We start from the raw sequence: 57,671 nt of genomic DNA, 5'->3' as shown, positions 1-57,671 counted from the left end.
GATGACGATCCCAGCGGTCGTAACGTCAGCCGCGGTATTGTGTTGTTCGACCACGCCGAACGCGACGGGCTTGATGGCTTCATTACCATTACCGGCGGGAAGCTAATGACGTACCGCCTGATGGCGGAATGGGCGACCGACGCCGTGTGCCGCAAGTTGGGCAATACTCGCCCCTGCATCACGGCGGATACGCCGTTGCCTGGCTCAAAAGAGTCTACGGAACATACGCTGAAACGCATTATCTCGCTTCCCGCGCCGCTACGCGGATCGGCGGTTTATCGGCATGGCGATCGCACGCCGGGGTGGCTGAGCGAAGGCCGCCAACACCGTAGCCTGGTCTGTGAATGCGAGGCCGTCACGGCGGGAGAAGTGCAGTATGCCGTCGAAAACTTAACCGTGAATAGCCTGCTGGATCTGCGTCGTCGCACCCGCGTAGGGATGGGCACTTGCCAGGGCGAGCTGTGCGCCTGCCGCGCGGCCGGGCTATTGCAGCGTTTTAATGTGACGACCGCGGCGCAATCTATTACGCAACTCTCTGAATTTCTGAATGAGCGCTGGAAAGGCGTACAACCTGTCGCCTGGGGAGACGCGCTGCGCGAAAGCGAATTCACGCGCTGGGTTTATCAGGGATTATGCGGTCTGGAGAAGGAGCACCAGGATGAAATTTGATACGGTTATTATGGGCGGCGGTCTCGCCGGTTTGCTGTGCGGACTGCAACTCCAGCAGCATGGATTACGCTGCGCCATCGTCACCCGCGGACAAAGCGCGCTGCATTTTTCCTCCGGCTCGCTGGATCTACTCAGCACTCTGCCCGACGGCCAACCGGTGACCGACATTACCGCCGGGCTTGATGCACTGCGCCGCCAGGCGCCTGAACATCCTTATTCACGTTTGGGCGCGCAAAAAGTCCTTACGCTGGCGCAACAGGCGCAAACGCTACTTAACGCCAGCGGCGCGCAGTTATACGGCGACGTACAGCAGGCGCACCAGCGTGTCACGCCGCTTGGCACATTGCGTTCAACCTGGCTTAGCTCGCCGGAAGTACCGGTCTGGCCGTTATCCGCACAGCGAATTTGCGTCGTCGGCGTTAGCGGATTACTGGATTTCCAGGCGCACCTTGCGGCAGCGTCGCTGCGCCAACGCGACCTCAACGTGGAAACCGCAGAAATCGACCTTCCGGAACTGGACGTACTGCGTGATAACCCGACGGAATTTCGCGCGGTCAATATTGCGCGTCTGCTTGATAACGAAGAAAAATGGCCGCTGCTGTACGACGCGCTGTCGCCAATAGCGACAAACTGCGACATGATCATCATGCCCGCCTGTTTCGGGCTGGCGAACGATACGCTGTGGCGCTGGCTTAACGAACGTCTGCCCTGCGCGCTCACGCTGCTGCCGACGCTGCCGCCATCGGTGCTCGGTATTCGTCTGCACAATCAGCTCCAGCGCCAGTTTGTCCGTCAGGGCGGCATCTGGATGCCGGGCGATGAAGTGAAGAAAGTCACCTGCCGTCGCGGTACCGTGAGCGAAATATGGACCCGCAACCATGCCGATATCCCACTGCGCCCGCGTTTTGCCGTACTTGCCAGCGGTAGCTTCTTTAGTAGCGGTCTGGTTGCCGAGCGCGAAGGGATCCGCGAACCTATTTTAGGGCTCGACGTACAGCAAACGGCCACCCGCGCCGAATGGTATCAACAACATTTCTTCGACCCACAGCCCTGGCAGCAGTTTGGCGTCGTGACGGATGACGCCTTCCGCCCCTCCCTTGCGGGCAACACGGTAGAAAATCTGTATGCAATAGGTTCTGTGCTGGCGGGATTCGATCCTATAGCTGAGGGATGCGGCGGCGGTGTCTGCGCAGTCAGCGCCCTCCAGGCCGCGCACCATATCGCTGAGCGTGCAGGAGAACAGCAATGAGCGACACACGTTTTGAAAGTTGTATTAAATGTACGGTGTGCACCACCGCGTGCCCGGTCAGCCGCGTTAATCCTGGCTACCCTGGCCCTAAACAGGCCGGACCGGATGGCGAACGCCTGCGTCTGAAAGACGGCGCGCTGTATGATGAGGCGCTGAAATATTGCATTAACTGCAAACGGTGTGAGGTCGCCTGTCCGTCGGACGTGAAGATTGGCGATATCATCCAGCGCGCCCGCGCGAAATACGATACGACGCGCCCGTCATTGCGTAACTTTATTCTCAGCCATACCGATCTGATGGGCAGCGTTTCAACGCCGTTCGCGCCGGTGGTCAATACCGCCACCGCATTAAAGCCAGTGCGCCAGTTGCTTGATTACGCGCTCAAAATCGATCATCGCCGCACCTTACCAAAATACTCTTTCGGCACCTTCCGCCGCTGGTATCGTAGCGTGGCGGCGCAGCAGACTAAATACAAAGATCAGGTCGCCTTTTTCCATGGCTGTTTTGTGAATTACAACCATCCGCAGCTCGGAAAAGATCTGATTAAGGTGCTGAACGCAATGGGTACCGGCGTACAGTTACTGAGTAAAGAGAAGTGTTGCGGCGTACCGCTGATCGCTAACGGTTTTACGGATAAAGCTCGCAAGCAGGCTATCAGCAATGTGGAGTCGCTACGCGAGGCGATTGCCGTCAAAGGTATTCCGGTCATCGCCACGTCATCCACCTGTACGTTTGCGTTGCGCGATGAATATCCTGAAGTGCTGGACGTGGACAACGCCGGGCTGCGCGAACATATCGAGCTGGCCACCCGCTGGCTATGGCGCAAACTGGATGCCGGGAAAACGCTGCCGCTTAATCCTTTGCCGCTGAAAGTGGTCTACCATACGCCGTGTCATATGGAAAAAATGGGCTGGACGCTTTACACGCTTGAACTATTGCGGCAAATTCCGGGGCTTGAATTGACGGTACTTGATTCACAGTGCTGCGGCATTGCCGGTACGTATGGATTTAAAAAGGAAAACTATCCGACATCACAGTCCATCGGCGCGCCGCTGTTCCGCCAGATTGAAGAGAGCGGCGCCGACATTGTCGTCACCGATTGTGAAACCTGTAAGTGGCAAATTGAGATGTCTACAAGCAAACGCTGCGAACACCCCATTACGCTACTCGCCCAGGCGCTCGGCTAAGTAAAAAGCGCCGGAGCCCCTCCGGCGCCATTACCCTACTCACCAGGGCCGATTTTCCATCAGACATATACCCTTCATACTTCAAGTTGCTTACGTGTTGGCTAAGGATTATTTTGGGTATAAACGCGGATGTCTCTTTGCAATAACCTGCCCTATTTGGTTAACCATGACCGCTAACCCACGGTGGCATGACAGATAACGACGTTACTGTTTATAGAGCAATATCTCTTGTATCGACGCGTTACCAGCCTCCTTTAAAGAGGGAGATAACTGAATATCTCCGATAATAATTGAGTGCTATGTGAATAATAATAAAATCAGGTCTATGCCTGATTTAATATATCCCCCACTAACAATAATATTTTTACAAATAATTATAAATTACATCATATTCGCTACTTTCACCTACCAGGAAACAGAGCAAAATGAATATATGTGTAAATTCACTTTACCGATTGAGCATACCGCAATTTCACAGCTTATATGCAGAAGAGGTGAGCGATGAGACGCTTGCGTTGTTGTTTAGCGCCGTAGAGAACGGTGATCAGAATTGTATTGATCTGGTATGCAATCTTGCGTTACGCAACGATGATCTGGGACATAGAGTTGAGAAATTTCTTTTTGATCTTTTTAGCGGAAAAAGATTGGGCTCACCAGATATAGATAAAAAAATCAATCAGGCTTGCCTTGTATTACATCAAATTGCCAATAACGATATAACAAAAAATAATACTGAGTGGAAAAAGCTACATGCCCCTTCCAGATTACTTTATATGGCCGGTTCCGCGACAACCGACCTTTCTAAAAAAATAGAAATAGCACATAAAATTATGGGCGACCAGTTCGCTCAGACAGATCAAGAACAGGTAGGAGTTGAAAATCTTTGGTGTGGTGCGCGAATGTTGTCGTCAGATGAGCTGGCAGCCGCAACGCAAAGTCTGGTTCAAGAATCACCTCTTCTCTCGGTAAACTATCCTATTGGGCTTATTCATCCTACCACCAAAGAAAATATATTACGCACTCAGCTACTTGAAAAGATGGCTCAATCAGGATTATCTGAAAATGAAGTCTTTCTGATAAATACAGGAGATCACTGGCTTATCTGTTTATTCTATAAACTTGCAGAAAAAGTAAAATGCCTTATATTTAATACTTATCATGATTTAAATGAAAATACTAAGCAAGAGATTATAGAAGCAGCAACAATTGCAGGCATATCAGAAAAAGAAGATATTGATTTTATTGAGACTAATTTACAAAATAATGTACCCAACGGCTGCGGTCTATTTTGTTACCATACAATTCAACTCTTATCGAATGCCGGGCAAAACGATCCTGCTACCACACTACGAGAATTTGCGGAAAATTTCTTAACGCTTTCAGTAGAGGAACAAACACTATTTAACACCCAAACCCGGCGACAAATATATGAATACAGTCTCCAGTAATGGTGAGTACTTAGAGCCTATCCCATTAGGCTATTTTATTCGCCATTTTGGGACCGGGCAGTGCTCAAAATCCTCACGTACTACGTGTACGCTCCGGTTTCTGCGCGCTGGCCGGCCCCAAACTGGCTTCAACAATTACGCCTGGTGGGATAGGCTCTTATTCTGAAATGAAGCTCTGCGAAAAATTTATAAGTATATAAGAGTGGGAAGGCCAGGCCTTCCCACTAAAAGTTCTATGCCGTCAATGATTCAACCACGTCTATCCAGCCATGCTCGCTGGTAATGTCCTCGCCATTAAGCCAGCGGCGCAGCATATTTAGCGCCATCATCGCACAGACCTCCTGACGTATTGCCAGACTATACCGATTGGCGCTAAAACGCACGCGTAAGGCATACGTGCCATCCGGCGTCGCCAGCGCGAAATTAAGATGTTCGTTTTCCAGCCCCGACACGGCCAGCGCCAGACCGGCATAATGATTGCTGCGCCGTTCTGTCGTCCAGTGCGCCGTTTGCGCCAGCGTCTCTTCCTGAGAAGGAACGACTTCGCTGGCAAGAACAGGCGCCCCGGCGCGGGAAAGCTGTAGCGCCAGTAAGCCGCTGGTATATTGCTCGCTCAACGTTAGACTCAACTGCCTTTCCTGCAGGCGGCGGGCTATTTGCGCTGGCAGGTTTTCCGTACCTTCAAAAATCAGATTCTGTCCGGCAACCCGTTTGACCTCTGGCCATAACGCCAGCATCGCCTCCCGTTGCGTCGCCGGGCCGGTCAACTTCAGTTCAATGATCGGCATTGATGAGCGATACCCCATCGTCACGCCGGGCGGCAACGGCAGTGCGTCGAGACGCTGCGCCAGGTCGCTTTCTGAACGTCCAAAAGTCGTTAACCGCAGGCAAAGCGGCGGCTCCGGCAGCGAAAAACGCGCGCGTAACCGCGGTAAGATTTCCTTCTCCACCATAACCTTAAATTCAGACGGTACGCCGGGGGTGAAAAACATCAGGCAGCGGTTGAGCTGTAGCGCAAATCCACAGGCAGTGCCGACCGGATTATTAATAAACTCCGCGCTGGCAGGCAGTTCCGCCTGTTTACGGTTGCTCGGCGCCATCACACGACCGCGCTGCTGAAAATAACGTTCCATTTCGGTCAGCCACGCCTGGTGCAGTACTAATCCTTCGCCTTTTGCCGTTGCCGCGGCGAGCGCGCTTAAATCATCGCTGGTCGGCCCTAACCCGCCATTAACAATCAAAACATCAGCATGTTGACTGCGTTCACGCAAGATAGCGACCAGACTGTCCAGGTTATCGCCTACCGTATTTCGCCGTGATAACGGAACGCCCTGATGAAAGAAAAAATCAGCCAGCCAGGCGGCATTGGTGTCAACGATTTGTCCGTGCAACACCTCATCCCCGGTGGATAGCATTTCCACATTTAGCATTGTGTTCTCCTGCTCTTATGATGAAAACACTATAACGCAAAGACGAATATGACGTGGAAAGAAGAATGACGGGAAAAGGAGGAATATGGCGCGACGATTGCCGCGCCGTTAGCATCAAAAGCTGGCGTTTACGCCAACATAAGGGCCGTCAGCAATCGCATTATCGCGGTTGCCGTCTTTACCCGCCAGGTTCAGGTAACGATAACCGGCTTCAATGCTCAGCGGGCGCATAATGGTGAAACGCGCGCCTGCATTCGCTTCTTCATAACTTTCGATACCGCTGGACAGCGAATCTGGTGAATAATAATACTCGCCGAACAGACGGAAGCTGTCGCCGATTTTCCATTGTAACCCACCGCCGACAGCCGCCGCATAGCCTTCATCACTGTCTTTCGGATTGGTATAAATACCTTTACCGCCGACCGTCGCCAGCAGCGGTCCCACCGGAATGTTCAGCCCCAGACCAACGCCCGCAGCATCGCCATCATCATCGTTGTGCATCCAGTTACCGCTTAGCGCCAGTCCCGTCGATTCCGTACCAAAACCCACGCCAATGTTGGTGTAATCTTCGCCCGCCTGGCCGCTAATACTGATAGCCTGCGCCGATGCAGAAACGAACAGCATTCCGGCAAAACCTAATAATATGCTTTTTTTCATTTTTACCCTTTCCAGCAAGCACATAAAGAAAAACTCCCCAAAACGGCAGAATTGTACTGCCAGACGCTGAGGAATCAATGCACTAAGAAACCATTCCAAAAACATATTGTAACGAAATACTACTTTCGCCATGACGCATCATTGCGCCATCACATGGCGACGCCTGCATCAACAAAATTAACCAAAAACGCAGTCTGCGTTATCGCTTCCATTTTTCACAAAGAATTTCGCAGAATGATTTGTTAAGCTGATGTCCTGGTGGTTTAAGGAAGCGACTTATGCGTCAACGAACTATAGTTTGCCCATTAATTCAAAATGATGGCTGTTATCTGCTGTGCAAAATGGCCGACAACCGCGGCGTCTTTCCCGGTCAGTGGGCGCTGTCGGGCGGTGGGGTCGAGCCAGGCGAACACATTGAAGAGGCGCTGCGTCGGGAGGTTCGGGAAGAACTCGGCGAACAACTGATTCTGAGCGATATTACGCCGTGGACCTTCCGCGACGATATCCGTGTTAAAACGTACGCTGATGGCAGACAAGAAGAAATTTATATGATTTATCTCATCTTCGACTGTGTTTCCGCTAATCGCGATATATGTATTAACGACGAATTTCAGGACTACGCCTGGGTCAAGCCAGAAGAACTGGCGCTGTATGATTTGAATGTAGCGACACGCCACACATTAGCATTGAAAGGGTTATTATAATGACGACAGCCGCTTCAGGCTGTCTTTACGCTTTTAACATGCCGGCTAGCCGGGAACAAATTCACCATCTAAAAAGAGTTTTCCGTTTTCCGCATGCATAACGAGCGCATCAAGATAGTCCGGATCAAACTTTACGCCGCGCTTATTTTTTGCAATATACGTCAAACAATGATTATGGGTAAAAATGACTATATTTTTATTCTGCGACTTTTTCAGTAACGTATTGATTGAAGCATAAATACCGCTGCCGCAATCCATCATTTTTTTATCCACCGTAAGCGACCTGCCCGCAGAAAACCAGGTTGCCGACTGGATGGTGCGCACCGTATTACTGGAATAGAGATTGTAATTTTGTATATCGGCACTGAAGGCTTTACCCAGCGCTCTGGCGTCTTGCGCACCGTTGACCGTAATCCCCGTGCTGTCTGACAGGCAGGTATTATCGGAACGATCGCACCGCTCGGCATGGCGGAATAACACGACTACCGGATGCTGCTTCGCCAGCGCCGCCAGCGCTTTACCGTTAATCTGCGGTAGACCGTTACCACTCCAGGCATGTTGTGAGATCAACCCGGCGATAATAACCAACGCCCCCGCCAGAGTCGCGCGATAGCGTTTGTTTTTAATAAAGCGTAGGGTAAATGCCAGCACATTAACCTCTCAGGCAAACAGTGCAGCTAACTTAATAGCAATACGATTAAAATGAAATCCCGCGACGGAAGACCAGACCAGAAACATAAAAACAGCTTTTGGGCATGCATAAAATGCCTTAAACTTTCGGCGAAATCAAAGCATAATTCCGTTAAAAATTATCTTTTTACTTCACCTTAATTTCTTAATGTTAATTTAATATTCATCCAGTAGGGTTCAGTTAAATGCGTTAAAAAATAAGCCCTTTTCTATTGCCGAAATATTTGAAAAGCGGCTTTCAATGGCTGAAGGAAAAATGATGTCGGACTTTTTGCCTTTCTCTCGTCCGGCGATGGGCGCGGAAGAGCTCGCTGCCGTTAAGACCGTACTGGATTCAGGTTGGATAACAACCGGCCCGAAAAATCAGGAACTGGAAGCGGAATTTTGTCGGCTAACAGGCAATCAATATGCCGTTGCCGTCAGTTCAGCCACTGCCGGTATGCACATCGCGTTGATGGCGCTGGGCATTGGTGAAGGCGACGAGGTCATTACACCGTCAATGACGTGGGTTTCTACGCTAAATATGATCGTTTTACTCGGCGCGAACCCCGTCATGGTCGATGTCGATCGCGATACGCTGATGGTCACGCCTGAACATATTGAAGCCGCGATTACGCCACAAACCAAAGCAATTATCCCCGTCCACTACGCTGGCGCGCCCGCCGATCTGGACGCTATTTACGCTCTTGGCGAGCGTTATGGCATTCCGGTGATTGAAGACGCGGCGCACGCGACAGGAACCAGCTACAAAGGTCGCCACATTGGCGCCCGGGGCACCGCGATTTTCTCCTTCCACGCCATTAAGAACATTACCTGCGCTGAAGGCGGTATCGTCGTCACGGATAACCCGCAATTCGCCGATAAACTGCGCAGTCTCAAGTTTCACGGGCTTGGCGTTGATGCCTGGGATCGACAGAGCGGAGGACGCGCGCCACAAGCGGAAGTCCTGGCGCCGGGCTACAAATATAATTTGCCCGACCTCAACGCCGCTATCGCGCTTGCCCAGTTACAGAAACTGGATGCGCTTAACGCTCGCCGCGCCGCCATCGCAGCGCAGTACCACCAGGCAATGGCAGACCTGCCTTTTCAGCCTCTGAGCCTTCCGTCGTGGGAACATATTCACGCCTGGCATTTATTCATTATCCGGGTCGATGAAGCCCGCGGCGGTATTACCCGGGATGCTCTGATGGCATTGCTGAAAGCGAAAGGCATCGGCACAGGGCTGCATTTCCGCGCCGCGCATACGCAAAAATATTATCGCGAACGTTTCCCAACGCTCACGCTGCCTGACACCGAGTGGAACAGCGAGCGGATCTGCTCACTGCCGCTCTTCCCGGACATGACCGAGAGTGACTTTGATCGGGTCATTACCGCCCTTCATCAGATAGCAGGACAATAAGCATGTTTGACGCCGCCCCCATAAAAAAAGTCTCGGTGGTTATTCCTGTCTATAACGAACAGGAAAGCCTGCCGGAATTGATAAGACGCACCACCACCGCCTGCGAGAGTCTGGGCAAAGCGTGGGAGATTTTATTGATAGATGATGGTAGCAGCGATAGCTCGGCGGAGCTGATGGTTAAGGCGTCCCAGGAGGCCGATAGCCATATCATCTCTATTTTACTCAACCGTAACTACGGTCAACATGCAGCGATTATGGCGGGGTTTAGCCATGTAAGCGGCGATCTTATCATTACGCTGGATGCCGATCTGCAAAACCCGCCGGAAGAGATCCCGCGCCTGGTGGCGAAAGCCGATGAAGGGTTCGATGTGGTAGGCACCGTGCGACAGAACCGACAGGACAGCCTGTTTCGCAAATCGGCGTCAAAAATCATTAATCTGCTGATTCAGCGCACAACGGGCAAAGCGATGGGCGATTACGGCTGCATGTTACGCGCCTATCGCCGCCCTATTATCGATACTATGTTGCGCTGCCATGAACGCAGCACCTTTATCCCTATTCTGGCCAACATTTTCGCTCGTCGGGCTACCGAGATCCCGGTGCATCACGCTGAACGTGAATTTGGCGACTCTAAATACAGTTTTATGCGTCTCATTAACCTGATGTATGACCTGGTGACCTGCCTGACGACGACGCCGCTGCGCCTGTTGAGCCTGCTGGGCAGCGTTATCGCCATCGGCGGGTTTAGCCTGTCGGTATTGCTTATTGTACTTCGCCTGGCGCTGGGACCGCAGTGGGCCGCGGAAGGCGTATTTATGCTCTTTGCCGTCCTGTTTACCTTCATCGGCGCGCAATTCATCGGTATGGGACTGCTGGGCGAATACATCGGTCGCATTTATAACGATGTCCGCGCCCGCCCCCGCTATTTTGTTCAACAAGTTATCTACCCGGAAAGCACGCCGTTTACTGAGGAAAGTCACCAATGAAAGCCGTTATTTTTGCCTATCACGATATGGGATGTCAGGGTGTGCAGGCCGTACTGGATGCCGGATATGAGATTGCCGCGATTTTCACTCATGCCGATAATCCTGCGGAAAACACCTTTTTTGGCTCCGTCTCCCGGCTGGCGGCAGAATTAGGTATTCCGGTTTATGCGCCGGATAACGTAAATCATCCTATCTGGGTCGACCGCATCGCTGAACTTGCGCCGGATATTATTTTTTCGTTCTATTACCGTAACCTGTTAAGCGAAGAAATTCTGCACCTCGCCCCGGCTGGCGCGTTCAATCTGCACGGTTCTCTATTGCCTGCCTATCGTGGCCGTGCGCCGCTAAACTGGGTTCTGGTTAACGGCGAAAGCGAAACGGGCGTAACGCTGCATCGTATGGTCAAACGTGCCGACGCCGGAGAGATTGTCGCCAGTCAACGCGTTGCTATTGCGCAGGACGATGTTGCGCTTACCCTGCATCATAAGCTATGTCAGGCCGCGCGCCAGTTGCTTAATAGCATCCTGCCCACCATGAAATGCGGCGATATACCTTCTGTTCCCCAGCGTGAGTCTGACGCTACATATTATGGTCGCCGCAGGCCGGAAGATGGCCTTATCGACTGGCACAAACCGGTTTCCACGGTGCATAACCTGGTGCGGGCGGTAGCCGCCCCCTGGCCCGGCGCGTTCAGCTATAACGGCTCGCAAAAATTCACTATCTGGTCTTCCCGAATTTGTCCGGATGCGCAGGGCGCGCTTCCCGGCTCGGTAATTTCGGTCTCTCCGCTGCGGGTCGCCTGCGCCGATGGCGCGCTGGAGATTATTACCGGCCAGGCCGGAGACGGTATTACTGTACAGGGCTCGCAGCTTGCACAGACGCTTGGTCTGGTGGCGGGCGCGCGTTTGAACCGTCCACCAGCGACCAGCGGTAAACGTCGCATTCGCGTTCTCATCCTCGGCGTCAACGGTTTTATCGGCAATCATTTGACCGAACGGTTACTGAATGAAGAGAATTACGAGGTCTACGGTATGGATATCGGCAGCAACGCCATTAGCCGATTCCTGCTCCACCCTCGCTTTCATTTCGTGGAGGGAGATATCAGCATCCACTCAGAATGGATCGAATATCATGTCAAAAAATGCGATGTCGTACTGCCGCTGGTAGCGATTGCTACCCCGATTGAATACACCCGCAACCCGCTGCGCGTCTTTGAACTTGATTTTGAAGAAAACCTGCGGATTATCCGTTATTGCGTGAAATACCGTAAACGCGTGGTTTTCCCGTCTACCTCTGAAGTGTACGGCATGTGTACGGACGCCTCTTTTGACGAGGACAAATCGAATCTGATCGTCGGGCCGGTGAATAAGCCACGCTGGATTTACTCCGTTTCCAAACAGCTTCTCGATCGGGTGATTTGGGCTTATGGCGAAAAAGAGGGATTGCGCTTCACGCTTTTCCGTCCCTTTAACTGGATGGGGCCGCGGCTGGATAGCCTGAACGCGGCGCGTATCGGCAGTTCACGCGCGATAACGCAGTTGATTCTGAACCTGGTAGAAGGGACGCCGATAAAGCTTATCGACGGCGGTCAGCAGAAGCGCTGTTTCACCGATATTCGCGATGGGATCGAAGCATTATTCCGCATTATTGTGAATGATGGCGATCGGTGCGATGGCAAAATCATTAATATCGGCAACCCTGACAACGAAGCCAGTATTCAGGAACTGGCGACGCTGTTGCTCGACAGTTTTGATAAGCATCCGCTGCGCTGCCATTTCCCACCGTTTGCCGGTTTCCAGGTCGTCGAAAGCCGTAGTTATTACGGCAAGGGTTATCAGGATGTCGCACACCGGAAACCCAGTATCGACAATGCCAGGCGCTGTCTGGACTGGGAACCGTCTATTGCGATGCGGGATACGGTTGAAGAAACGCTGGACTTCTTTTTGCGCAGCGTCGATATCGCGGAACGCGCATCATGACGAAAGTCGGTTTACGCATTGATGTTGATACCTTGCGAGGAACGCGTGAAGGTGTTCCCCGGCTGCTGGAGACATTGCATCGCCACGGCGTTCAGGCCAGCTTTTTCTTCAGCGTCGGGCCGGACAATATGGGACGTCATCTTTGGCGTCTGATAAAACCGCGATTTTTATGGAAAATGCTACGTTCAAACGCCGCCTCGCTCTACGGCTGGGATATCCTGCTGGCCGGTACCGCCTGGCCGGGAAAAAATATCGGCAACGCCAATGCCGGGATTATTCGTGAAACGGCAACATACCATGAGACGGGACTACACGCCTGGGATCACCATGCGTGGCAGACTCACAGCGACCACTGGAGTATCCGCCAGCTTGAAGAAGATATTGCGCGCGGCATAACGGCGCTTGAGGCCATTATCGGAAAACCCGTCACCTGCTCAGCCGCGGCCGGCTGGCGAGCGGATGGGCGCGTTGTTCGTGCGAAAGAGCCGTTCAACCTGCGGTATAACAGCGATTGCCGTGGAACCACCTTATTCCGTCCGCTACTGATGCCGGGCCAGACAGGGACGCCGCAAATCCCGGTCACCTTACCCACGTGGGATGAGGTTATCGGCCCCGCGGTTCAGGCGCAGTCGTTCAATACCTGGATTATTTCCCGTATGTTGCAGGACAAAGGCACGCCGGTATATACCATCCATGCGGAAGTCGAAGGTATTGTCTATCAGACGCTGTTTGAAGATTTGCTCGTTCGTGCACGTGACGCGGGGATCACCTTTTGTCCTCTGGGCGAACTGCTGCCGACATCGCCTGAGTCTCTGCCGTTGGGGCAAATTGTACGTGGACACATCCCTGGCCGTGAAGGTTGGCTGGGGTGCCAACAGGCAGCGAGCGCCTCATGATGAAATCGATACGCTATTATCTGGCTTTCGCCGCATTTATCGCGCTCTACTATGTTATTCCTGTCAATAGCCGCCTGCTCTGGCAGCCGGATGAAACGCGCTATGCCGAAATAAGTCGGGAGATGCTGGCGTCTGGCGACTGGATCGTGCCGCATTTTCTGGGATTACGTTATTTTGAAAAACCGATAGCCGGTTACTGGATAAACAGTCTGGGTCAGTGGCTTTTTGGCGCTACCAATTTTGGCGTGCGGGCTGGCGCTATTTTGACGACATTACTGGCCGCAGCGCTGGTGGCGTGGCTGACGTTCCGCTTATGGCGGGATAAACGTACCGCGTTGCTCGCCTCCGTGATCTTTCTCTCCCTCTTTGCCGTTTACAGTATCGGGACGTATGCGGTACTCGACCCGATGATCGCGCTTTGGCTTACGGCCGGGATGTGTTGTTTCTGGCAGGGGATGCAGGCCACGACCCGAACGGGCAAGATTGGGATGTTTTTGCTACTGGGCGCAACCTGCGGTCTGGGTGTATTAACTAAAGGGTTCCTCGCCCTGGCCGTACCGGTGGTGAGCGTGCTGCCGTGGGTTATTGTTCAGAAACGCTGGAAGGACTTTTTGCTATACGGCTGGCTGGCGGTCTTGAGCTGCTTTGTGGTTGTCCTTCCCTGGGCGATCGCCATTGCGCAACGCGAAGCCGATTTCTGGCATTACTTTTTCTGGGTGGAGCATATCCAGCGATTCGCCATGAGCGATGCCCAGCATAAAGCCCCTTTCTGGTACTATCTGCCGGTACTGCTCGCGGGAAGTTTACCGTGGCTGGGATTACTGCCTGGCGCGCTTAAACTGGGCTGGCGCGAGCGAAACGGCGCATTCTATTTGCTTGGATGGACGATCATGCCGCTTCTCTTTTTCAGCATTGCGAAAGGGAAACTGCCCACCTATGTTCTTTCCTGTTTCGCACCGATAGCGATACTCATGGCGCGCTTCGTCCTGCATAACGTAAAAGAAGGCGTCGCCGCGCTACGTGTCAACGGCGGGATCAACCTGGTGTTCGGGTTAGTCGGGATCGTCGCAGCGTTTGTCGTCTCCTCATGGGGCCCGCTGAAATCGCCGGTGTGGACGCATATCGAAACCTATAAAGTTTTTTGCGTCTGGGGCGTCTTTACTGTTTGGGCGTTTGTGGGCTGGTATAGCCTCTGTCATAGCCAAAAATACCTATTACCCGCGTTTTGTCCGCTGGGACTGGCGCTGCTGTTCGGCTTTTCCGTCCCCGACAGGGTGATGGAGTCCAAACAGCCACAGTTTTTTGTCGAAATGACCCAGGCGCCTTTGGCATCAAGCCGCTATATTCTTGTCGACAACGTGGGCGTCGCCGCCGGGCTGGCCTGGAGTCTGAAACGAGACGATATTATGCTCTACGGACACGCGGGCGAACTCAGGTATGGTCTTAGCTATCCTGATGTGCAGGATAAATTCGTTAAAGCCGACGATTTTAACGCCTGGCTCAACCAGCATCGTCAGGAGGGCATTATTACGCTAGTACTTTCAATAGCCAAAGATGAAGACATCAGCGCTCTTTCCCTCCCCCCTGCGGACAATATTGATTATCAGGGGCGTCTGGTGTTAATTCAGTATCGGCCTAAATGATCGGCGTCGTTCTGGTGCTTGCCAGTCTGCTCAGCGTTGGCGGTCAGCTCTGCCAGAAGCAAGCGACACGGCCATTGACGACAGGCGGACGCCGCCGCCACCTGATGCTGTGGCTGGGCCTGGCGCTGATATGCATGGGTGCAGCGATGGTGCTGTGGCTGCTGGTGCTACAAACCCTGCCGGTGGGGATTGCTTACCCGATGTTGAGTCTGAATTTTGTCTGGGTCACGTTGGCGGCATGGAAAATCTGGCATGAACAGGTTCCGCCCCGCCACTGGTTTGGCGTCGCATTGATTATCAGCGGCATTATCATTCTGGGGAGTGCGGCATAATGGGCGTAATGTGGGGACTGATAAGCGTTGCGATTGCCTCCCTCGCCCAGTTGAGTTTAGGATTCGCCATGATGCGGCTGCCATCGATAGCGCATCCACTGGCGTTTATTTCCGGACTGGGCGCATTTAATGCCGCGACCCTGGCGCTATTCGCCGGTTTGTCGGGGTATCTGGTTTCCGTCTTCTGCTGGCATAAAACATTACACACGCTCGCGCTCAGCAAAGCCTATGCGCTGCTGAGTCTCAGTTATGTGCTTGTCTGGGTAGCCTCAATGCTGTTACCCGGTTTGCAAGGCGCTTTCAGCCTAAAAGCGATGCTCGGCGTATTGTGTATTATGGCGGGGGTAATGCTGATTTTTCTGCCCGCCAGATCATGAAGGCTTGCGCGTCAACCGCTGCCATTCGTCGCAGGAATAACAGCGTGCATCAACGATTTTTAAGGTCTGGTGTTTTTCCCGATTAATACAATACTGCGCATCCTGTAAAGGCGACAGGATATCGCCGGGACTCAGTAATATCATGGAATTCGCCTCGGCGATCATTTTTAGCGAACCGCCGCTATCGCACAGCACCAGAACATGGCACGCCCTCTTTTTGACATAATGCGATTTCTTAACCAACCATTCCATAGCGCCCCCGTTTCACGCTGATTGTTCATAACACGTTACACATCAACGGATAAACAAAACGGCAATAGCGATGGAATGGTTGTATATTAACCTAACATTAATTTTTACAGTTCTCACACACCCACTGCTGGAGCGCACGGCGAGATATTTTAATCCCTCCGTTTTTCAGTTCTGACGGCAGCGTCAACCAGCGAACCGGCTGTTGAAAACGCGCCAGCTTATCACGGACCCATTCAGCGAGGTTCACGTCTCCGGCCTGCGATGCATACTCCACAACCGCAACGGGACGATGACCAAACTCTTTATCTTCTACCGGCACGACGAAGGCTTGTTGCACCAGCGGATGCGCGTTAATAACGCGTTCGACTTCCTCCGGCTGAATGCCTTCGCCGCCGCTAAAGAACAGGTTGTCCAGCCGCCCGGCGATGGTTAGCCTGCCGTGGTTCAACTCGCCGCGATCGCGCGTGGCAAACCAGCCCTCGTCATTAACCAGCGGGATCAGTTTGCCATCACGCCAGTAACCTTCCGCCATACTGGCGGCGCGCAGCCAGACTTCATTATCGACGATTCTGATCTCTCTGCCGGGGAGCGGCGCGCCAACATCATCCGAACCATCGGCCTCTTTGGCGCATACCGTAGACGCGAACTCCGTGAGCCCATACCCGCACCAGCAACGAATCCCTTGTTTGCTGGCCTGGTCGGTGAGTTCAACCGGAATCACCGCGCCGCCGAGCAAAACGGCTTTCAGCGTCACCGCCGCCCGATTCGCCAGCAACCGCCATAGCTGCGTCGGCACCAGCGAAGCATGAGTACACCCTGCCAGCATCTGCTCCAGCGGTTGCTTATCGCGTACCGTCATGCGCGCCCCGGCGAAGAGCCAACGCCACATAATACCCTGCCCGGATACATGAAACAGCGGCAGCGATAGCAGCCAGTCATCCTGAGGGCCAAACGGCATTAGCGAAAGCACCCCCTGCGCGCTGGCAAGATGCGCCTGGCACGTATGTACAGCCGCTTTTGGCAATCCTGTGGAACCCGATGTCAGCGTCATAGAAACCAGACGCTGCGGTTGCCAGGCCACGGCATACGCCGCTGTGCTCTTTTGTATCTGCAACGCGGTTAACCCGGAAAATACGTTTTCGCCTTCCAGTGTCAGCGCAAAACGCAGCGTTAACTCCGGTAACAGCGCCTCCAGCAACGTCTGGGGCAACTGCGGGTTGACGGGCAGAATCCGCGCACCGCACTGCATCAGCGCAAGCCATGCCAACAGAGTGCGCGGCTGATTCCCGGCGCGCAGCAGGACACCGTCGCCCTCCCGTACGCCCTGCGCGGCAAACCCATCCGCCAGCGCATCAATACGCTCACAGAGGGCGCGCCAGCTTAGCACTTCATCGTTCAGGCGCAGAGCGGGCGCCTGACTGCGAACCTGACGCCAGTGGCGCCACGGCCAGTCCGTGAATGTCATAACAGTCGTTCCAGCTCATCACGCTTCAGACAAGGCAACGCGCTACCGGGCCAGGGGCGAACCTGTTGCGCCTGCATCAGATGTAAGGTATCCAGTCCAGGCAGCGTTCCCGGCGTCAACCAGGCGGCAATCCGCGCCAGTTGCGTCAGGCCGAGGCTGGACTCGATCGAAGAGCTGATGACCGCCGTCAGTCCCAACGCATGGGCGGCGGCGACTTGCTCACGCACTTTATCAAGCGATCCGGTCAGCGTAGGTTTGATAACCACAGCCCTGACGCCCTCTTCGGCTTCAAAGGTGAAATCCGCTTCGCGCAGACTTTCGTCCCAGGCAATCGCGATGCCGGTTTCACGGGCAAAGGCGCGGGAATCATCCCGCGTCTTACACGGTTCTTCGAGAAAGGCGATACGAGCGCGGTAGTCCGGATTAACATACTTTGCGAACTGTTGGGCTTTTAGCGGCGTCCAGGCGCGATTCGCATCCAGACGCAGATGCAGATCCGGGATCGCCTCCAGCAGCAAATTAACCACCATGCCGTCACGTACCGCTTCATAGAGACCCACTTTGACCTTAGCGATTTTCTCACCGGGCATATCGGCAAGCCGCAGCACCAAGTCGTCAGGATCGCCAGTGCATAACGGCGCAGCGCGATAGTCCGCCGCCTCCGGCAAGACGCCAGTCAGTTCCGCCAGCGCGCAGCTTGCGCCAAACGCGACCGAAGGCATCTCCGGTAATCCCTCGCTCCCCTGAAGCCAGTCGTTCACCCATGTCAGGAGCGCCGTCTGCGCCTCTTCCCACGTTTCCTGACTGAAGCCCGGCAGCGGAGAGATCTCTCCCCACCCTTCACGCTCGCCGTCACGCAGACAAACATACAGCCCGTCGCGAGTTTTTAACCGCCTGTCGCGCAGAACCACCCCCGCGTCCATGGGGATCTGCCAGCGGTATACCTGCGCGCTACGCATTATGGGTTCCGTTTGAATTTGCTGAAGTCAGGCTGACGCTTCTGGTTAAAGGCGTTACGGCCTTCCTGCCCTTCTTCGGTCATGTAGAACAGCATGGTAGCGTTGCCCGCCAGCTCCTGCAGCCCGGCCTGACCGTCACAATCGGCATTCAGCGCGGCTTTCAGGCAACGCAGCGCCATCGGACTGTTTTGCAACATTTCGCGGCACCAGCGCACGGTCTCTTTTTCCAGATCCGCCAGCGGAACCACAGTGTTAACCAGCCCCATGTCCAGCGCCTGTTGCGCATCGTACTGGCGGCACAGGAACCAGATTTCACGCGCTTTCTTCTGACCAACGATACGCGCCATATACGAAGCGCCCCAGCCGCCGTCAAAGGAGCCGACTTTCGGACCGGTCTGGCCGAAGATGGCGTTTTCCGCCGCGATGGTCAGGTCACACATCATATGCAGCACATGTCCACCGCCGATGGAATACCCCGCGACCATCGCGACAACCGGTTTTGGACAGGTGCGAATCTGGCGCTGGAAATCCAGCACGTTCAGGTGATGCACGCCGGAGTCATCCTGATAACCGCCGTAATCGCCGCGCACCTTCTGGTCGCCGCCCGCGCAAAATGCTTTATCGCCTTCGCCGGTCAGAATAATCACGCCCACGTTGTCGTCGTAGCGGGCATCCGCCAGCGCCTGAATCATCTCTTTGACGGTCAACGGACGAAATGCATTGCGCACCTGCGGACGATTAATGGTGATTTTTGCAATACCGTCGGTGGATTTTTCATAACGAATGTCGGTGTAACCCTCCGAACAGTCGTGCCATTCTACCGGTGCGTAAAGCATTGTTTCATCAGGATAGATCATAGTGTGTCCTTTAGTCAGAGACGCAGAATCTGAGCCAGACTGTCTACCACGCCAGCGGGGTTTTCCCGATGCGCGTTGTGTCCGGCGTTACGAATAACATGGCATGTCGCCGCCACTTCCTGCGCCAGGGCGCGGAATTTGCTGTCGCGTTCGCCACATAAATAATAAAACGGAAATGCCAGCGCGTTGAGCGCCTCGCGTAAATCCGGCTGGGCGGCAAGCGATGTCGCCTCCAGCATCGCAGCCAGCGTTTCGCCGTTATTCTGGCTACGCAGCGCCGTCAACGCCTGCCTTTGCTGCGCCGTCAGCGAGGCGAACACCGGCTGCTGATACCAGTCGTGAAAAACCTCAGTCAGGGGTTCACGACGAAAACGCTCTGCCCAGCGCCCGTCGGACAATCGTCTTTCAGCGCGCGCCTGTTCATTTTGCAGCCCCGGATGACCGCCTTCGACCACCAGGCCGCACAGGCCTGGTATTCCCTGGCAGGCTGCCATCATCGCCACCCGGCCTCCAAGAGAGTATCCCACCAACCAGAACTTTAGTATGTTGTAACTAATTAACGTAACGCGCAGTAATCTGATGACATCGGCAAATCCACCGACCGGAATAGCCGCAGATCCGCCATGTCCCGGTAAGTCAATATAGAGCCGCGAACAGCCGTGAAACTGTTCGCCAACCGGCTGCCATTCACGGCAATCGCCAGAAAAACCGTGCAGGAAAACCAGCGAGGGCGCCCCAGGCTGTCCGGGCATGTGCTGCGCGTGCAACATCATAGATGGCTTACCTGAGCCAAAAGCTGCTGCAACGTCTGCGCGCCGTCCGTATCGTTTACCACCAGCTCAATCACCGTCGTCGCCGGGGTTCGCCACGCGCCAGCCAGCGCAGACTCCAGTTCTTCCCAGTTTTCCGGGCGATGATAGCGCAGGTTAAACATGGCGGCCGCATGGTCAAAATGGACGTTTTGCGGCATCAAATAAAAGCGCTCACGCTTGCTTTGCGGCGTAGGCAGCAGGGAAAAGATCTGCCCGCCGTTATTGTTGACCACAATCAACACAAACGGCGCGGATACCTGACGTAGTAACGCCAGCGCGTTAAGATCGTACAGCGCGGATAAATCGCCGACGATAGCCAGCGTCGATTTGGCGCTGGCGCGCTGTACGCCCGCCGCTGTGGAAAGCAGGCCGTCAATGCCGCTCGCCCCGCGATTGCTGTATACCGGATAGCCAGCCGGCAACTGCGACAGCGCGTCGATCAGACGCACCACCAGACTATTGCCCACGAACAATTGCCCCTGCTCCGGCAGATAGTCGCGGATACGGTGCGCCAGCTGCGCTTCGCCAAAGGTGTCTCGCTGCGCGACCACCCGTTGCCACGCCAGTTCCGCCAGACGCGGGATCTCTACACACCACGGTTTACGTTTTTCCGCCGGATGCATCTCCAGCCAGTCGGCGATTTTCGCTACCAGTCTGCGTCCACGATGGTGCGCCGGGTCCAGACGACCTTCAATATTGTCGATTACCCAGTACTCTTCCGGCTCGCAGGTTGCCTGCCATTGCAGTAAGCGTTTTCCGGTAAGGCTACTGCCAAGCTGGACGACAATCTGCGCCTGCTGCAGTTCGGTCACCGCTTTGGCGTTGCCGAGCCACAGGTCGGCGCACGGCAGCGGCTGCCCGGTTTGCGACAATACGTCGCCAATTAATGGCCATCCCAGAGTTTGCGCCCACTGCGCCACTTTTTTGCCTTCTTCCGCGCTCATACGCCCGGCGACGACGACGCCGCGTTTTTGTCGCCAGAAGAACCAGTCGCGCTGTTTGTCGCTTGCCAGTCGACGCGCTTCGCGCAGCCAGGGTTTTTCATCCTGCCACCAGTCGCCGAGACGCTGCTGCCAGACCAGGCCGGTGTCATTCATATCGCCATACAGCGGTTCGGCAAAAGGACAGTTAATGTGCAGCGCGCCCGCATGAAGCATGGCGAGCGCATTATCGATGGTCGACACCAGCCAGCGCGCCGGAATATCCTGCGTGGGACGCGGCAACGACAGAGTTTGGGAGGGGTGCGAGGCAAACATCCCCGCCTGACGGATCGCCTGGTTGGCGCCGCAGTCAATCAGCTCCGGCGGGCGATCGGCGGTAAGTAAAATGAGCTTCTCGCCCGTCAGCCCCGCCTCAATCAACGCCGGATAGAGGTTCGCCACGGCGGTACCTGAAGTGACAATAACGGCAACCGGCTGTTGGCTGACTTTCGCCAGCCCTAACGCCAGATGACCAAGCCCACGCTCATCAAAGTGCGTATGGTGGATAAAAGCAGGATTCTCTGCCGCCGCCAACGTGAGCGGCGTGGAACGGGAACCAGGGGCGATACAAACATGCCTGACGCCATGACGGGTTAAGGCTTCCAGGATGACCGCCGCCCAGCGCCGGTTAAATGCACTTACTGACATGAGTTTGTCCGGTATCAATCATTGGGACTAAGTATAAAGAGCTGCAAAAATGGATTATTGATATGGGTCGGGAATATGTGACTCATTACACATCCATCTGCAATAAGGTACGTAACCCGGCCGCTTTATTATCTATTTCCTGCCATTCCTGTTCCGGATCGGAGCCGCGGACGATTCCCGCGCCGGCATACAATCGCACCACATTGGCCGTCACTTTGGCTGAACGTAACGTCACGCAAAACTCACTTTGCCGCGTGGAGAGATAGCCTGCCGACCCGGCATACCATTCACGTTCGAACGGCTCATGTTGTTCTATAAAACAACGCGCGGGTTCACGAGGGATCCCCGCGACCGCTGCGGTAGGCTGTAACTGGTGCAGGCAGAGCGTGTCGTCCGCCTGATTAAGCGCCGTCCAGATACAGCGGCGCAAATGCTGTACCTTGCGCAGTCTGAGCACCTGCGGCGGCAGCACATCCAGCGAGTGGGTGCAGTTTTGCAGTCGCTGGCAGATGTCTTCGACAACCAGCATATTTTCTCGCTGGTTTTTATCGTCTTTCATTAACCATTCGCCAAGCTGCCAGGCTTTATGGTTATCCGGATGGTTCGCCACCGTCCCGGCCAGAGCTTCGGTACGTAGCGCCGTTTCACGCCGCCGCCAGAGCCGCTCCGGCGATGATCCCAGAAAGGCGGTATCGGCGGAAAAGGCCATAAAAAAGTGGTAGCAGTTGAGATTTAAACGACGACTGGACGCCATCATCGCGGCGGCATTGACCGGACGGGAGAATTGTAAGTCGGTGGCCCGCGCCAGCACAACTTTATCAAACGCCTCTTGCGCAATGGTGTGGGTGGCCTGCTGAATCAGCTTCACCCAACCGTCTTTGTCCGGCCAGTGCTGCTCGCTCGTGAGCGAAAGGCGCAGCGCCGGAACAGGCTTAATACCGACCAGAGAAGCGAGAAACGCTTTCGCCTGGCGCGCATCATCGCGTAGCGAAACGTCACTGTGCAGATGTAAGCGTAAGGTCGCCGTACCACCGCTACGTCGCCACTCCAGCCGCGGCAGCAATAAGTAGCCCTCTTTCGGCTCGAACGCATTCAGCCCCCAAATACGCAGGTCAGGCTGCGCGTGCTGACGTAAAAACCGTTGCGCCAGATCGAGCGATGAAAAGACGGTGATTGCCCCGAGAACGGCAGCTTCTTCGTCGCCATTGCGCTGTTGCCAGTAGAATTGCGGAAAGGATGACTGGCTGGCCAGCCAGCTCAATGCATCGAAGGCATCGTTTAAAGGGAAAGGCGCATCGAAAACGCAAAGCCCTGGCGTCGCCGGTATCTCTTGCGATAGCTGACGCGTCAGATTTTCCAGCGCAGTAGTAATAGAATGCACGCGGACCCTCCCTGTTAAAAACCCCACATTATACGGGGTACTGCCCTAAAAAAGCAGTACCTCATTTAGGGAGGGTTGCAATTCTGTTCAGTGGGGGGATTTAGCGCCGCGCCAGCAGCAGTCCAAGTACCAGTCCTACCGCCGCGCCTACGCCAATACCCTGCCAGGGTTTTTCATGAACGTAGTCATCCGCTTTATAAACGGCCTGCTTTGCCCGGTAATAATAGCTATCCGACGCATGGCTTACGCGGCTTTTCACCTCTTCCAGCGCTTGTTCCGCGCGGGCTTTCAGCTCAATGTATTTTTGATCGGCGGGATCGCCTGAGGAACGTAAAACCTCTTCCAGCGTTTCGCTGAGCAAAGTCAGATCATCATCAACACGTGATTCACCAAATTGATATGACATTCTCATTCTCCGTTGTGTTAACACCTGCTCCTAACTATAGTCAACGGTTTCGGCTTATGCCTGATGAACCTCCCGCGCCATTCCCCGGTGCGGAATGCCATCTTCGTCATAAACATCGGTGACCGGAATAAAACCAAACCGCGCGTAAAAAGGTTGCAGATGCGCCTGCGCCCCCAGATATAGCGGCTTATCCGGCCAGTGCCGCCCACAAGATTCCAGCGTTTTCGCCATTAATTGCTGGCCCAGTTTCGCCCCTCGCCAGGCATCGCTGACGATCACCCGGCCAATAACAACCGGGTCTGATTCGTTATCGCTTTTCAGAATCCTCGCATACGCCACCAGCTCATCCTGATGCCAGCCCAGAATATGCCGATTGTCGCCGACTAAATCATCGCCATCCACATCCAGGTAAGGACAGCGCTGTTCTACCACAAAGACCGCGCAGCGCAATTTGAGTAACGCGTAAAGTTGAGGAACGGTAAGTTCGCTATGGTGGAGATCCTGCCAGTCAATCATGATGCGCTCCTGTGTTGTGGTAATCTTGGGTTAAACGATAACCAAACGTGTATGGACAAGATGGAATTAATTTTTTTAGGTACGTCCGCAGGCGTTCCCACGCGCTCACGCAATGTAACGGCAATTTTATTACATCTGCAACATCCAACGCAGCCGGGAGTATGGCTTTTTGATTGCGGCGAAGGGACACAGCATCAAATGCTTAATACCGCGTTTCATCCCGGTAAGCTTGAGCGCATTTTTATCAGCCATCTTCACGGAGATCATCTGTTTGGCCTGCCGGGTCTGCTATGCAGCCGGTCGATGGCGGGGAATCCCCATCCGCTAACCGTATACGGGCCTCAAGGCGTGCGTGAGTTTATTGCAACCACACTGCGCCTTAGCGGTTCATGGACCGATTTTCCGTTGCAAATTGAAGAAATTAGCGCAGGCGATATTCTTGACGACGGTCTGCGTAAAGTGACCGCGTTCAGGCTGGAGCATCCACTGGAGTGCTACGGATATCGCGTTGTTGAACATGACAAGCCTGGCGCGCTGAATGCCAGGGCGTTAAAAGCCGCAGGCGTTACGCCCGGCCCGCTGTTTCAGGCGTTGAAGGCAGGAAAAACCGTCACGCTTGCCGATGGAAGGCAGATCAATGGCGCCGACTACCTTGCTCCCGCCGTGGCCGGGAAATCAGTGGCGATTTTCGGCGATACCGCGCCCTGCGAGGCCGCCCTCGCGCTGGCGCAAGGCGTGGATGTGATGGTACATGAAACCACGCTGGATGCGTCAATGGAGGAGAAAGCCAACGCTCGCGGACACAGCTCCACCCGTCAAACCGCGACGCTGGCGCGGGAAGCTGACGTCGGTCGGCTGATCATGACCCATATTAGCTCACGCTATGACGATAAAGGCTGTCAGCGCTTACTGGCGGAATGCCGCGCTATTTTCCCGGCGACGGAGCTGGCTTACGATTTTTCTGTTTTCCCGGTTTAGCGCTCCATTTTTTGTCCTCATTGCCGATAACACTAAAAAAGGCAGGCTTTCATAATGAGGTGAGGATGGACAATTTTCAGAAAGATATTGATGACAGGGCCAATTTAACCCTGTCAAACCGTTTTGAGCTGCTGTTATTCCGTCTTGGTACATCGCTGCATGAACAGAAGTCAGAGCTGTTCGGCATCAATGTATTTAAGCTGCGCGAAATCGTACCGATGCCCGCCTTTACGCGCCCGGCAGGCATGAAAGCGCCGCTATTGGGCATGGTCAATATTCGGGATCAGGTCATTCCGGTGATTGATTTGCCAGCGGTAGCGGGCTGCAAGCCGGAAACCGGGCTGAATATTTTGCTGATCACCGAATATGCGCGCAGCGTACAGGCATTTGCCGTCGAGTCGGTGGAAAATATTATGCGTCTTGACTGGCAACAGGTGCATACCGCCGAGAAAGCCGTCAACGGTCGCTACATCACCAGTATTGCCTGCCTGGATGACAACAAAGAAACCAACAACCTGGCGCTGGTGCTCGACGTTGAGCAGATCCTTTATGATATTGTCCCCTCCAGCCACGATCTGCGCGCCACCAATCTAAAGACCAATAAATTTTATATTACCCCAGGCGCGGTAGCCATTGTGGCGGAAGACTCCAAAGTCGCCCGCGCGATGCTGGAAAAAGGGCTGAACGCAATGGGAATTCCGCATCAGATGCATGTGACCGGCAAGGATGCATGGGAGAGAATCCAGCAACTGGCGCAGGAAGCGGAGGCCGAAGGTAAGCCAATTAGCGAGAAAATCGCGCTGGTCCTGACAGATCTTGAGATGCCGGAGATGGATGGCTTTACGTTAACGCGTAAAATTAAAACCGATGAACGGCTGAAAAAGATCCCGGTCGTTATTCACTCTTCCCTTTCCGGCAGCGCCAACGAAGATCATGTGCGTAAGGTGAAGGCCGACGGCTACGTCGCCAAATTTGAAATCAATGAACTCTCTTCAGTGATACAGGAAGTGATGGAGCGCGCGGCGCAAAACGTCAGCGGCCCGTTGGTAAGCCGGCAGTTGCTAAGTTAAATTCCGGTCGCTGAGACCTTACCTGCCGGATGGCGGCGCAAGCGCCTTATCCGGCCTACAATCCATAGTTATTTCAACGCATTACATCAGATAATAAAAAACCCGCTTCGTGAAGCGGGTTTTTCGTTTTTACTTATTGCTTACATCAACGGCGTCGCTAACTGCACAAGGCTAATCAGCGGCTGCGGCCAGACGCCCAGTACCAACACCAGCAACGCGGAGATCAGCACCACGATCCCGCCCGCGCTGTACTGCCAGTTTGTCGGCGCGTCGCGTCCCGGTTGCTGCGGCGCGTGCAGGTAGAGACTCACCGCAACGCGCAGGTAGTAGTACAAACCAATCGCGGAACCCACTACCACGGCGGCGACCAGCCACCACAGGCTGGCCTGAACGCCGACCGCCAGCACGTAGAATTTGCCGATAAAGCCCAGCGTCATCGGGATACCTGCCAGCGACAGCATCATCACCGTCATCACCGCGGCAAGAACCGGACGGTGCCAGAACAGACCACGGTAAGAGTACAGGGAATCGGCATCCGGGCCGCGGAACGGGCTGGACATCAGGCTGACCACGCCAAACGCGCCGAGGCTGCTGAACAGATAACCGGCCAGGTAAACGCCAACCGCTTCCATCGACATCTCGCCGCTCTGCAGGGCAATCAGCGCCACCAGCAAGTAGCCGAGGTGAGAGATAGAAGAGTAACCGAGCAGACGTTTGATGTTGGTCTGGCTCAGCGCCATCAGGTTACCAAAGATGATAGAGGCAAAGGCGATAATGCCCAGCACCACGCGTACCGCTTCGCTGTCGCCTACCGGCGCATAGAGGAACAGACGCATCACCACGCCGAAGATAGCGATTTTGCTCGCCGTCGCCAGGAAGGTGGAAACCGGCGCAGGCGCGCCCTGGTATACGTCTGGCGTCCACAGGTGGAACGGCACCAGAGAGAGTTTAAAGCCCAGACCGACAATCATCAGGCCAAAGCCCGCCAGCAGCAACGGCTCGTGCAGCATACCATCGCCGAGGCTCTTACCGAGCGCTTCGAAAGACAGGTTGCCGGACTGCGCATAGACCAGCGCCATCCCGAACAGCAGGAAAGACGAGGCGGCGGCGGAGAGGATGGTGTATTTGATACTGGCTTCCAGCGAGCGTTTCTGGCGGAAAGCATAACCAATCAGGCCGAACAGCGGCAGCGAGATCAGTTCAATACCGAGGAACAGCGCCGCCAGATGGTTAGCGTTCGCCAGCAGAATTCCCCCCAGGCTGGCGATTAACACCAGCAGGTAGAACTCTTCCTGGTTATCGTTATAGCCTTCCAGCCACGGGTAGGCAAAGGTGCAGGTGGCGAGGCTCGCCAGCAGCACCAGCCCGGTGTAGAGCATCGCAAAGCCGTCAACGCGCATCAGCGGCGTGACGTCCATTGCCCCGGCCTGGCCGACAAACCAAAGCGAAACCAGAGCAGCGTTAAGCCCAATGACCGACAGCGTGGCATTGAGGAAGTGATTGCGTCGCCACGCAATGGAGAGCATCACAACCACCACCGTCAAGCCGACGATCAGCAGCGGTAGCAGCGCAATCAGGTGTTGTGGAGTTATTGTCATGGCGATTTACGGCCTTGTAGTAGTAACAGAATTAACAAACCACTGCTGGATGTTGCTCATCGCAGAATGCGAGGTATCCAGAATCGGCTGCGGATAGAAGCCAAGCAGTACCAGAAGCACCACCAGCAACAGAATGATAAACAGCTCGCGCAGCGACATCCCTGGCAGTTCCTGGCTGGCAATCTGGCTCTTCGCTTTACCAAAGTAAGCGCGATGCAGCATCGCCAGCGAGTATACAGAGGCGAATACCAACCCAAAGGTGGAGATAACGGTAATCACCGGCACCACCTGGTAGCTGCCGAACAGAATCATAAATTCGCCGACAAAGTTACCGGTGCCCGGCATCCCGAGCGTCGCCACCGCAAAGAACATGGAGAGCGCAGGCAACCACTTCATCTTGCCCCACAGGCCGCCCATCATACGCATGTCACGCGTATGCAGACGTTCGTACAACTGGCCACACAGAATGAACAGACCGGCTGCGGACAAACCGTGCGCAATCATCTGAATCACCGCGCCCTGGTACGCCAGTTGGCTGCCGGTGTAGATAGCGATCAGCACGAAGCCCATATGCGAAACGGAGGTATAGGCAATCAGGCGCTTGATGTCGTATTGGGTAAAGGCCATCCACGCGCCGTAGAAAATGCCGATAACGCCCAGCCACATGGCGATCGGCGCAAACTCCGCCGACGCGTTCGGGAACAATGGCAGGGAGAAACGCAGCAGACCGTAAGCGGCGGTTTTCAGCAAGATACCGGCCAGGTCGACGGAACCGGCGGTCGGCGCCTGGGAGTGCGCATCTGGCAGCCAGCCATGCAGCGGCACCACCGGCATTTTCACCGCGAAGGCGATGAAGAAGCCCAGCATCAGCAGATATTCCACACCGTGGGACATCGGCGTGTTCAGCAGCTCTTCATAGTTGAAGGTCCACACGCCGGTCGCGTTGTAGTGCACAAAGACCAGCGCCAGGATGGCAATCAGCATCACCAGACCACTCGCCTGGGTATAAATGAAGAACTTGGTTGCCGCCGTGATACGCGTTTTCCCGTCAGAAGCTTTATGCCCCCACAGCGCTATCAGGAAGTACATCGGCACCAGCATCATTTCCCAGAAGAAGAAGAACAGGAACATGTCGATGGCCAGGAACACGCCGATAACGCCGCCTAAGATCCACATCAGGTTCAGGTGGAAGAAGCCCTGATATTTTTCGATTTCTCGCCAGGAGCAAAGCACCGCCAGAACGCCGAGCAGGCCGGTCAGCACCACCATTAGCAGCGACAGTCCGTCGAGCGCCAGATGGATAGAGATGCCAAAACGCGGGATCCACGGCAGGACAAATTCAGATTGCCACTGTGGAATACCGGCGGATTGCGTCAGTGAGTAGCCGCCCTGCAACCACAATTGCAGACCGAGCGCCAGCGTCAGCCCCATGGTAATCAGCGCTATCCAGCGCGGCACCTTCACGCCAAAGCGTTCGGTCTGCCAGCACAGAAAGCCGCCGATAAAGGGAATCAATATTAGCCAGGGTAGTAACATGGCGATTTTTATTCCTTTTTAAGGCCTCTGACAGAGGCCTGATTTTCAACGAATTTGGATAAAATTCACTTTACGATCAACGCAGTGCCATCAGCAGCGCCAGCACCACAACCGCGCCGATGCTCATGGATGCCACATACCAGCGCAAATAACCGTTCTCGCTCAGTACCAGGCCTTTGCCTGCAAAACGGGAAAGGATAGCCGGAATGTTCATCAACGCATTAAGCGGGTCGCGCTTCAGCAGCCAGGCGATACCGAGGAATGGCTTGACGAATACTTTGTCGTACAGCCAGTCAAAGCCCCAGGCGTTATACCACCAGGTCCCCAGCAGACGGCCCGGCGCGCTGTTGGCGATCGACGTCACCAGCGTGCGTTTACCCAGCCACAGCCATGCGGCAATCAGGATGCCGGCAATCGCTACTACGCCAGAGGTAATTTCCAGCGTCATGACGCGACCATGCGCCAGTTCAGTTGTCTGCGGCAGCACTCCCTGCAGCGGCGGCACAATCAGCGCGCCAACAAAGGTAGACAGAATCATCAGGACAATCAGCGGCAGATGGTGGGTAATCCCCTTCCCTGCATGAGCGTGAATTTGTTCTTTACCGTGGAAGACGATGAAAATCATCCGGAAGGTGTACAGGGAGGTCATGAACGCGCCGACCAGACCCGCCACCATCAGATTGATATGACCGTTCGCCATCGCGCCAGCCAGGATCTCATCCTTACTGAAGAAGCCCGCAGTGACCAGCGGCAGCGCCGACAGCGCCGCGCCCCCCACCAGGAAGCAGGCATACACCAGTGGAATCGACTTACGCAGACCGCCCATCTTAAAGATGTTCTGTTCGTGATGGCAGGCCAGAATGACCGAGCCGGACGCCAGGAACAACAGCGCTTTAAAGAAGGCGTGCGTCATCAGGTGGAAAATTGCCGCATCCCACGCCTGTACGCCGAGCGCCAGGAACATGTAGCCAATCTGGCTCATGGTGGAATAGGCCAGCACGCGTTTGATGTCGGTCTGCACCAGCGCGGCGAAACCCGCCATGACCAACGTAATCGCCCCGATAATGCCCACCAGATGCAGAATTTCCGGGGTCATCAGGAACAAACCATGGGTACGAGCGATCAGGTAGACACCGGCGGTCACCATGGTAGCGGCGTGGATCAGCGCGGAGACCGGCGTCGGGCCGGCCATCGCGTCGGCAAGCCAGGTCTGCAACGGAAGCTGCGCAGATTTACCGACCGCGCCGCCCAGCAGCATCAGCGTCGCCCACATCAGCATGTTGTTGCCGTCAGCAAAGTGCGCTGGCGCCAGCTCGACCATTTCGCGGAAGTTCAGCGTGCCCAGTTCGTTGTAGAGGATGAACAGCGCGAAGGCGAGGAATACGTCACCGACACGGGTCACCACGAAGGCTTTCATTGCCGCTGCGCCATTCTTCGGATCGCTGTAATAGAAGCCGATCAACAGATAAGAGCACAGGCCCACGCCTTCCCAGCCGAGGTACATCAACAGCAGGTTATCGGACAGCACCAGAACAACCATGCTGGCGATAAACAGGTTGGTATAAGCGAAGAAGCGGGAGTAACCCTCTTCTCCACGCATGTACCAGGACGCGAACATGTGGATCAGGAAGCCGACGCCGGTGACCACAGAGAGCATGGTCAGCGACAGGCCGTCCAGCACCAGGTTAAAACCGATGTTGAAGTTACCGACCGACATCCACGTCCACAGCGGCTGGCTGAACGCCTGTTTGCCGTTGGCGAAGAAATCCATCCCGACAAACGCTGTCACCAACGCCGCCAGACCAACGGAACCCACGCCAATGGTCGCGGAGAGATTTTCCGACCAGCGTCCGCGAGAGAACGCCAGCAGTACAAAGCCAATCAATGGCAGAATAATGGTTAAGGCAAGCATGTTCATCCACGCATCTCACTTACTGAATCGATGTTCAGGTTCTGGCGACGGCGATGGAGTTGCAGCAACAGCGCAAGTCCAATACTCGCTTCCGCAGCCGCAAGGCTGATGGCGAGAATGTACATCACCTGACCATCGGTCTGGCCCCAGTAGCTCCCGGCGACCACAAAGGCCAGCGCGGAGGCGTTAATCATGATTTCCAGCCCGATCAGCATAAACAGCAGATTGCGGCGGATAACCAGACCGGTTAAACCCAGGACGAATAAAATCGCAGCGAGGATCAGTCCATGTGTTAAGGGGATCATGCGCGCTCCTCCGTTTTTCTTTTCGCGCGGTCATCGGCGCGGTTGCTTAGCACTTCACCCGCACGCTCTTCACGACCGACGTGGAACGCCACCACCAGGCCTGCCAGCAGCAGCATAGACGCCAGTTCGACCGCCAGAACATAAGGCCCGAACAGCGTGATGCCCACCGCTTTCGCGCTAATCGGCGTGCCGTCGATGCCCTGGTCGTTAACGCCCAGAATGGCGTACACAATGACCGCCAGCATAATGGCCGACAAAACCGCCGGACCAATCCACACCTGCGGCTTCAGCCACTGGCGTTCCTGTTCGATTTCGCTGCCGCCGAGGTTGAGCATCATCACCACGAACACAAACAGCACCATGATGGCGCCTGCGTAGACGATAATTTCCAGCGCACCGGCAAAATAAGCGCCCAGCGAAAAGAACACCCCGGAAATCGCCAGTAGCGATATCACCAGATACAACAGCGCGTGTACCGGATTGGTATGGGTGATCACTCGCAGGGTCGCGAGGATGGCTATCAGGCCACAGATATAAAAAGCGAATTCCATTGCCCTCTCCTTACGGTAACAGGCTCTTGACGTCGATAGGCTTGGCTTCGTTCTCTGCTTCGCCTTTATCTTTGCCGTCGATTGCCATACCCGCCATCCGGTAGAAGTTATATTCCGGGTATTTGCCCGGACCGGAAATCAGCAGATCCTCTTTTTCGTACACCAGATCCTGACGTTTGTATTCGCCCAGTTCGAAGTCCGGGGTCAACTGAATCGCCGTGGTCGGGCACGCTTCTTCGCACAGGCCGCAGAAGATGCAGCGTGAGAAGTTAATGCGGAAAAATTCCGGATACCAGCGGCCATCTTTGGTCTCCGCTTTTTGCAGAGAGATACAGCCTACCGGACAGGCTACCGCACACAGGTTACAGGCAACGCAGCGCTCTTCACCGTCCGGGTCGCGCGTGAGCACGATACGGCCACGGTAACGGGGCGGTAAATAGACCGGCTCTTCCGGATACATCCGCGTTTCGCGTTTGGCGAACGCATGCAGGCCGATCATCCAGATACTGCGTACCTGAGTGCCGAAACCTACTAATAATTCTTTTAAGGTCATGGTCTTTGTGTCCCTTATTGCGCCTGCCACAGAATGACAGCCGCCGTTACCAGCAAGTTGATGAGCGTCAGCGGCAGGCAAACTTTCCAGCCGAAGGACATTACCTGGTCATAACGCGGACGCGGTAACGACGCACGAATCAAAATGAACATCATCATGAAGAACGCGGTTTTCAGCGCGAACCAGACGAATGGCGGTAAGAACGGGCCATGCCAGCCACCGAAGAACAACGTTACCATCAGCGCGGAAACGGTGACGATGCCGATGTACTCCCCCACAAAGAACAGACCGAATTTCATACCGGAATATTCGATGTGGTAACCGTCCGCCAGTTCCTGCTCGGCTTCCGGCTGGTCAAACGGGTGACGGTGACAGACCGCTACGCCCGCGATGGCGAAAGTAACAAACCCAAAGAATTGCGGAATCACGTTCCACAGATGCGCCTGGTTATTGACGATATCGGTCATATTAAATGAACCGGCCTGCGCCACCACGCCCATCAGGGAAAGACCAAGGAACACTTCGTAGCTCACCGTCTGGGCAGACGCGCGCATCGCGCCCAGCAGCGAGTATTTGTTGTTGCTCGACCAACCGGCGAACAGCACCGCGTAAACCGCCAGACCGGCCATCATCAGGAAGAACAAAATCCCGATGTTTAAATCGGCCACCACCCAATTAGGGCTAACCGGCACAATGGCGAAGGAGAGCAGCAGCGAAGTAAACGCGATCATCGGCGCCAGGGTAAAGATGACGCGATCCGAGAATTTCGGGATCCAGTCTTCTTTAAAGAACATCTTGATCATGTCCGCGACCAGCTGGAGCGAGCCGCCCCAGCCAACGCGGTTTGGTCCATAACGGTTCTGGAACAGACCCAGCAGACGACGTTCGCCAAAGCTCATGAAGGCCCCGCAGGTGACGACCACCAGCAAAATCACCACCGCTTTGAGAATGCTCAGCAGGATCTCAATCAGATCCGGTGTAATCCAACTCATTGTTGCGCCTCCCGCAGATCCTCAAGACGCGCGCCAGCCAGAACCGGCGCGATGCCAGGCATACCCATCGGCAGCCCTACCTGCCCTGCCGCTAACCCTTCAGAGATTTCAACCGGCAGCGTCACCGTATTGCCATCGTAGCTAAAGGAGACGCGCGTCCCGGCATTGACACCCAACTTCGCGGCATCCGCCGGGTTAAGTTTGATATACGGCTGCGGCATACGGCTCTGGAAGACCGGAGAACGCTGAGACAATTCGTCGCTGCCAAACAGGTGGTAATACGGCGCAATACGCCACTGACCGTCCTGCGCCTGGAAGCTTGCCGGCACGGTAGTGAAATAATCCAGACCGCCCTCAGTCGCTTCAATCAAACGCACGCCCGGATCGCCGTGACGCAGTTTGCCGCCCACTTCATCCTGGAATTTGTTCCACGCCTGCGGGGAGTTCCAGCCCGGCGCCCAGGCGAACGGAATTTCAGATCGCGGGGCAGTCGGTTGGTTATTCCCTTCCATTGAGAAGGCGAACATGGTGTCTTTATCCTGCGGCTGACGTGGTTCGTGCACGCTGATATTGGCGCGCATTGCGGTACGACCGCTGTAACGATGCGGTTCGCGCGCCAGCTTCTGCCCACGAATGCGGAAGGTCGCATCCGGCGCGGCGTCTTTAATACCGGCAAATTGCGGCATGGCGGCAATGACCGCGTCGATCACGTGGTCAAGCTGAGTCCAGTCCACTTCGCGGTTTTCGACGGTGCTGTGCAGTGAATGCAGCCAGCGCCAGCTTTCCAGCATAATCGTCTTGTTATCGTAGTAGGCCGGATCATAAACCTGGAAGAAGCGCTGCGCGCGGCCTTCGTTGTTGATGACCGTACCATCGCTTTCGGCGAAGCTTGCCGCGGAAAGCACCAGATGCGCGTTTTCCATAATCGCCGTGCGCTGATGGTCAACCACCATCACCAGCGGCGCTTTGGCGAGCGCAGCGTTCACGCGCGTAGCGCTTGCATGACGGTGGAGATCGTTTTCCAGCACCACCACCGCGTCCGCACTGCCGGTTTCCAGCTCGCCCAAGGCATCATCAAGCGAACCGCCGCCCATCATACCCAGCCCCATGCTGTTCACGGAACGAGCAATCATAGTAATACCGACGTCGGCGCCACGGCCTTTCAGCGCTTTCGCCACGTTGGCGGCCGCCTGAATCACCTCACTGCTACCGGCGTTAGTGCCGGAGATAATCAGCGGTTTTTTCGCGCCGGCCAACGCCTGCACAATGACATCAATTTTGTTTTGTAAGTCGCTGTCGATACCGTCAACCGCAGGCGCTGTATTGTCCAGCGCATGAGCAATCGCAAAGCCCAGGCGCGCCTGATCTTCCACCGGCGCGCGATAGGTCCAGGCGGCGATATCATCCAGACGGGTGCCGTCCACGTTGGTCACGAACAGCGGATGTTTGGCACGCTGGCCGATGTTAAGGATGGCCGCAATCTGCCAGTCGGCCACTTTCTGCGCCGCCGCCATTTCACGCGCTTTACCTTTCACCGCCTGGCGTACCGCCAGCGCAACGCGCGCGCCGGTCTGAGTGACATCCTCACCCAAGACCAGTACCGCGTCATAAGATTCGATCTCCCGCAGCGCCGGGGTGTAAATTCCGCCTTCACGCAGCACTTTCAGCGCCAGTTGCAGACGTTCCTGCTCGCCGCGCGCGATACCGGTGTAGAAGTTTTCCGCACCAACCAGCTCACGCAGCGCAAAGTTGCTCTCAATGCTGGCGCGTGGCGAACCGATACCGATCACTTTCTTCGACTGGCGCAGAATATCCGCCGCGCCCTGCATCGCCTGCTCGGCGTTGAGAGTAATAAAGTCATCGCCGCGGCGCTGAACCGGCTGACGCGGACGGTCTTTCAGGTTCACATAGCCATAGCCGAAACGACCGCGGTCGCAGAGGAAGTAGTGGTTAACGGTACCGTTGTAACGGTTTTCGATACGGCGTAATTCGCCATAGCGCTCGCCCGGGCTGATGTTACAGCCGATGGAACACTGCTGGCAGATGCTCGGCGCAAACTGCATGTCCCATTTACGGTTGTAACGCTCGGAGTGCGTTTTATCGGTGAAGACGCCGGTCGGGCAAATCTCGACCAGGTTACCGGAGAATTCGCTTTCCAGCGTACCGTCTTCCGGACGCCCGAAGTAGACGTTGTCATGCGCGCCATAGACGCCCAGATCGGTGCCGTCGGCATAATCTTTGTAGTAACGCACACAACGGTAGCAGGCGATGCAGCGGTTCATTTCGTGAGAGATGAACGGCCCCAGATCCTGGTTGCGGTGGGTACGTTTGGTGAAACGGTAGCGGCGGAAACTGTGCCCCGTCATCACGGTCATATCCTGAAGATGGCAGTTACCGCCCTCTTCACAAACCGGACAGTCGTGCGGGTGGTTAGTCATCAGCCACTCCACCACGCTTTCACGGAACTGTTTCGCTTCTTCGTCGTCAATAGAGATAAAGGTACCGTCGGTGGCTGGCGTCATACAGGACATCACCAGGCGACCACGCGTATCTTCCGCGTTTTGGTATTGCTTCACCGCACACTGGCGGCAAGCACCGACGCTTCCCAGCGCCGGGTGCCAGCAAAAATACGGAATATCAAGGCCCAGGGACAGACATGCCTGTAGCAGGTTGTCCGCGCCGTTGACCTCGTATTCTTTGCCGTCTACATGAATCGTAGCCATTAGCATGCTTCCAAATTAAAAATCGTTAACTCACCAGCGCTCTTTGAGCAGGTTCGGCTGAATACCATTGATTAAATGGGTATTGCTGAACGGCTGCTTGATGCCAGCTTCGAATTCTTCGCGGAAATACTTAATTGCGCTTTGCAGTGGCTCAACCGCGCCCGGCGCATGCGCGCAGAAGGTTTTACCCGGTCCGAGGAAACGACACAGTTGCTCAAGTGTCTCGATATCCCCCGGCTGGCCTTCGCCACGCTCCAGCGCGCGCAGAATTTTCACGCTCCACGGCAACCCGTCGCGGCATGGCGTACACCAGCCGCAGGATTCGCGGGCAAAGAACTCTTCCAGGTTACGCACCAGCGATACCATGCCGATTTCGTGGTCTACCGCCATCGCCAGCGCGGTGCCCAGACGGCTGCCTGCTTTACCGATGCTTTCGAACTCCATCGGCAGGTCAAGATGCGCCTCGGTCAGGAAGTCGGTTCCCGCCCCGCCCGGCTGCCAGGCTTTGAATTTCAGGCCATCGCGCATACCGCCCGCATAATCTTCTAGGATCTCACGCGCGGTGGTGCCGAACGGTAATTCCCACAGGCCCGGATTCTTCACGCGGCCTGAGAAGCCCATCAGCTTGGTACCCGCATCTTTGCTTTTCGAAATGTTCTGGTACCACTCCACGCCGTTGGCGAGGATTGCCGGGACGTTGCACAACGTTTCGACGTTATTCACACAGGTCGGCTTGCCCCATACGCCGGAGGTCGCCGGGAAGGGCGGCTTGGAGCGCGGGTTCGCGCGACGGCCTTCGAGGGAGTTAATCAGCGCCGTTTCTTCACCACAGATGTAACGTCCTGCCCCGGTGTGGACAAACAGTTCAAAGTCGAACCCGGTGCCCATGATATTTTTGCCAAGCAGCCCGGCCTCGGTTGCTTCAGCAATCGCACGGCGCAGATGTACAGCCGCTTCGATATATTCGCCGCGCAGGAAGATGTAACCACGATACGCTTTCAGCGCGAACGCGGAGATCAGCATACCTTCCACCAGCAGGTGCGGCAGCTGTTCCATCAGCAGACGGTCTTTATAGGTGCCCGGCTCCATTTCATCGGCGTTACACAGCAGGTAACGGATGTTCATGGATTCATCTTTCGGCATCAGGCTCCACTTCAGACCGGTGGAAAAGCCCGCGCCGCCGCGCCCTTTCAGACCGGCGTCTTTTACCTGGCTGACGATTTCATCCGGAGACAGGCCGGTCAGCGCCTTACGCGCGCCTTCGTAGCCGTTTTTGCTACGATATTCATCCAGCCAGACCGGCTGTTTGTCATCGCGCAGACGCCAGGTCAGCGGGTGGGTTTCGGGAGTACGGATAACGTTTTTCATTTATACCGCTCCAGTAGTTCAGGAATGGCTTCCGGGGTCAGATGGCTGTGAGTATCCTCATCAATCATCATGTTCGGCCCTTTATCGCAATTCCCCAGGCAGCAGGTCGGCAGCAGCGTAAAGCGACCATCAAAGGTCGTCTGCCCCGGTTTGATGTTGAGATTTTTTTCCAGCGCGGCCTGAATCCCCTGATAGCCGGTGATATGGCACACCACGCTGTCGCAGTAGCGAATCACGTGGCGACCGACCGGCTGACGGAAGATCTGGCTGTAGAATGTGGCGACGCCTTCGACGTCGCTCGCCGGAATACCCAGCACATCGGCAATAGCGTAGATCGCGCCGTCCGGCACCCAGCCACGCTGCTTCTGAACGATTTTCAGCGCTTCAATGGACGCCGCACGCGGGTCTTCGTAGTGGTGCTTCTCGTGCTCTATCGCTTCACGCTCTGCCGCACTCAGCTCAAAAGCCTCGGTTTGTGGTTGTTGATTCTCGTGCATAATTAGCGGTCCACATCTGACATAACAAAATCGATACTACCCAGATAGACAATCAGGTCGGAGACCAGGCTACCGCGGATCGCCGAGGGAATCTGCTGCAGGTGCGCAAAGCTCGGCGTGCGCACGCGGGTACGGTAGCTCATAGTGCTGCCGTCGCTGGTCAGGTAGTAACTGTTAATCCCCTTCGTCGCTTCCACCATCTGGAAGGACTCCTGCGCCGGCATTACCGGGCCCCAGGAGACCTGCAGGAAGTGGGTGATCAGGGTTTCGATATGTTGCAGCGTGCGCTCTTTCGGCGGCGGCGTGGTCAGCGGGTGATCCGCTTTGAACGGGCCTTCCGGCATGTTATCGAGGCACTGCTGAAGAATGCGCAGACTCTGGCGCAGCTCTTCCACTTTCAGCATCACGCGGGTATAGCAGTCGGAAACGCCGCCGCCCACCGGCACTTCAAAGTCAAAGTTTTCGTAGCCAGAGTATGGACGCCATTTACGCACGTCGAAGTCGATCCCGGTCGCGCGCAGCCCTGCGCCGGTGGTGCCCCACTCCAGCGCCTCTTTCGCGCCGTAAGCGGCAACGCCCTGCGAACGCCCTTTCAAAATGGTGTTACGCAGCGCGGCTTTCTCGTAAGAATCCAGACGCTTCGGCATCCACTCAAGGAACTCTCGCAGCAGGCGATCCCAACCGCGCGGCAAGTCGTGCGCGACGCCGCCGATACGGAACCAGGCCGGGTGCATACGGAAACCGGTAATGGCTTCCACTAGGTCATAAATTTTCTGCCGGTCGGTAAAGGCAAAGAAGACCGGCGTCATCGCGCCGACGTCCTGAATAAAGGTCGAGATGTACAGCAGATGACTGTTAATGCGGAACAGTTCGGAGAGCATCACGCGGATGACGTTCACACGATCCGGGACGGTGATCCCTGCCAACTTTTCTACCGCCAGCACGTACGGCATTTCATTGACGCAACCACCGAGGTATTCGATACGGTCGGTATAGGGAATGTAGCTATGCCAGGACTGGCGCTCGCCCATTTTTTCGGCGCCGCGGTGGTGATAACCGATATCCGGCACGCAGTCGACGATTTCTTCGCCGTCAAGTTGCAGGATAATACGAAACGCACCGTGCGCGGACGGGTGGTTCGGGCCGAGGTTGAGGAACATAAAGTCCTCGTTGTCAGTCCCGCGCTTCATCCCCCAGTCTTCCGGCTTAAAGGTCAGCGCTTCCATTTCCAGATCCTGCTTAGCTTTGGTCAGCTCAAACGGGTCGAATTCGGTCGCGCGCGCCGGATAATCTTTACGCAGCGGATGGCCTTCCCAGGTTTGCGGCATCATGATGCGCGTCAGGTGCGGGTGGCCTTCGATATCAATGCCAAACATCTCCCAGGTCTCACGCTCGTACCAGTTGGCGTTAGGGAAAAGTTTAGTGAAGGTCGGCACGCGCAGGTCGTTTTCAGACAACGCCACCTTGAGCATGATATCGCGATTACGCTCAATGGAAATCAGGTGGTAGAAAACGGAAAAATCCGCGGCGGGTAACCCGTCACGGTGCGTACGCAGGCGTTCATCCATGCCGTGTAAGTCAAACAGCATGACGTAAGGTTTCGGCAGTTTCTTTAAGAAATTGCCAACCTCCAGTAGTTGTTCACGCTTGACCCAAACAACGGGGATACCGGTGCGGGTCGCCTGAACGGTAAAGGCATCCGGCCCAAAACGGTTGCGCAGTTCGCCGATAACCGGATCATCAAGATGATCGCGGGTACTCCATGCAGCGTCTTGCGCGGTTAAGTCGGTCATATTGTTCACCATTGCAAATGGTCCGTGGTGGTCGGCAGTGCTTCGCGCTATTAAAATAGTGGTTAGCGAAGTGAAGTGCTGCTGCCGACAGGCGCAAATTAAATCTCGTCCGGGGTACGCAGGTTCGTGACGGCAATACGCTCGCCGCGTTTACGTTCGCGTTCTGGCTGCATATTGGCGCGATACACGCCCTGATCGCCCACCACCCATGAGAGCGGACGGCGCTCTTTGCCAATCGATTCTTGCAGCAGCATCAACGCCTGCATATACGCTTCCGGACGCGGCGGACAGCCAGGGATATACACATCCACCGGGATAAACTTATCAACGCCCTGCACTACCGAATAAATATCGTACATGCCGCCGGAGTTGGCGCAGGCGCCCATAGAAATGACCCATTTTGGCTCCAGCATTTGGTCATACAGACGCTGAATAACCGGGGCCATTTTGGTAAAGCAGGTACCGGCCACCACCATCAGGTCAGCCTGACGTGGCGACGCACGCAACACTTCCGCGCCGAAACGGGCGACGTCATGCACTGCGGTAAAAGAGGTCACCATCTCTACATAGCAGCAAGAAAGGCCGAAGTTGTAGGGCCAAATTGAGTTTTTACGGCCCCAGTTAACCATGTCATGCAGTTTGCCCATGAACACGTTTTTGTTAACTTCCTGCTCCAGGGGGTCAGTTACGATCTCCTGTTTTTGCAGGGGGTAACGGTCATTCTCACCGTTAGGATCTATGCGGGTGAGCGTATAATCCATCTTAATGCCTCGCGGTTAGCGTTGACGATTAGCGATACTGTTCGTTTCCGGGTTCATACGCTCGCGGCGTGAACGCGCGGGCGTCCAGTCCAACGCGCCAATACGCGCCAGATAAACCAGACCAGCCAGTAACACAAAAATAAAAATTGCAGCTTCCACAAAGCCAACCCAGCCGCTTTCGCGGATAGAAGTCGACCATGCGAACAGATACAGCGCTTCAACGTCGAAGATAACGAAGAACATGGCTACCAGGTAAAACTTGGCAGACAAGCGTAAGCGGGCGGTGCCGACCGAGTCGATACCTGATTCAAACGGAACGTTCTTGTGCCTCGCGCGTGCGCGACCGCCCAAAAACCAACCGCCTACCAGCATCAGGCAGCACAGGCCAATGGCAACGATAAGAAAGATAGCGAATGCCCAGTGATGAGCGATGACTTCAGTGGATGTTGACATACTCATTGCTTACTCATCAAAAGTAGCGCCAGTTTCTCTGCTCTTTACGGCAGATGGGCGCCACATCGATTCATGGGGAGGAATAAAAAAAACCCTACAATTACTGTAGAAAATGATAAAAACAGCTAATTGATGTGGTTTTTTACTCCTTTCTATAACCTTTTGTCAACTTTAACAAAAGTTCCTTCACATTAATTTACATCAATTCATCATCATTAACATTAAGTGCCATCCTGGAGAAAATGACTCTTCGACCAGGGGGGATTTTATGTTGTTGAATCGTGTCCGTTGTGAAGCAAAAGAAATAACACACACCTATTTTGACAGGAATTTGTGAAGATGCCTCCCCCTAAATGGGAGTATTTTCTTGATCTGTGACACGCTTTTGTTAATTCACCCCCTAAAACAGCAACAATTTCTCTAGTTTTTTAACATGCAAATTCATAAAATGGATGTTCTGGTTATTTTTTACCCACATTGAACTGTGAATCGCTACTGGCTGATTTACCGGAACTTTTACAATTTGTGCGGTTAAGCGCGTACAGATGGGCACAAAAAAAGAGCCACTGAGCGTTTTTTCATCGCCAGCGGCTCTTTTTTACATTTACGACTTAGCGCCTTCTGCCTGCGAGCTACTCAAAACCCCCTTCCACCATCAGCGGATCATCTCCGCCCTCTGCAGAAAACTGGTTGTAATGCCATGGGTTTTGATAGCTTTCCATCGCATGGAAAATCACCATCGCCAGCTCGTTCTGGCTATTGGGATCGCGGCACAACAGATATTCCGTATCCGGCAAAGGCGGTAATCCGTCTGCGGCGCCCAGCACGCGAAGGTCGGGACTCATCATTTCGACAGGTCGAGCCGTTACGCCAAGACCGGCTTTAACGGCCGCGCGTACCGCCGGTAATGTAGACGCCACATAGGCCAGCCGCCAGGGAATACCCGCTGCATTTAGCGTCTCCAGCACCATATCGCGGAATGGGCTGGGATCGTCCAGCAGGACTAATGGTACGGGCTCTCCCCTTTGCAAAACATACTCAGCCGCACAATACCAATGGGTGGGCGAGGTCCGCAAATTCAGACAGTCCAGCGAATGAGGTTGGTTAGTCGTCACCACCAAATCTACTTCCTGCGATTTAACCATGTCCACCATATAGGCGTTGCGTTTTACCCGTACATCAAGCGCGAGTTTCGGATAAACCGAGCTGATTCGGCTAAGCAAAAAAGGCAGGATAGTGTCAGCTGATTCATCAGAAGCGCCAATTGTTAACACTCCCTGAAGATTACTGAACATTAATGATGAACACGCCTCATCATTAAAACGCAGGATTTTTCTGGCGTACCCCAGAAGCTGGATACCGTGTTCGGTCAAAAGTTTGTTACGACCATGGCGGGCGAACAATTCCTTTCCCACGAGTTGCTCAAGACGCTGCATTTGCTGACTGACCGCAGACTGAGTACGACATACCGCCGCCGCCGCCGCGGCGAAGGTGTTCAGATCGGCAACGGCCACGAACGTTCTCAGCAGATCGAGATCGAGGTTAATTATCGGACGATTTGCATTTATCATAATTTTTCACTTACTGGCGGGTCATATCGGGCTGACCTGGTTAATGCTGTGCATTCAGAAACAAGCAATTCCATTTGTAATGTGCATCCTTCGCAGTACCGCCTGGTTACCCAGGTAAATGTTAGAATGTAATTGAAAATACGACCAAAACACTTCTCTTACTTACTGATATAATACCAAATGCAACTGATCGGGATATATCAAAGAGAATGTGTCATACCTTTAGGCGTCTACAGATTTCTGCTAATGATGGACGTGTAAATCTTGTAACAGCGTCAAATAGTTTACCGAGACGCACAGATACAAAAACAATATATTGAACAATAGGTTATGTATAAAATCGCGTCATGATAATTAGCAGACAACGCAGACTACGCCCCCGTTTCGGATCATTATCTTAACCTAAAACCGCTATATTTATAAGTATTATTACGAATAATCTTAACCTGGGATATGTTATACTAATCGGACCAGAAAGATATTATTACGACTTTAGTAAATGCTTTTTAAATATTAAATAATAATTAATTAAGATTTCTACCATTCATTAATTATACTTAACAATAGTTTCACACCACCCACCCCCGGAAAGGTCTAACCTTCTCATTTTACCTTTAATACTCAGTATTTCCGAAATAGCCAGCGCGACACTAATGATGAATGCTTATCTCTCATAAAACAGATAATTTCTGACAACATAAAAAACCACATTACGAGCAATCGAATAGAACAAAACACTACACATACAAACAAAAATAGAAAATACATCTAAACAAATGATTTTATGAAGTTTTAAACAGTACGAAAGCGCGTTAAAAATAAACAAAATCTTCTTCTGTTCACTCTTCAAAACTCACCGTCGTGGGAGTACATTGTTTCGTGCTGACTTCCACGGCAGGGAGTGGCAATAACAGCTAAAAGGTCAAGATTCATGTCCCCCATTGAAAAATCCAGCAAACTCGAAAATGTCTGTTATGACATTCGTGGCCCCGTTCTGAAAGAAGCGAAACGCCTTGAGGAAGAAGGTAATAAAGTTCTTAAACTGAATATCGGCAACCCCGCCCCCTTCGGATTTGAAGCGCCGGACGAAATTCTGGTCGATGTCATTCGTAATTTGCCGACGGCGCAAGGATATTGCGACTCGAAAGGGCTTTATTCCGCCCGTAAAGCGATTATGCAGCATTATCAGGCCCGTGGAATGCGCGATGTAACCGTGGAAGATATCTATATCGGTAACGGCGTTTCCGAGCTGATCGTTCAGGCGATGCAGGCGTTGCTTAACAGTGGCGATGAAATGCTGGTTCCCGCGCCCGATTATCCGTTATGGACAGCGGCGGTATCGCTCTCCAGCGGCAAGGCGGTACATTATCTTTGCGATGAATCTTCCGACTGGTTCCCGGACCTTGACGATATCCGCGCCAAAATCACCCCACGTACGCGTGGTATTGTCATTATTAATCCAAACAACCCTACTGGCGCCGTCTATTCTAAAGAATTGTTGATGGAAATTGTCAACATTGCGCGCGAGCATAATCTCATCATCTTCGCCGATGAAATTTATGACAAGATTCTCTATGACGATGCCGAGCATCACTCTATCGCCGCACTGGCGCCTGATCTGCTGACCATCACCTTTAATGGGTTGTCTAAAACCTATCGCGTCGCCGGCTTCCGCCAGGGCTGGATGGTGCTGAACGGGCCGAAAAAACATGCGAAGGGCTATATTGAAGGACTGGAGATGTTAGCCTCAATGCGCCTGTGCGCCAACGTCCCGGCGCAACATGCTATTCAGACCGCGCTCGGCGGCTATCAAAGCATTAGCGAATTTATTCTGCCGGGCGGCCGACTGTATGAACAGCGTAACCGCGCCTGGGAGTTGATTAACGTTATCCCCGGCGTTTCCTGCGTAAAACCGCGCGGCGCGTTGTACATGTTCCCCAGGATCGACGCTAAACGTTTTAATATTCACGACGACCAGAAGATGGTGCTGGACTTCCTGCTACAGGAAAAGGTGCTGCTGGTGCAAGGTACCGCCTTTAACTGGCCGTGGCCGGATCACTTCCGCATTGTGACGCTACCGCGTGAAGATGACCTGGAGATGGCCATCAACCGTTTTGGGCGTTTCCTCTCAGGTTACCATCAATAATCTTAAATTCAGGCTACTTCGGTAGCCTGAATTGCATCTTCATCACCCTCCCCGCACAATGAAGTCTGCCGCAGTGAAAACAAAAGGTAATCTATGAAGCAGAGCCATTTTTTCGCCCATCTCTCCCGCATGAAGTTGATTAACCGCTGGCCGCTGATGCGTAACGTGCGTACGGAAAACGTCTCCGAACATAGTCTGCAGGTGGCGATGGTCGCCCATGCGTTGGCGGCGATAAAAAACCGTAAATTTGGCGGTCAGCTCAATGCTGAACGCATCGCGCTTCTGGCGATGTATCATGATGCCTCGGAAGTACTGACCGGCGATCTGCCGACGCCGGTAAAATATTTTAATTCCCAGATAGCCCAGGAATATAAAGCGATCGAAAAAATCGCCCAGCAAAAGCTGGTTGATATGGCGCCGGATGAATTACGCGATATTTTCGCACCGCTTATTGATGAGAATGCCTGGAGCGAAGAAGAACAGGCAATCGTAAAACAGGCCGATGCGCTTTGCGCCTACCTGAAATGCCTGGAGGAGCTCTCAGCGGGAAACAATGAGTTTGGACTGGCAAAAACGCGGCTGGAAAAAACGCTGGAATTACGTCGCAGCCAGGAGATGGACTATTTTATGGCGGTGTTCGTACCAAGTTTCCATCTCTCTCTTGACGAGATAAGCCAGGATTCACCGCTTTAGTTGCCGGATGGCGGCTAACGCCTTATCCGGCCTACCGTTCTTCCCGTAGGCCTGATAAGCGCAGCGCCATCAGGCCTTTTCCAGCCTGGGGTTAAAACGGAAACAACATCGGAATCATCACAATACAAACCGCCATCACAATAAGCGTGAACGGCACGCCAAGCTTCACAAAATCGCTAAAGCTATAGTTTCCCGGCCCCAGAACCAGAGTATTGACCGGCGATGAAACCGGCGTCATAAAGGCGGCGGAGGCCGCCATCGCCACCGCCATCGCAAACGGATAGGGCGATACCCCCATTGATTTCGCCGCCGCCAGCGCAATCGGCGCCATCAGCACCGCCGTTGCCGTGTTAGAAATGAACAGTCCTATGACGGCGCACAGCACGAACAGGCATCCCAGCATCATATACGGCCCATAGCCGCCGCCGATATCCATTAACCCTTGCACGACCAGAGAGACGCCGCCGGTTTTTTGCAACGCCAGCGCAAACGGCATCATACCCACAATCAAGATAATACTCGGCCAGTGGATCGCTTTATACGCGCTTTCAGCATCAATACAGCGAAATTTTCCCATCAGCAGGCAGGCGATAATCGCCGCGATCGGGTTGGGAATTTCATCGGTCAACATCAGCGCCACCATCAGTACCAGGCAGAAAATGGCGTGCGGCGCCTGGCTGTGCGCAGGAGAGGCTTCGCTGACCTCGACCGGCATATTCAGCACCACAAAGTCGCGGCCTTTTTGCCCCAACAGGCTGATTAACTTCCAGTTCCCCACGACCAGAATGATATCGCCCATCAATAACGGCTCATCGGCCAGCGACCCTTCCAGCGCGACGCCGTCGCGTTTCAGGCCGACCACATTCAGCCCGTAACGTGTACGGAAGGCGATTTCACGCACCGACTTGCCAATCAGTTCAGACTCCGGAATAAGCGAAATTTCCGCCATCCCGACATCCAACGCCTGATCGGAAAAATATTCTCCTCGCAATACCATCGGTTCCAGCAGTTGCTCGGCGCAGAACTCTCTGAGGTCAACCTCCGCCGCCGACATATCAATCAGCAGAACGTCGCGAGCGCGAAACTCCGATACGCCGTTCACATTGACGATAACCCGCCGAAAGCGCCGCCAGCGTTCAACGCCGATGACATTGGCGCCGTAACGTTCGCGCAGTTTAAGGTCGTCCAGTCGCTGTCCCACCATCGGCGAACCGGGGCGAATCGCCAGACGGCGAGCGCGCCCCGTCAGACGGTACTCGCGGATAAGATCGCGGAAAGTGCGCCGCTTACCGGCCTGTTGTCCGGGCGCATCGCCTTTTAGCATGAAGCGCATCACCAGCATATAAACAATGCCGAGCGCCAACACCACTACCCCCAGCGGCGTCACGCTAAAAAAGTTGAACCCGTGCAGGCCTTCACGCAGCAGTTCACTGTTAACCACCAGGTTCGGTGGCGTCGCCACCAGCGTCATCATTCCGCTGATAAGCCCGGCAAAACTCAGCGGCATCATCAGGCGCGAAGGCGAGGTCTGCATATGCATAGAAACGCTAAGAACAACGGGGATAAAAATCGCCACCACGCCGGTTGAACTCATGAAAGCGCCAAGTCCGGCGACAGTGATCATCAGTAAAACCAGCATTTTGATTTCACTGCTGCCCGCCATTTTAACCAGCCAGGTACCGACCACCGTAGCAACGCCGGTGCGCACGAGGCCGTCGCCAATAATAAATAAGGCGGCGATAAGAATGACATTCGGATCGCTAAAGCCGGAGAAGGCTTCCGGAAGGGTCAAGGTACCGCTAAGGACAAAAGCAACAATGACGAATAAAGCCACCGCATCCATACGTACTTTGCCCGTCGCAAACAACACGACGGCAATCGCCAGTAAAGAGAGAACCCAAATCAATTCACCGTTCACAACATATCCTTGTCAGATGAGAAGATAACGAGATTCTGCCATAAATATGCCCCGCCAAAGCGGGGCGATATCATGATCAGGTCTTTCTTAACACCACCACATCGCCGTTTGGTTGTTTAGCGACCGATAATTGCGTCAGGCTATCCAACGCAAAATCAACATCCGCCAGACGCGGCGTGTCGGCCGGCGCATTGACCGCAATGACGTGGCAGCCCGCAGCCAGTCCGGACAGCACGCCAGCCGGGGCATCTTCTACTACGACGCACTCCTGAGGGGCCAGGCCAAGCAGTTGTGCGCCCAGCAAATACGCATCCGGCTCCGGTTTGCCGCGTTTGACTCGTTCGGCGGTGACAAACACCTCTGGCGCTGGAAGGCCCGCGACCTGATGGCGCGCACGCGCGACCGGCATTGAACCGGAGGTGACGATAGCCCACGGAATGCCCGCTTTATTCAGGTGATTGAGTAAATCGACTGCCCCCGGCAACGCGGTGATCCCTGCGGTTTCAGTGGCTTCTATTTGCTCCAGGCGCGTAAACTCAGCGGCAATTTCCGCCTCCGATTTACCCGCCATAAAATGCCGCAACGAGGTGATCGCCTGTTTACCATGAATAAAGCCCAGCACCTCATCATGAGCAAGGTTAAAACGATCGGCCCAGCTACACCACGCGCGTTCGACGGCAGGTAATGAGTCAACCAACGTTCCATCCAGATCAAACAGAAAACCTTTACACTGCACGCGAGCCTCCTCAGGCATTAATGATTTGATTGATTTCATTCGCGCTCAGGTGGTACTGACGCGGGCAGGCATGCCAGACATTCAACATCCGCTGGTATTTTTCCCACATCGGCGTCTGGGCATTAAAGCCGTGCGTCCCGGCGTCAAAGTGAGTGTAGCGTCCTTCTATATTCACCATAAAACGGACATAGCCGAGGTAACGCGCTTCCGTCGCAGCGTCAAACCCCAGGAAGGTGACGCGACGTTCGTCGATGGCTTGCGTATCTTTGAGGTTGGTCCAGGAGACGTGCAGCGCATGGTACATCTCCATAATATCGATGATGGTACGACAGGTCTCTTCCATCAGCTCGCCAAACTCGCGATCCAGCTCGCGCATCTGCAGGCCGTAGCCGCGTTCAATAATTGTTTGTAAGCGACGGTAACGCTCGGCGTTGGTGGGATCGAGCATCGTCATCATTTTGTACTGGTTAGACAAAATCAGACGTTGCGCGTTGGTCATTTCCATTTTGAACTCCTGTATCACGCTATGGCGATGAAAAAAAGAAGGCATTGGTATGCCTTCTTTTATATGCGTAATCCGGGGTCAATTACAAATCATCCAGGAAAGTTTTATCTAGTTGTTTGAAGGCGCGCTTAAGCGTGTCAGCTAATGCCTGGTAATCCGGCTTTCCTTCTACCGGCGCCAGCGCTTGTCCAGCCTCCTGCAATTTACCGCGAACTTCGTAAAACCAGTTAAGGATTGAAGGCGGCAACGGCGTCACGGAACGTTTCCCTAACCACCATAATCCCTGCATAGGCAAGCTCAGGGCGAACAGGGCGGTCGCCACGGCCGGACCTAACTGACCGCCCAGCGCTATCTGCCAGCATAATGTAAAAACGGCGACAGGCGGCATAAATCGTATGGCATAGCGCGTCATACGAATGACGCGGTTTTCGACGAAAACGGGCGCCAGCCGTTTTTCCATCGGCCACGTCTTCGCGTAGTGCTGCCCCCGGCGAAATAAGCTAAAAAAATTTACGGAGCGATTATCCGGTGTCGACATGGCCTACCTCAACTTCACATATAAAATTTAAAAAATTTGTGCAAAACAACAACTGCGAGGGACAACGTTCAAAACATTTTGTCTTCGATACCCACTATCAGGTATCCTGTGTCGGCCTGTCAAAGGCCGGTAGTTTAAAATCATTGAGTCGTCAATATTACACATAGGATGCCATTGGCTGAAAAATACGCAAAATGGCATAGACTCAAAGGTATTTCTTCCATCATGCCCAAAAAAACTCCTGCGCATGATGTTAATCATAAATGTCAGGGCTATCATGCGCTACGCTCTATGGCTCACTGACGTTTTTTTAGCCACGTATCATAAATAGGTACTTCCATGTCGAGTAAGTTAGTACTGGTTCTGAACTGCGGTAGTTCTTCACTGAAATTTGCAATTATTGATGCAGTTAATGGTGATGAATACCTTTCTGGTTTAGCCGAATGTTTCCATCTGCCAGAAGCACGCATCAAATGGAAAATGGACGGCAGTAAACAAGAAGCGGCTTTAGGTGCAGGCGCCGCTCACAGTGAAGCGCTGAACTTTATCGTTAACACTATTCTGGCACAAAAACCAGAACTGTCTGCGCAGTTAACTGCAATTGGTCACCGTATCGTACACGGCGGCGAGAAGTATACCAGTTCCGTAGTCATTGATGAGTCCGTCATTCAGGGCATCAAAGATTCCGCCTCTTTCGCACCGCTGCATAACCCGGCTCACCTGATTGGTATCGCCGAAGCGCTGAAATCTTTCCCGCAGCTGAAAGATAAAAACGTTGCAGTATTCGACACCGCCTTCCATCAGACCATGCCGGAAGAATCTTACCTGTATGCCCTGCCGTACAGCCTGTATAAAGAACACGGCGTTCGTCGCTATGGCGCACACGGCACCAGCCACTTCTATGTAACTCAGGAAGCGGCAAAAATGCTGAACAAGCCGGTAGAAGAACTGAACATTATCACCTGCCACCTGGGCAACGGCGGTTCTGTTTCTGCTATCCGTAACGGTAAATGCGTGGATACCTCTATGGGTCTGACCCCGCTGGAAGGCCTGGTCATGGGTACCCGTTCCGGCGATATCGACCCTGCGATTATCTTCCACCTGCACGACACTCTGGGCATGAGCGTGGATCAGATCAACAAAATGCTGACCAAAGAGTCCGGTCTGCTGGGTCTGACTGAAGTGACCAGCGACTGCCGTTATGTTGAAGACAACTACGCCACCAAAGAAGACGCTAAACGTGCGATGGACGTTTACTGCCACCGCCTTGCGAAGTACATCGGTTCTTACACCGCTCTGATGGACGGTCGTCTGGATGCAGTCGTGTTCACCGGCGGTATCGGTGAAAACGCCGCGATGGTTCGCGAACTGTCTCTGGGTAAACTGGGCGTGCTGGGCTTTGAAGTCGACCACGAACGTAACCTGGCGGCCCGCTTCGGCAAATCTGGTTTCATCAACAAAGAAGGTACCCGTCCGGCGGTGGTGATCCCAACCAACGAAGAACTGGTTATCGCGCAGGACGCGAGCCGTCTGACTGCCTGATTTGACACCGCCAGCCTCGCTGGCGGTGCTGTTTTGTAACCCGTCTCCAAAAGACGGTAACGAAAGAGGATAAACCGTGTCCCGTATTATTATGCTGATCCCTACCGGAACCAGCGTCGGCCTGACCAGCGTCAGCCTCGGCGTCATCCGTGCTATGGAACGCAAAGGCGTTCGTCTGAGCGTCTTTAAGCCTATCGCCCAGCCTCGCGCTGGCGGCGATGCGCCTGACCAGACCACCACTATCGTTCGCGCGAACTCTACCCTGCCGGCGGCTGAACCGCTGAAGATGAGCCACGTTGAATCTCTGCTCTCCAGCAACCAGAAAGACGTGCTGATGGAAGAGATCATCGCGAACTACCATGCGAATACCAAAGACGCGGAAGTGGTGCTGGTTGAAGGTCTGGTTCCGACCCGTAAACATCAGTTCGCTCAGTCTCTGAACTATGAAATCGCGAAAACGCTGAATGCGGAAATCGTTTTTGTCATGTCTCAGGGGACCGACACGCCAGAACAGCTGAACGAGCGTATCGAATTGACGCGCAGCAGCTTCGGCGGCGCGAAAAACACCAACATCACCGGCGTTATCATCAACAAACTGAATGCGCCGGTTGATGAACAAGGCCGTACTCGCCCGGATCTGTCGGAGATCTTTGACGACTCTTCCAAAGCACAGGTGATCAAAATCGATCCTGCTAAACTGCAGGAATCCAGCCCGCTGCCGGTTCTGGGCGCGGTGCCGTGGAGCTTCGACCTGATTGCGACCCGCGCTATCGATATGGCGCGTCACCTGAACGCCACCATCATTAACGAAGGCGATATCAAAACCCGCCGCGTTAAATCCGTCACGTTCTGCGCGCGTAGTATTCCGCATATGCTGGAACATTTCCGCGCAGGATCGTTGTTAGTGACCTCCGCTGACCGTCCGGACGTACTGGTCGCAGCTTGCCTGGCCGCGATGAACGGCGTAGAAATCGGCGCCCTGCTGCTGACCGGCGGCTATGAAATGGACGCGCGCATTTCTAAACTGTGCGAACGCGCATTCGCCACCGGTCTGCCGGTCTTTATGGTGAACACCAACACCTGGCAGACTTCGCTGAGCCTGCAAAGCTTCAATCTGGAAGTCCCGGTTGATGACCATGAGCGCATCGAGAAAGTTCAGGAATACGTCGCGAACTACGTTAACGCTGACTGGATCGAGTCGCTGACCGCCACTTCCGAGCGTAGCCGTCGTCTCTCTCCGCCGGCGTTCCGCTACCAACTGACTGAGCTGGCGCGTAAAGCCGGTAAACGCGTAGTGCTGCCGGAAGGCGACGAACCGCGTACCGTCAAAGCGGCGGCAATCTGCGCTGAACGCGGCATCGCCACTTGCGTACTGCTAGGCAACCCGGATGAAATCAACCGCGTCGCGGCATCTCAGGGCGTTGAGCTGGGCGCAGGCATTGAAATCGTCGATCCGGAAGTGGTGCGTGAAAGCTATGTCGCTCGCCTGGTTGAGCTGCGTAAGAGCAAAGGCATGACCGAACCGGTTGCCCGCGAACAGCTGGAAGACAACGTGGTGCTCGGCACACTGATGCTGGAGCAAGACGAAGTCGACGGTCTGGTTTCCGGCGCGGTTCATACCACCGCCAACACCATCCGTCCGCCGCTGCAGCTTATTAAAACGGCGCCGGGTAGCTCCCTGGTCTCTTCTGTGTTCTTTATGCTACTGCCGGAGCAGGTTTACGTTTACGGCGACTGCGCAATCAACCCAGACCCTACTGCAGAGCAGCTGGCAGAAATCGCGATTCAGTCTGCGGATTCCGCCATTGCCTTCGGCATCGAACCGCGTGTGGCAATGCTCTCCTACTCCACCGGCACCTCTGGCGCGGGCAGCGACGTAGAGAAAGTACGTGAAGCGACGCGTCTGGCGCAGGAAAAACGTCCTGACCTGATGATCGACGGTCCGTTGCAGTACGACGCCGCGGTCATGGCTGACGTAGCGAAATCCAAAGCGCCGAACTCGCCGGTTGCGGGTCGCGCTACCGTGTTCATTTTCCCGGATCTGAACACCGGTAACACCACCTACAAAGCGGTGCAGCGTTCTGCCGACCTGATCTCCATCGGGCCGATGCTGCAGGGTATGCGCAAGCCGGTGAACGATCTGTCCCGTGGCGCGCTGGTAGACGATATCGTCTACACCATCGCCCTGACGGCGATCCAGGCTTCTCAACAGCAGCAGTAACAGTAAAAGCTAATGCCGGATGGCGGCGTGAACGCCTTGTCCGGCCTACAGGGGAAATACCGTTGTAGGCCGGATAAGACGCGTTAGCATCGCCATCCGGCATTCTGCTATTTACCCTGCAAAGCGGAATTTTTTGCTTAACTGCGCTGCATCAATGAATAACTATTCCCTTCTTCTCATACTTAGCCTCTTTGCTTTGCAACAGGGATAGTCCGTCATGTCTGTCGTTACAGAATCAAAAACAGCCAGAAAATGGGCAATGCCCGATACGCTGGTCATCATCTTTTTTGTCGCCATTTTAACCAGTATCGCCACCTGGGTCGTCCCCGTTGGGATGTTTGATAGCCAGGAAGTGCAGTATCAGGTCGATGGTCAGACAAAAACCCGCAAAGTCGTCGACCCGCACTCTTTTCGCATTGTGACCAACGAGGCCGGGGAAGCGCAGTATCATCGAGTACAATTTTTCACTACCGGCGATGAAAGACCAGGACTGATGAATTTTCCGTTTGAAGGGTTAACATCCGGATCGAAATTCGGCACTGCCGTCGGCATCATTATGTTTATGTTGGTGATTGGCGGCGCATTCGGCATCGTGATGCGTACCGGCACCGTGGATAACGGCATTCTAGCGCTTATTCGCCACACGCGGGGCAACGAAGTCCTGTTTATTCCGGTGCTATTTGTCCTCTTTTCGTTAGGGGGCGCCGTATTTGGCATGGGCGAAGAGGCGGTCGCCTTTGCAATTATCATAGCCCCACTGATGGTCAGGCTGGGCTATGACAGCATTACCACCGTCCTGGTGACCTATATCGCCACCCAAATTGGCTTTGCCAGTTCGTGGATGAACCCTTTCTGCGTAGTCGTCGCTCAGGGGATTGCCGGCGTGCCGGTACTTTCCGGCTCCGGGCTGCGTATTGTGGTCTGGATTGTCGCCACACTGATTGGGCTGGTTTTTACGCTGGTCTACGCCTCACGCGTGAAAAAGAATCCGCTGCTTTCCCGCGTCCACGAATCCGATCGCTATTTCCGCGAACAGCAGGATGAAGTCGTCCAGCGCCCTTTCACCTTCGGTGACTGGCTGGTACTGCTGGTCCTGACCGGCGTAATGATTTGGGTCGTCTGGGGTGTGATTGTCCACGCCTGGTTTATTCCGGAGATCGCCAGCCAGTTTTTCACCATGGGCGTGGTGATCGGCCTCATTGGCGTTATCTTCCGCCTCAACGGTATGACGGTCAACGTGATGGCGTCCTCATTCACCGAAGGGGCGAGGATGATGATCGCGCCCGCCTTGCTGGTGGGTTTTGCCAAAGGCATTCTGCTGCTGGTCGGCAACGGCGAAGCCGGGGAACCCAGCGTGCTCAATACGCTGCTTAACAGTATCGCGCATGGCATCAGCGGGCTTAATAATGCTATCGCCGCCTGGTTTATGCTGCTCTTCCAGGCGGTATTTAATTTCTTTGTCACGTCCGGTTCGGGTCAGGCGGCATTAACCATGCCATTACTGGCGCCGCTCGGCGATCTGGTCGGCGTTAACCGTCAGGTGACTGTTCTGGCCTTCCAGTTTGGCGATGGCTTCAGCCATATTATCTATCCGACATCAGCTTCGCTGATGGCCACGCTGGGCGTGTGCCGGGTCGATTTTCGCAACTGGCTGAAAGTGGGAGCGTCGCTGCTGGGACTACTGTTTATTATGTCCAGCGTGGTCGTCATTGGCGCGCAGATGATGGGATATCATTGATCCAAAATGCCGGATGAGCATCAGCGCCATCCGGCAATATCTCCATGATTAAAGCAGTGATTTCGCGGCTTCTACAATCGCTGCGGCGGTGAGTCCGTACTCTTGTTGTAAGAAATCCTGCGTTCCTACCTGCCCATAACGCTCTTTGACGCCAACACGGCGCATCGGCACCGGGCAGTTTTCCACCAGCACTTCCGCCACCGCCGATCCCAGTCCATTATGGATGCTGTGGTTTTCACACGTGACGATACGCCGCGTTTTTTCCGCGTAGTTTTTCACCAACATGCGATCGATAGGCTTTAAGGTGAACATATCAATGACTGCGGCGCTCACGCCTTCCTGCTCCAGTTGGCGCGCCGCCTCCAGCGCCTCCGCCACCATAATGCCGTTGGCGATAAGCGTAATATCATCGCCCTCGCGCAGTACGTTGCCCTTGCCAATGGTAAAGGTAGAGCCTGGCGCATAGATACTCCGCGCCTGCTTACGGATGGTACGCAGCCAGTAAAAACCGTCCAGGTCCATTAGCTGGCGTAAAATATCCGCGAACATCACCGCATCCGTCACCTCCAGTACTACGGAGTGCGCCAGCCCGCGAACAATGCCCATATCTTCAAAAGACATATGGGTGCCACCGTTATGGCACGCTGTCACTCCGGCATCGGAGGCGATCACTTTGACGTTGTTACGCTGATAATCCAGCGCCATAAAGAGCTGATCAAAACAGCGACGGCTGGCAAAAGCGGTAAAGGTATGCACAAACGGTTTACGACCGGTCAGCGCCAGCCCCGCCGCAGTGCCAATCACATTCGCCTCCATAATACCGCAGTTAATGACATGCTGCGGGTAGTCACGCGCCACGCTGTCCATCGCCATTGAGCTCATTAAATCAGCCTCAAGCGCAATAATTGGGCTTCCGGCCTCAATCTGCCCGGCGACAAAACCGGCGTAAACTTTGCGCATTTCGATATCGTCTTTAAGCCCTGCGGGCGCAAGCTTAATCATGCATGACCTCCAGTTGATGAATGGCCTCATTGAGCGTCTGCTTCATGCCATCCGTCAGGCGTAAGTGGTGAGAATTCGTTAACTGCTCCAGGCATGGCACCCCCTGCCCTTTAATGCTGTCAAGGATCACTACCCTTGGCCGGGCATCAGCGGGCGGCACTGGCTGAACCACCGCCAGTAGTCCGGCGATATCATCGCCTTTGACGGTGACGACATCGAAACCAAACGCGCGGAATTTCCCTTCCAGATCGAATGGATTGATAATCTCCTCCAGTTCGCCGTCAAGCTGCTGTTTATTCCAGTCAATGAAAACGGTCAGATTATTCAGGCGGTGGTGGGCAATAAACTGAAACGCCTCCCAGCACTGCCCTTCATTGAGCTCGCCATCGCCGACAATGCAAAATACCCGGTTGGATCGCCGCGCCAGTTTATGCGACAAAGCCATTCCGCCCGCAATAGAGATGCCCTGTCCCAGTGAGCCGGTCGTGGCGTCCACGCCGCGCGTTTTTAGCCGATCCGGATGGCTGGGAAGACGGGTGCCGTTCTGGTTAAGCGTATTCAGCTCTTCGCGCGGGAAATAGCCTTTAATCGCCAGGGTACTGTACAACGCGGGGCCCGCATGGCCTTTCGACAGTACGAAGTAATCGCGCTCCGGCCAGTCCGGGTCGGCAGGGTCGATTTTCATCACCGCGCCGTACAGAACCGCCAGAGTTTCCACTACCGACATGCTGCCGCCATAGTGACCAAAGCCAAGATGGTTTAAGGATTTGAGCGTGGCGACGCGAATGTCGCGCGCCAGTTGGGTGATTTCGGTTACGTTCATTCTTTCGCTCCGCTATTTTCCTGCACTTCGGCAGTCGCTTTTTTGTTTTTGGCCAACACGTTGTACGCCACCAGTAGCGCGAATAGCGCCACCACCAGCCCCGTGATAGCCATCGGCGACAGATAACGCGCCAGGTTACCCAGCAAAATACCGATTACGCCAAAGTCAGCATCCGAGAACGTGGTATTGGCGAAGCCGATCGCGCCGAGAACCGGCAGTAACAGCACTGGCAGGAAAGTGATTAATAGACCATTAGCAAATGCGCCGATCATCGCCCCGCGGCGACCGCCGGTGGCATTGCCAAAGACGCCTGCGGTCGCGCCGGTAAAGAAGTGCGGCACAACGCCTGGCAGGATCAACACAAGCTTCATCTGTCCAAGCAGGAACAACCCCACCAGCCCACCGAGAAAACTGAACAGGAAGCCAATCAGTACCGCGTTAGGGGCATAGGGATACACCACCGGGCAGTCCAGCGCCGGACGCGCGTTTGGCACCAGTTTTTCTGAAAATCCGGTAAAGGCCGGAACAATTTCCGCCAGAATCAGACGGACGCCTTGCAGAATGATGAATACGCCGGCGGCGAAGGTGATTGCCATGATGATGGCGTACACCAGATAGTTTTGCCCGCCGCTAAACGTCGCTTCGACATACTCACGCCCTGCGCTGACTGCCATGATCAGATAGATAATCATCATGGTCAGCGAAATCGAGATAGAACTGTCGCGTAAAAAACTGAGGTTTTTCGGCAGGTTCATCTCTTCCGTGGAGCGGGAGCCTTTACCACACAGGCTGCCAATCCAGCCGGAAAGCACATATCCCAGGGTACCGAAGTGACCAAACGCAATGTCATCGGTACCGGTAATCCGCCTCATATAACGTTGGGCCAACGCCGGGAAGAAGGCCATCACCAGCCCCAGGATCAGCGATCCGGTGAAGACCAGCCCTACGCCCTCAAACCCCGCCACGGTCAGGATTACGCCAATCATACAGGCCATGTAAAAGGTGTGATGCCCGGTCAAAAAGATATATTTAAGACGCGTAAAGCGCGCCACGACAATATTGGCCACCATACCAAATGCCATAATTAACGCCGTGGACGCGCCATATTTCTCCAGCGCGATTGAAACTATCGCTTCATTATTAGGAATAATGCCCTGAATATTAAAAGCGTGTTCAAACATACCCCCTAGCGGATTTAATGAACCCACCAGTACGGTTGCGCCACC

Annotated in this window: 53 protein-coding genes (2 of these 53 running past the window's edge); 19 read left to right on the top strand and 34 right to left on the bottom strand. The window is 54.5% G+C overall.

Annotation, left to right across the window (positions count from 1 at the left end; all coding sequences use genetic code 11):
• From glpA to sseL, 4 genes are all read left to right on the top strand, one after another.
• Positions 1 to 669, top strand: partial view of an anaerobic glycerol-3-phosphate dehydrogenase subunit A gene (gene glpA / locus LCS67_RS07385; RefSeq protein ID WP_000857205.1) — the 3' end only. 960 nt of this gene lie to the left of the window's left edge; only the last 669 of its 1,629 coding nucleotides appear in the window; the start codon falls outside the window, past its left edge; the stop codon is at positions 667 to 669.
• Positions 659 to 1,918 (top strand): glycerol-3-phosphate dehydrogenase subunit GlpB, encoded by a 1,260-nt coding sequence (gene glpB / locus LCS67_RS07380; protein ID WP_000667162.1) that lies wholly within the window; start codon positions 659 to 661, stop codon positions 1,916 to 1,918. The genes glpA and glpB overlap by 11 nt, the downstream gene beginning before the upstream one ends.
• Positions 1,915 to 3,105, top strand: a complete 1,191-nt coding sequence (gene glpC / locus LCS67_RS07375; RefSeq protein ID WP_031569247.1) for an anaerobic glycerol-3-phosphate dehydrogenase subunit GlpC — start codon at positions 1,915 to 1,917, stop codon at positions 3,103 to 3,105. Before glpB ends, glpC begins: the two co-directional genes overlap by 4 nt.
• Positions 3,106 to 3,530: 425 nt before the next feature.
• Positions 3,531 to 4,553 (top strand): SPI-2 type III secretion system effector deubiquitinase SseL, encoded by a 1,023-nt coding sequence (sseL, locus tag LCS67_RS07370; RefSeq protein WP_001017717.1) that lies wholly within the window; start codon positions 3,531 to 3,533, stop codon positions 4,551 to 4,553.
• 233 nt (positions 4,554 to 4,786) lie between these two features.
• On the opposite strand, the gene LCS67_RS07365 is transcribed toward sseL, so the two are convergent.
• Together LCS67_RS07365 and LCS67_RS07360 are read right to left on the bottom strand one after the other, a co-directional pair.
• Positions 4,787 to 5,983: a nicotinamide mononucleotide deamidase-related protein YfaY gene (locus LCS67_RS07365; protein WP_023207568.1), complete on the bottom strand. Its 1,197-nt coding sequence runs from the start codon at positions 5,981 to 5,983 to the stop codon at positions 4,787 to 4,789.
• Positions 5,984 to 6,097: 114 nt separating this feature from the next.
• Positions 6,098 to 6,640, bottom strand: a complete 543-nt coding sequence (locus LCS67_RS07360) for a YfaZ family outer membrane protein (RefSeq protein ID WP_001562414.1) — start codon at positions 6,638 to 6,640, stop codon at positions 6,098 to 6,100.
• Positions 6,641 to 6,918: 278 nt separating this feature from the next.
• Here LCS67_RS07360 and nudI point away from each other — a divergent pair, with 278 nt between their 5' ends.
• The gene (gene nudI, locus LCS67_RS07355; RefSeq protein ID WP_001249897.1) at positions 6,919 to 7,344 is read left to right on the top strand and encodes a nucleoside triphosphatase NudI; all 426 of its coding nucleotides are present in this window, start codon (positions 6,919 to 6,921) and stop codon (positions 7,342 to 7,344) included.
• A gap of 45 nt (positions 7,345 to 7,389) precedes the next feature.
• Here the strand turns inward: nudI and pmrG are convergent, their stop codons facing one another.
• Complete coding sequence (gene pmrG / locus LCS67_RS07350) at positions 7,390 to 7,995, bottom strand: lipopolysaccharide core heptose(II)-phosphate phosphatase PmrG (RefSeq protein WP_000879260.1); 606 nt, start codon at positions 7,993 to 7,995, stop codon at positions 7,390 to 7,392.
• Between the two features lie 298 nt (positions 7,996 to 8,293).
• On the opposite strand from pmrG, the gene arnB reads away from it, so the two are divergent.
• From arnB to arnF, 7 genes are read left to right on the top strand one after another with little or no spacing between them, the layout of a single operon-like run.
• A complete protein-coding gene (gene arnB / locus LCS67_RS07345; protein ID WP_001279303.1) occupies positions 8,294 to 9,433 on the top strand; it encodes a UDP-4-amino-4-deoxy-L-arabinose aminotransferase in 1,140 nt (379 codons plus the stop codon).
• Positions 9,434 to 9,435: 2 nt separating this feature from the next.
• Positions 9,436 to 10,419 (top strand): undecaprenyl-phosphate 4-deoxy-4-formamido-L-arabinose transferase, encoded by a 984-nt coding sequence (gene arnC, locus LCS67_RS07340; protein WP_000458893.1) that lies wholly within the window; start codon positions 9,436 to 9,438, stop codon positions 10,417 to 10,419.
• Positions 10,416 to 12,398, top strand: coding sequence for a bifunctional UDP-4-amino-4-deoxy-L-arabinose formyltransferase/UDP-glucuronic acid oxidase ArnA (gene arnA / locus LCS67_RS07335; protein ID WP_000648762.1), 1,983 nt, complete (start codon positions 10,416 to 10,418; stop codon positions 12,396 to 12,398). Before arnC ends, arnA begins: the two co-directional genes overlap by 4 nt.
• Positions 12,395 to 13,294, top strand: coding sequence for a 4-deoxy-4-formamido-L-arabinose-phosphoundecaprenol deformylase (gene arnD, locus LCS67_RS07330; protein ID WP_000169774.1), 900 nt, complete (start codon positions 12,395 to 12,397; stop codon positions 13,292 to 13,294). The genes arnA and arnD overlap by 4 nt, the downstream gene beginning before the upstream one ends.
• Positions 13,291 to 14,937: a lipid IV(A) 4-amino-4-deoxy-L-arabinosyltransferase gene (arnT, locus tag LCS67_RS07325; RefSeq protein ID WP_031615743.1), complete on the top strand. Its 1,647-nt coding sequence runs from the start codon at positions 13,291 to 13,293 to the stop codon at positions 14,935 to 14,937. Before arnD ends, arnT begins: the two co-directional genes overlap by 4 nt.
• Positions 14,934 to 15,269: a 4-amino-4-deoxy-L-arabinose-phosphoundecaprenol flippase subunit ArnE gene (gene arnE / locus LCS67_RS07320; protein WP_000580687.1), complete on the top strand. Its 336-nt coding sequence runs from the start codon at positions 14,934 to 14,936 to the stop codon at positions 15,267 to 15,269. Before arnT ends, arnE begins: the two co-directional genes overlap by 4 nt.
• Positions 15,269 to 15,646, top strand: a complete 378-nt coding sequence (gene arnF / locus LCS67_RS07315) for a 4-amino-4-deoxy-L-arabinose-phosphoundecaprenol flippase subunit ArnF (protein ID WP_000538695.1) — start codon at positions 15,269 to 15,271, stop codon at positions 15,644 to 15,646. Before arnE ends, arnF begins: the two co-directional genes overlap by 1 nt.
• Here the strand turns inward: arnF and pmrD are convergent.
• From pmrD to LCS67_RS07270, 9 genes are all read right to left on the bottom strand, one after another.
• The gene (gene pmrD, locus LCS67_RS07310; protein WP_000455132.1) at positions 15,641 to 15,898 is read right to left on the bottom strand and encodes a signal transduction protein PmrD; all 258 of its coding nucleotides are present in this window, start codon (positions 15,896 to 15,898) and stop codon (positions 15,641 to 15,643) included. The two genes, arnF and pmrD, sit on opposite strands and share 6 nt — an antisense overlap.
• Before the next feature lie 97 nt (positions 15,899 to 15,995).
• Positions 15,996 to 17,363: an o-succinylbenzoate--CoA ligase gene (gene menE / locus LCS67_RS07305; protein WP_023214269.1), complete on the bottom strand. Its 1,368-nt coding sequence runs from the start codon at positions 17,361 to 17,363 to the stop codon at positions 15,996 to 15,998.
• Positions 17,360 to 18,322 carry an o-succinylbenzoate synthase gene (gene menC / locus LCS67_RS07300; RefSeq protein WP_001255563.1) on the bottom strand — a complete coding sequence of 321 codons (963 nt, stop codon included), beginning with the start codon at positions 18,320 to 18,322 and terminating at the stop codon, positions 17,360 to 17,362. Before menC ends, menE begins: the two co-directional genes overlap by 4 nt.
• A complete protein-coding gene (menB, locus tag LCS67_RS07295; RefSeq protein WP_000640013.1) occupies positions 18,322 to 19,179 on the bottom strand; it encodes a 1,4-dihydroxy-2-naphthoyl-CoA synthase in 858 nt (285 codons plus the stop codon). The genes menC and menB overlap by 1 nt, the downstream gene beginning before the upstream one ends.
• 14 nt (positions 19,180 to 19,193) lie before the next feature.
• Positions 19,194 to 19,952 carry a 2-succinyl-6-hydroxy-2,4-cyclohexadiene-1-carboxylate synthase gene (menH, locus tag LCS67_RS07290; protein WP_031569266.1) on the bottom strand — a complete coding sequence of 253 codons (759 nt, stop codon included), beginning with the start codon at positions 19,950 to 19,952 and terminating at the stop codon, positions 19,194 to 19,196.
• Positions 19,949 to 21,619, bottom strand: coding sequence for a 2-succinyl-5-enolpyruvyl-6-hydroxy-3-cyclohexene-1-carboxylic-acid synthase (gene menD / locus LCS67_RS07285; RefSeq protein ID WP_000116384.1), 1,671 nt, complete (start codon positions 21,617 to 21,619; stop codon positions 19,949 to 19,951). The genes menH and menD overlap by 4 nt, the downstream gene beginning before the upstream one ends.
• Before the next feature lie 85 nt (positions 21,620 to 21,704).
• The gene (menF, locus tag LCS67_RS07280; RefSeq protein WP_000555675.1) at positions 21,705 to 23,000 is read right to left on the bottom strand and encodes an isochorismate synthase MenF; all 1,296 of its coding nucleotides are present in this window, start codon (positions 22,998 to 23,000) and stop codon (positions 21,705 to 21,707) included.
• Positions 23,001 to 23,100: 100 nt separating this feature from the next.
• Complete coding sequence (elaB, locus tag LCS67_RS07275) at positions 23,101 to 23,406, bottom strand: stress response protein ElaB (protein ID WP_001612439.1); 306 nt, start codon at positions 23,404 to 23,406, stop codon at positions 23,101 to 23,103.
• A gap of 54 nt (positions 23,407 to 23,460) precedes the next feature.
• Complete coding sequence (locus LCS67_RS07270) at positions 23,461 to 23,922, bottom strand: GNAT family N-acetyltransferase (RefSeq protein ID WP_000568155.1); 462 nt, start codon at positions 23,920 to 23,922, stop codon at positions 23,461 to 23,463.
• 60 nt (positions 23,923 to 23,982) lie between these two features.
• On the opposite strand from LCS67_RS07270, the gene rbn reads away from it, so the two are divergent.
• Positions 23,983 to 24,900, top strand: a complete 918-nt coding sequence (rbn, locus tag LCS67_RS07265) for a ribonuclease BN (protein WP_000419094.1) — start codon at positions 23,983 to 23,985, stop codon at positions 24,898 to 24,900.
• Between the two features lie 65 nt (positions 24,901 to 24,965).
• Entirely contained in the window at positions 24,966 to 25,970 is a 1,005-nt protein-coding gene (locus tag LCS67_RS07260) for a chemotaxis protein (protein WP_000368564.1), read from the top strand.
• 140 nt (positions 25,971 to 26,110) lie between these two features.
• Here the strand turns inward: LCS67_RS07260 and nuoN are convergent, their stop codons facing one another.
• The 15 genes from nuoN to lrhA form a co-directional block, all read right to left on the bottom strand.
• Positions 26,111 to 27,568, bottom strand: coding sequence for an NADH-quinone oxidoreductase subunit NuoN (nuoN, locus tag LCS67_RS07255; RefSeq protein ID WP_000156669.1), 1,458 nt, complete (start codon positions 27,566 to 27,568; stop codon positions 26,111 to 26,113).
• Between the two features lie 6 nt (positions 27,569 to 27,574).
• Positions 27,575 to 29,104, bottom strand: coding sequence for an NADH-quinone oxidoreductase subunit M (nuoM, locus tag LCS67_RS07250; RefSeq protein ID WP_000926430.1), 1,530 nt, complete (start codon positions 29,102 to 29,104; stop codon positions 27,575 to 27,577).
• A 76-nt stretch (positions 29,105 to 29,180) separates the two neighbouring features.
• A complete protein-coding gene (gene nuoL, locus LCS67_RS07245) occupies positions 29,181 to 31,022 on the bottom strand; it encodes an NADH-quinone oxidoreductase subunit L (protein ID WP_001056581.1) in 1,842 nt (613 codons plus the stop codon).
• Complete coding sequence (nuoK, locus tag LCS67_RS07240; RefSeq protein WP_000612687.1) at positions 31,019 to 31,321, bottom strand: NADH-quinone oxidoreductase subunit NuoK; 303 nt, start codon at positions 31,319 to 31,321, stop codon at positions 31,019 to 31,021. The genes nuoL and nuoK overlap by 4 nt, the downstream gene beginning before the upstream one ends.
• A complete protein-coding gene (nuoJ, locus tag LCS67_RS07235) occupies positions 31,318 to 31,872 on the bottom strand; it encodes an NADH-quinone oxidoreductase subunit J (RefSeq protein WP_000393522.1) in 555 nt (184 codons plus the stop codon). The genes nuoK and nuoJ overlap by 4 nt, the downstream gene beginning before the upstream one ends.
• 10 nt (positions 31,873 to 31,882) lie before the next feature.
• The gene (gene nuoI, locus LCS67_RS07230; RefSeq protein ID WP_000172747.1) at positions 31,883 to 32,425 is read right to left on the bottom strand and encodes an NADH-quinone oxidoreductase subunit NuoI; all 543 of its coding nucleotides are present in this window, start codon (positions 32,423 to 32,425) and stop codon (positions 31,883 to 31,885) included.
• A 14-nt stretch (positions 32,426 to 32,439) separates the two neighbouring features.
• Positions 32,440 to 33,417: an NADH-quinone oxidoreductase subunit NuoH gene (gene nuoH / locus LCS67_RS07225; protein ID WP_000118515.1), complete on the bottom strand. Its 978-nt coding sequence runs from the start codon at positions 33,415 to 33,417 to the stop codon at positions 32,440 to 32,442.
• A complete protein-coding gene (gene nuoG / locus LCS67_RS07220; RefSeq protein ID WP_001528469.1) occupies positions 33,414 to 36,140 on the bottom strand; it encodes an NADH-quinone oxidoreductase subunit NuoG in 2,727 nt (908 codons plus the stop codon). The genes nuoH and nuoG overlap by 4 nt, the downstream gene beginning before the upstream one ends.
• Before the next feature lie 30 nt (positions 36,141 to 36,170).
• Entirely contained in the window at positions 36,171 to 37,508 is a 1,338-nt protein-coding gene (gene nuoF, locus LCS67_RS07215; protein WP_000800048.1) for an NADH-quinone oxidoreductase subunit NuoF, read from the bottom strand.
• Entirely contained in the window at positions 37,505 to 38,005 is a 501-nt protein-coding gene (gene nuoE / locus LCS67_RS07210; RefSeq protein ID WP_000545038.1) for an NADH-quinone oxidoreductase subunit NuoE, read from the bottom strand. The genes nuoF and nuoE overlap by 4 nt, the downstream gene beginning before the upstream one ends.
• A gap of 2 nt (positions 38,006 to 38,007) precedes the next feature.
• Positions 38,008 to 39,810, bottom strand: a complete 1,803-nt coding sequence (gene nuoC, locus LCS67_RS07205) for an NADH-quinone oxidoreductase subunit C/D (RefSeq protein ID WP_080097056.1) — start codon at positions 39,808 to 39,810, stop codon at positions 38,008 to 38,010.
• Between the two features lie 86 nt (positions 39,811 to 39,896).
• A complete protein-coding gene (gene nuoB, locus LCS67_RS07200) occupies positions 39,897 to 40,559 on the bottom strand; it encodes an NADH-quinone oxidoreductase subunit NuoB (protein ID WP_000386728.1) in 663 nt (220 codons plus the stop codon).
• A 15-nt stretch (positions 40,560 to 40,574) separates the two neighbouring features.
• Entirely contained in the window at positions 40,575 to 41,018 is a 444-nt protein-coding gene (gene nuoA / locus LCS67_RS07195; protein ID WP_000062993.1) for an NADH-quinone oxidoreductase subunit NuoA, read from the bottom strand.
• A gap of 394 nt (positions 41,019 to 41,412) precedes the next feature.
• Entirely contained in the window at positions 41,413 to 41,565 is a 153-nt protein-coding gene (locus tag LCS67_RS07190) for an STM2329 family putative cytoplasmic protein (RefSeq protein ID WP_001612485.1), read from the bottom strand.
• A gap of 79 nt (positions 41,566 to 41,644) precedes the next feature.
• Complete coding sequence (gene lrhA / locus LCS67_RS07185) at positions 41,645 to 42,583, bottom strand: transcriptional regulator LrhA (protein ID WP_000606288.1); 939 nt, start codon at positions 42,581 to 42,583, stop codon at positions 41,645 to 41,647.
• Between the two features lie 931 nt (positions 42,584 to 43,514).
• On the opposite strand from lrhA, the gene alaA reads away from it, so the two are divergent.
• The gene (alaA, locus tag LCS67_RS07180) at positions 43,515 to 44,729 is read left to right on the top strand and encodes an alanine transaminase AlaA (RefSeq protein ID WP_000074541.1); all 1,215 of its coding nucleotides are present in this window, start codon (positions 43,515 to 43,517) and stop codon (positions 44,727 to 44,729) included.
• Positions 44,730 to 44,822: 93 nt separating this feature from the next.
• The gene (gene yfbR, locus LCS67_RS07175) at positions 44,823 to 45,422 is read left to right on the top strand and encodes a 5'-deoxynucleotidase (RefSeq protein ID WP_000813882.1); all 600 of its coding nucleotides are present in this window, start codon (positions 44,823 to 44,825) and stop codon (positions 45,420 to 45,422) included.
• Positions 45,423 to 45,513: 91 nt separating this feature from the next.
• Here yfbR and LCS67_RS07170 read toward each other — a convergent pair whose 3' ends face one another.
• The 4 genes from LCS67_RS07170 to yfbV form a co-directional block, all read right to left on the bottom strand.
• On the bottom strand, positions 45,514 to 47,340 hold the full coding sequence (locus tag LCS67_RS07170; protein WP_001012861.1) for an SLC13 family permease: 1,827 nt from the start codon (positions 47,338 to 47,340) through the stop codon (positions 45,514 to 45,516).
• Positions 47,341 to 47,416: 76 nt separating this feature from the next.
• Positions 47,417 to 48,094 (bottom strand): sugar phosphatase, encoded by a 678-nt coding sequence (locus LCS67_RS07165; protein ID WP_001555201.1) that lies wholly within the window; start codon positions 48,092 to 48,094, stop codon positions 47,417 to 47,419.
• Positions 48,087 to 48,581, bottom strand: a complete 495-nt coding sequence (locus LCS67_RS07160) for a YfbU family protein (protein ID WP_000426133.1) — start codon at positions 48,579 to 48,581, stop codon at positions 48,087 to 48,089. The genes LCS67_RS07165 and LCS67_RS07160 overlap by 8 nt, the downstream gene beginning before the upstream one ends.
• A gap of 82 nt (positions 48,582 to 48,663) precedes the next feature.
• Positions 48,664 to 49,119 carry a terminus macrodomain insulation protein YfbV gene (yfbV, locus tag LCS67_RS07155; RefSeq protein ID WP_000106617.1) on the bottom strand — a complete coding sequence of 152 codons (456 nt, stop codon included), beginning with the start codon at positions 49,117 to 49,119 and terminating at the stop codon, positions 48,664 to 48,666.
• 339 nt (positions 49,120 to 49,458) lie between these two features.
• On the opposite strand from yfbV, the gene ackA reads away from it, so the two are divergent.
• The 3 genes from ackA to yfcC all read left to right on the top strand — a co-directional run bounded on the left by ackA (position 49,459) and on the right by yfcC (position 54,620).
• Positions 49,459 to 50,661, top strand: a complete 1,203-nt coding sequence (ackA, locus tag LCS67_RS07150) for an acetate kinase (protein ID WP_000095689.1) — start codon at positions 49,459 to 49,461, stop codon at positions 50,659 to 50,661.
• Between the two features lie 76 nt (positions 50,662 to 50,737).
• The gene (gene pta / locus LCS67_RS07145) at positions 50,738 to 52,882 is read left to right on the top strand and encodes a phosphate acetyltransferase (RefSeq protein ID WP_000086690.1); all 2,145 of its coding nucleotides are present in this window, start codon (positions 50,738 to 50,740) and stop codon (positions 52,880 to 52,882) included.
• Positions 52,883 to 53,099: 217 nt separating this feature from the next.
• On the top strand, positions 53,100 to 54,620 hold the full coding sequence (gene yfcC / locus LCS67_RS07140; protein ID WP_000117932.1) for a putative basic amino acid antiporter YfcC: 1,521 nt from the start codon (positions 53,100 to 53,102) through the stop codon (positions 54,618 to 54,620).
• 48 nt (positions 54,621 to 54,668) lie between these two features.
• Here the strand turns inward: yfcC and LCS67_RS07135 are convergent, their stop codons facing one another.
• The 3 genes in view from LCS67_RS07135 to LCS67_RS07125 are tightly spaced (each overlapping or abutting the next) and all read right to left on the bottom strand, a layout consistent with a single transcriptional unit that may run on beyond the window.
• The gene (locus LCS67_RS07135) at positions 54,669 to 55,622 is read right to left on the bottom strand and encodes a transketolase family protein (RefSeq protein WP_000593025.1); all 954 of its coding nucleotides are present in this window, start codon (positions 55,620 to 55,622) and stop codon (positions 54,669 to 54,671) included.
• On the bottom strand, positions 55,615 to 56,445 hold the full coding sequence (locus LCS67_RS07130) for a transketolase (RefSeq protein ID WP_001103272.1): 831 nt from the start codon (positions 56,443 to 56,445) through the stop codon (positions 55,615 to 55,617). The genes LCS67_RS07135 and LCS67_RS07130 overlap by 8 nt, the downstream gene beginning before the upstream one ends.
• Positions 56,442 to 57,671, bottom strand: partial view of a PTS ascorbate transporter subunit IIC gene (locus LCS67_RS07125; protein ID WP_001522266.1) — the 3' portion only. The gene runs 162 nt beyond the window's last position; only the last 1,230 of its 1,392 coding nucleotides appear in the window; its start codon lies off the right edge, out of view — the gene reads right to left on this strand; its stop codon occupies positions 56,442 to 56,444. Before LCS67_RS07125 ends, LCS67_RS07130 begins: the two co-directional genes overlap by 4 nt.

Origin of the sequence: Salmonella sp. A7 (assembly GCF_020181675.1) — a bacterium.
In the GTDB taxonomy this organism is placed as follows: Bacteria; Pseudomonadota; Gammaproteobacteria; order Enterobacterales; family Enterobacteriaceae; genus Salmonella; species Salmonella enterica.
This window is presented reverse-complemented; position numbering and strand designations above follow the sequence as displayed.

Excerpts from the sequence above, each read along its gene's own strand:
- glpB (WP_000667162.1), top strand. The coding sequence starts at position 659 with ATGAAATTTGATACGGTTATTATGGGCGGCGGTCTCGCCGGTTTGCTG.
- glpC (WP_031569247.1), top strand. The coding sequence starts at position 1,915 with ATGAGCGACACACGTTTTGAAAGTTGTATTAAATGTACGGTGTGCACC.
- sseL (WP_001017717.1), top strand. The coding sequence starts at position 3,531 with ATGAATATATGTGTAAATTCACTTTACCGATTGAGCATACCGCAATTT.
- LCS67_RS07365 (WP_023207568.1), bottom strand. The coding sequence starts at position 5,983 with ATGCTAAATGTGGAAATGCTATCCACCGGGGATGAGGTGTTGCACGGA.
- LCS67_RS07360 (WP_001562414.1), bottom strand. The coding sequence starts at position 6,640 with ATGAAAAAAAGCATATTATTAGGTTTTGCCGGAATGCTGTTCGTTTCT.
- nudI (WP_001249897.1), top strand. The coding sequence starts at position 6,919 with ATGCGTCAACGAACTATAGTTTGCCCATTAATTCAAAATGATGGCTGT.
- arnB (WP_001279303.1), top strand. The coding sequence starts at position 8,294 with ATGTCGGACTTTTTGCCTTTCTCTCGTCCGGCGATGGGCGCGGAAGAG.
- arnC (WP_000458893.1), top strand. The coding sequence starts at position 9,436 with ATGTTTGACGCCGCCCCCATAAAAAAAGTCTCGGTGGTTATTCCTGTC.
- arnA (WP_000648762.1), top strand. The coding sequence starts at position 10,416 with ATGAAAGCCGTTATTTTTGCCTATCACGATATGGGATGTCAGGGTGTG.
- arnD (WP_000169774.1), top strand. The coding sequence starts at position 12,395 with ATGACGAAAGTCGGTTTACGCATTGATGTTGATACCTTGCGAGGAACG.
- arnT (WP_031615743.1), top strand. The coding sequence starts at position 13,291 with ATGATGAAATCGATACGCTATTATCTGGCTTTCGCCGCATTTATCGCG.
- arnE (WP_000580687.1), top strand. The coding sequence starts at position 14,934 with ATGATCGGCGTCGTTCTGGTGCTTGCCAGTCTGCTCAGCGTTGGCGGT.
- arnF (WP_000538695.1), top strand. The coding sequence starts at position 15,269 with ATGGGCGTAATGTGGGGACTGATAAGCGTTGCGATTGCCTCCCTCGCC.
- pmrD (WP_000455132.1), bottom strand. The coding sequence starts at position 15,898 with ATGGAATGGTTGGTTAAGAAATCGCATTATGTCAAAAAGAGGGCGTGC.
- menE (WP_023214269.1), bottom strand. The coding sequence starts at position 17,363 with ATGACATTCACGGACTGGCCGTGGCGCCACTGGCGTCAGGTTCGCAGT.
- menC (WP_001255563.1), bottom strand. The coding sequence starts at position 18,322 with ATGCGTAGCGCGCAGGTATACCGCTGGCAGATCCCCATGGACGCGGGG.
- menB (WP_000640013.1), bottom strand. The coding sequence starts at position 19,179 with ATGATCTATCCTGATGAAACAATGCTTTACGCACCGGTAGAATGGCAC.
- menH (WP_031569266.1), bottom strand. The coding sequence starts at position 19,952 with ATGATGTTGCACGCGCAGCACATGCCCGGACAGCCTGGGGCGCCCTCG.
- menD (WP_000116384.1), bottom strand. The coding sequence starts at position 21,619 with ATGTCAGTAAGTGCATTTAACCGGCGCTGGGCGGCGGTCATCCTGGAA.
- elaB (WP_001612439.1), bottom strand. The coding sequence starts at position 23,406 with ATGTCATATCAATTTGGTGAATCACGTGTTGATGATGATCTGACTTTG.
- LCS67_RS07270 (WP_000568155.1), bottom strand. The coding sequence starts at position 23,922 with ATGATTGACTGGCAGGATCTCCACCATAGCGAACTTACCGTTCCTCAA.
- rbn (WP_000419094.1), top strand. The coding sequence starts at position 23,983 with ATGGAATTAATTTTTTTAGGTACGTCCGCAGGCGTTCCCACGCGCTCA.
- LCS67_RS07260 (WP_000368564.1), top strand. The coding sequence starts at position 24,966 with ATGGACAATTTTCAGAAAGATATTGATGACAGGGCCAATTTAACCCTG.
- nuoN (WP_000156669.1), bottom strand. The coding sequence starts at position 27,568 with ATGACAATAACTCCACAACACCTGATTGCGCTGCTACCGCTGCTGATC.
- nuoM (WP_000926430.1), bottom strand. The coding sequence starts at position 29,104 with ATGTTACTACCCTGGCTAATATTGATTCCCTTTATCGGCGGCTTTCTG.
- nuoL (WP_001056581.1), bottom strand. The coding sequence starts at position 31,022 with ATGAACATGCTTGCCTTAACCATTATTCTGCCATTGATTGGCTTTGTA.
- nuoK (WP_000612687.1), bottom strand. The coding sequence starts at position 31,321 with ATGATCCCCTTAACACATGGACTGATCCTCGCTGCGATTTTATTCGTC.
- nuoJ (WP_000393522.1), bottom strand. The coding sequence starts at position 31,872 with ATGGAATTCGCTTTTTATATCTGTGGCCTGATAGCCATCCTCGCGACC.
- nuoI (WP_000172747.1), bottom strand. The coding sequence starts at position 32,425 with ATGACCTTAAAAGAATTATTAGTAGGTTTCGGCACTCAGGTACGCAGT.
- nuoH (WP_000118515.1), bottom strand. The coding sequence starts at position 33,417 with ATGAGTTGGATTACACCGGATCTGATTGAGATCCTGCTGAGCATTCTC.
- nuoG (WP_001528469.1), bottom strand. The coding sequence starts at position 36,140 with ATGGCTACGATTCATGTAGACGGCAAAGAATACGAGGTCAACGGCGCG.
- nuoF (WP_000800048.1), bottom strand. The coding sequence starts at position 37,508 with ATGAAAAACGTTATCCGTACTCCCGAAACCCACCCGCTGACCTGGCGT.
- nuoE (WP_000545038.1), bottom strand. The coding sequence starts at position 38,005 with ATGCACGAGAATCAACAACCACAAACCGAGGCTTTTGAGCTGAGTGCG.
- nuoC (WP_080097056.1), bottom strand. The coding sequence starts at position 39,810 with ATGGTGAACAATATGACCGACTTAACCGCGCAAGACGCTGCATGGAGT.
- nuoB (WP_000386728.1), bottom strand. The coding sequence starts at position 40,559 with ATGGATTATACGCTCACCCGCATAGATCCTAACGGTGAGAATGACCGT.
- nuoA (WP_000062993.1), bottom strand. The coding sequence starts at position 41,018 with ATGAGTATGTCAACATCCACTGAAGTCATCGCTCATCACTGGGCATTC.
- lrhA (WP_000606288.1), bottom strand. The coding sequence starts at position 42,583 with ATGATAAATGCAAATCGTCCGATAATTAACCTCGATCTCGATCTGCTG.
- alaA (WP_000074541.1), top strand. The coding sequence starts at position 43,515 with ATGTCCCCCATTGAAAAATCCAGCAAACTCGAAAATGTCTGTTATGAC.
- yfbR (WP_000813882.1), top strand. The coding sequence starts at position 44,823 with ATGAAGCAGAGCCATTTTTTCGCCCATCTCTCCCGCATGAAGTTGATT.
- LCS67_RS07165 (WP_001555201.1), bottom strand. The coding sequence starts at position 48,094 with ATGCCTGAGGAGGCTCGCGTGCAGTGTAAAGGTTTTCTGTTTGATCTG.
- LCS67_RS07160 (WP_000426133.1), bottom strand. The coding sequence starts at position 48,581 with ATGGAAATGACCAACGCGCAACGTCTGATTTTGTCTAACCAGTACAAA.
- yfbV (WP_000106617.1), bottom strand. The coding sequence starts at position 49,119 with ATGTCGACACCGGATAATCGCTCCGTAAATTTTTTTAGCTTATTTCGC.
- ackA (WP_000095689.1), top strand. The coding sequence starts at position 49,459 with ATGTCGAGTAAGTTAGTACTGGTTCTGAACTGCGGTAGTTCTTCACTG.
- yfcC (WP_000117932.1), top strand. The coding sequence starts at position 53,100 with ATGTCTGTCGTTACAGAATCAAAAACAGCCAGAAAATGGGCAATGCCC.
- LCS67_RS07135 (WP_000593025.1), bottom strand. The coding sequence starts at position 55,622 with ATGATTAAGCTTGCGCCCGCAGGGCTTAAAGACGATATCGAAATGCGC.
- LCS67_RS07130 (WP_001103272.1), bottom strand. The coding sequence starts at position 56,445 with ATGAACGTAACCGAAATCACCCAACTGGCGCGCGACATTCGCGTCGCC.